Source organism: Candidatus Methylomirabilota bacterium (genome assembly GCA_036002485.1).
Classification (GTDB): Bacteria; Methylomirabilota; Methylomirabilia; order Rokubacteriales; family CSP1-6; genus AR37.
The window spans coordinates 1-55,538 of record DASYTI010000029.1 but is presented as its reverse complement, the minus strand read 5'-3'; the positions used below and the strand labels follow the sequence as shown (position 1 = coordinate 55,538).

54 protein-coding genes and 3 tRNA genes are annotated in these 55,538 nt (G+C 69.2%); all 57 read right to left on the bottom strand.

All coding sequences use genetic code 11. The features are described from left to right. On the bottom strand, nt 1-1,785 hold a 1,785-nt coding region (locus VGT00_03445; protein ID HEV8530452.1), incomplete at its 3' end, for a fused MFS/spermidine synthase. 121 nt (nt 1,786-1,906) lie between these two features. Further along, complete coding sequence (locus VGT00_03440) at nt 1,907-3,472, bottom strand: ABC transporter substrate-binding protein (protein HEV8530451.1); 1,566 nt, start codon at nt 3,470-3,472, stop codon at nt 1,907-1,909. A 2-nt stretch (nt 3,473-3,474) separates the two neighbouring features. Further along, on the bottom strand, nt 3,475-5,514 hold the full coding sequence (locus VGT00_03435; protein HEV8530450.1) for a CocE/NonD family hydrolase: 2,040 nt from the start codon (nt 5,512-5,514) through the stop codon (nt 3,475-3,477). 349 nt (nt 5,515-5,863) lie between these two features. Then, complete coding sequence (locus tag VGT00_03430) at nt 5,864-6,262, bottom strand: hypothetical protein (protein HEV8530449.1); 399 nt, start codon at nt 6,260-6,262, stop codon at nt 5,864-5,866. 293 nt (nt 6,263-6,555) lie between these two features. After that, nucleotides 6,556-6,632, bottom strand: a tRNA-Arg gene (locus VGT00_03425). Between the two features lie 39 nt (nt 6,633-6,671). After that, entirely contained in the window at nt 6,672-7,037 is a 366-nt protein-coding gene (locus VGT00_03420; GenBank protein ID HEV8530448.1) for a hypothetical protein, read from the bottom strand. Between the two features lie 17 nt (nt 7,038-7,054). After that, nucleotides 7,055-8,017: a sigma-70 family RNA polymerase sigma factor gene (locus tag VGT00_03415; GenBank protein HEV8530447.1), complete on the bottom strand. Its 963-nt coding sequence runs from the start codon at nt 8,015-8,017 to the stop codon at nt 7,055-7,057. Next, the gene (locus tag VGT00_03410) at nt 8,010-8,942 is read right to left on the bottom strand and encodes a M23 family metallopeptidase (GenBank protein HEV8530446.1); all 933 of its coding nucleotides are present in this window, start codon (nt 8,940-8,942) and stop codon (nt 8,010-8,012) included. The genes VGT00_03415 and VGT00_03410 overlap by 8 nt, the downstream gene beginning before the upstream one ends. Further along, nucleotides 8,939-9,238: an acylphosphatase gene (locus VGT00_03405; protein ID HEV8530445.1), complete on the bottom strand. Its 300-nt coding sequence runs from the start codon at nt 9,236-9,238 to the stop codon at nt 8,939-8,941. Before VGT00_03405 ends, VGT00_03410 begins: the two co-directional genes overlap by 4 nt. A gap of 28 nt (nt 9,239-9,266) precedes the next feature. Beyond that, nucleotides 9,267-9,343: transfer RNA gene (locus tag VGT00_03400), tRNA-Pro, on the bottom strand. Between the two features lie 15 nt (nt 9,344-9,358). Further along, the gene (locus VGT00_03395; GenBank protein HEV8530444.1) at nt 9,359-10,030 is read right to left on the bottom strand and encodes a protein-L-isoaspartate(D-aspartate) O-methyltransferase; all 672 of its coding nucleotides are present in this window, start codon (nt 10,028-10,030) and stop codon (nt 9,359-9,361) included. After that, nucleotides 10,030-10,800 (bottom strand): 5'/3'-nucleotidase SurE, encoded by a 771-nt coding sequence (gene surE / locus VGT00_03390; GenBank protein HEV8530443.1) that lies wholly within the window; start codon nt 10,798-10,800, stop codon nt 10,030-10,032. The genes VGT00_03395 and surE overlap by 1 nt, the downstream gene beginning before the upstream one ends. 69 nt (nt 10,801-10,869) lie before the next feature. After that, nucleotides 10,870-10,946, bottom strand: a tRNA-Pro gene (locus VGT00_03385). A gap of 210 nt (nt 10,947-11,156) precedes the next feature. Continuing rightward, the gene (locus tag VGT00_03380; GenBank protein ID HEV8530442.1) at nt 11,157-11,558 is read right to left on the bottom strand and encodes a MerR family transcriptional regulator; all 402 of its coding nucleotides are present in this window, start codon (nt 11,556-11,558) and stop codon (nt 11,157-11,159) included. 16 nt (nt 11,559-11,574) lie between these two features. Beyond that, nucleotides 11,575-11,865, bottom strand: coding sequence for an integration host factor subunit alpha (locus VGT00_03375; GenBank protein ID HEV8530441.1), 291 nt, complete (start codon nt 11,863-11,865; stop codon nt 11,575-11,577). 88 nt (nt 11,866-11,953) lie between these two features. After that, nucleotides 11,954-12,970 carry an SPOR domain-containing protein gene (locus VGT00_03370; protein HEV8530440.1) on the bottom strand — a complete coding sequence of 339 codons (1,017 nt, stop codon included), beginning with the start codon at nt 12,968-12,970 and terminating at the stop codon, nt 11,954-11,956. Between the two features lie 236 nt (nt 12,971-13,206). Next, nucleotides 13,207-14,553 carry a ribosome biogenesis GTPase Der gene (gene der, locus VGT00_03365; GenBank protein ID HEV8530439.1) on the bottom strand — a complete coding sequence of 449 codons (1,347 nt, stop codon included), beginning with the start codon at nt 14,551-14,553 and terminating at the stop codon, nt 13,207-13,209. A 12-nt stretch (nt 14,554-14,565) separates the two neighbouring features. After that, nucleotides 14,566-15,891: a DUF512 domain-containing protein gene (locus tag VGT00_03360; GenBank protein HEV8530438.1), complete on the bottom strand. Its 1,326-nt coding sequence runs from the start codon at nt 15,889-15,891 to the stop codon at nt 14,566-14,568. Next, complete coding sequence (pgsA, locus tag VGT00_03355) at nt 15,872-16,453, bottom strand: CDP-diacylglycerol--glycerol-3-phosphate 3-phosphatidyltransferase (GenBank protein ID HEV8530437.1); 582 nt, start codon at nt 16,451-16,453, stop codon at nt 15,872-15,874. Before pgsA ends, VGT00_03360 begins: the two co-directional genes overlap by 20 nt. Before the next feature lie 181 nt (nt 16,454-16,634). Further along, nucleotides 16,635-17,888 (bottom strand): GTPase HflX, encoded by a 1,254-nt coding sequence (gene hflX, locus VGT00_03350; protein ID HEV8530436.1) that lies wholly within the window; start codon nt 17,886-17,888, stop codon nt 16,635-16,637. A 10-nt stretch (nt 17,889-17,898) separates the two neighbouring features. Beyond that, entirely contained in the window at nt 17,899-18,846 is a 948-nt protein-coding gene (gene miaA / locus VGT00_03345) for a tRNA (adenosine(37)-N6)-dimethylallyltransferase MiaA (GenBank protein HEV8530435.1), read from the bottom strand. Continuing rightward, nucleotides 18,840-20,546 carry a DNA mismatch repair endonuclease MutL gene (gene mutL, locus VGT00_03340; protein ID HEV8530434.1) on the bottom strand — a complete coding sequence of 569 codons (1,707 nt, stop codon included), beginning with the start codon at nt 20,544-20,546 and terminating at the stop codon, nt 18,840-18,842. Before mutL ends, miaA begins: the two co-directional genes overlap by 7 nt. Continuing rightward, a complete protein-coding gene (gene mutS / locus VGT00_03335) occupies nt 20,543-23,149 on the bottom strand; it encodes a DNA mismatch repair protein MutS (GenBank protein HEV8530433.1) in 2,607 nt (868 codons plus the stop codon). The genes mutL and mutS overlap by 4 nt, the downstream gene beginning before the upstream one ends. Further along, nucleotides 23,146-23,640, bottom strand: a complete 495-nt coding sequence (locus tag VGT00_03330; protein ID HEV8530432.1) for an HIT domain-containing protein — start codon at nt 23,638-23,640, stop codon at nt 23,146-23,148. Before VGT00_03330 ends, mutS begins: the two co-directional genes overlap by 4 nt. A gap of 21 nt (nt 23,641-23,661) precedes the next feature. Then, a complete protein-coding gene (locus VGT00_03325; GenBank protein HEV8530431.1) occupies nt 23,662-23,937 on the bottom strand; it encodes an integration host factor subunit beta in 276 nt (91 codons plus the stop codon). Between the two features lie 123 nt (nt 23,938-24,060). Further along, nucleotides 24,061-24,957 (bottom strand): signal peptide peptidase SppA, encoded by an 897-nt coding sequence (gene sppA, locus VGT00_03320; GenBank protein ID HEV8530430.1) that lies wholly within the window; start codon nt 24,955-24,957, stop codon nt 24,061-24,063. Nucleotides 24,958-24,978: 21 nt separating this feature from the next. Further along, complete coding sequence (locus tag VGT00_03315; protein HEV8530429.1) at nt 24,979-26,643, bottom strand: 30S ribosomal protein S1; 1,665 nt, start codon at nt 26,641-26,643, stop codon at nt 24,979-24,981. A 94-nt stretch (nt 26,644-26,737) separates the two neighbouring features. Then, entirely contained in the window at nt 26,738-27,403 is a 666-nt protein-coding gene (locus VGT00_03310; GenBank protein HEV8530428.1) for a lysophospholipid acyltransferase family protein, read from the bottom strand. Next, a complete protein-coding gene (gene cmk / locus VGT00_03305) occupies nt 27,385-28,077 on the bottom strand; it encodes a (d)CMP kinase (GenBank protein ID HEV8530427.1) in 693 nt (230 codons plus the stop codon). Before cmk ends, VGT00_03310 begins: the two co-directional genes overlap by 19 nt. After that, on the bottom strand, nt 28,056-29,369 hold the full coding sequence (aroA, locus tag VGT00_03300; protein HEV8530426.1) for a 3-phosphoshikimate 1-carboxyvinyltransferase: 1,314 nt from the start codon (nt 29,367-29,369) through the stop codon (nt 28,056-28,058). The genes cmk and aroA overlap by 22 nt, the downstream gene beginning before the upstream one ends. Then, nucleotides 29,366-30,214, bottom strand: a complete 849-nt coding sequence (locus tag VGT00_03295; GenBank protein ID HEV8530425.1) for a prephenate dehydrogenase/arogenate dehydrogenase family protein — start codon at nt 30,212-30,214, stop codon at nt 29,366-29,368. Before VGT00_03295 ends, aroA begins: the two co-directional genes overlap by 4 nt. Beyond that, entirely contained in the window at nt 30,211-31,326 is a 1,116-nt protein-coding gene (gene hisC, locus VGT00_03290) for a histidinol-phosphate transaminase (protein ID HEV8530424.1), read from the bottom strand. Before hisC ends, VGT00_03295 begins: the two co-directional genes overlap by 4 nt. A gap of 10 nt (nt 31,327-31,336) precedes the next feature. After that, nucleotides 31,337-32,398 (bottom strand): prephenate dehydratase, encoded by a 1,062-nt coding sequence (gene pheA, locus VGT00_03285; GenBank protein ID HEV8530423.1) that lies wholly within the window; start codon nt 32,396-32,398, stop codon nt 31,337-31,339. 22 nt (nt 32,399-32,420) lie between these two features. Beyond that, complete coding sequence (locus VGT00_03280) at nt 32,421-33,200, bottom strand: pseudouridine synthase (protein HEV8530422.1); 780 nt, start codon at nt 33,198-33,200, stop codon at nt 32,421-32,423. After that, nucleotides 33,112-33,771, bottom strand: a complete 660-nt coding sequence (scpB, locus tag VGT00_03275; protein HEV8530421.1) for an SMC-Scp complex subunit ScpB — start codon at nt 33,769-33,771, stop codon at nt 33,112-33,114. Before scpB ends, VGT00_03280 begins: the two co-directional genes overlap by 89 nt. After that, the gene (locus tag VGT00_03270) at nt 33,764-34,579 is read right to left on the bottom strand and encodes a segregation/condensation protein A (GenBank protein ID HEV8530420.1); all 816 of its coding nucleotides are present in this window, start codon (nt 34,577-34,579) and stop codon (nt 33,764-33,766) included. The genes scpB and VGT00_03270 overlap by 8 nt, the downstream gene beginning before the upstream one ends. A gap of 103 nt (nt 34,580-34,682) precedes the next feature. Beyond that, nucleotides 34,683-35,678, bottom strand: a complete 996-nt coding sequence (gene trpS, locus VGT00_03265) for a tryptophan--tRNA ligase (protein HEV8530419.1) — start codon at nt 35,676-35,678, stop codon at nt 34,683-34,685. After that, complete coding sequence (locus VGT00_03260) at nt 35,675-36,445, bottom strand: glycosyltransferase family 2 protein (protein ID HEV8530418.1); 771 nt, start codon at nt 36,443-36,445, stop codon at nt 35,675-35,677. The genes trpS and VGT00_03260 overlap by 4 nt, the downstream gene beginning before the upstream one ends. Continuing rightward, complete coding sequence (waaC, locus tag VGT00_03255) at nt 36,442-37,494, bottom strand: lipopolysaccharide heptosyltransferase I (GenBank protein HEV8530417.1); 1,053 nt, start codon at nt 37,492-37,494, stop codon at nt 36,442-36,444. The genes VGT00_03260 and waaC overlap by 4 nt, the downstream gene beginning before the upstream one ends. After that, nucleotides 37,491-37,979, bottom strand: coding sequence for an adenylyltransferase/cytidyltransferase family protein (locus VGT00_03250; GenBank protein ID HEV8530416.1), 489 nt, complete (start codon nt 37,977-37,979; stop codon nt 37,491-37,493). Before VGT00_03250 ends, waaC begins: the two co-directional genes overlap by 4 nt. Next, nucleotides 37,957-38,973 carry a PfkB family carbohydrate kinase gene (locus tag VGT00_03245; protein HEV8530415.1) on the bottom strand — a complete coding sequence of 339 codons (1,017 nt, stop codon included), beginning with the start codon at nt 38,971-38,973 and terminating at the stop codon, nt 37,957-37,959. The genes VGT00_03250 and VGT00_03245 overlap by 23 nt, the downstream gene beginning before the upstream one ends. After that, nucleotides 38,973-39,557: an HAD family hydrolase gene (locus VGT00_03240; GenBank protein ID HEV8530414.1), complete on the bottom strand. Its 585-nt coding sequence runs from the start codon at nt 39,555-39,557 to the stop codon at nt 38,973-38,975. The genes VGT00_03245 and VGT00_03240 overlap by 1 nt, the downstream gene beginning before the upstream one ends. Before the next feature lie 82 nt (nt 39,558-39,639). Then, complete coding sequence (locus tag VGT00_03235) at nt 39,640-40,743, bottom strand: glycosyltransferase family 4 protein (protein HEV8530413.1); 1,104 nt, start codon at nt 40,741-40,743, stop codon at nt 39,640-39,642. Then, entirely contained in the window at nt 40,740-41,885 is a 1,146-nt protein-coding gene (locus VGT00_03230; GenBank protein HEV8530412.1) for a glycosyltransferase, read from the bottom strand. Before VGT00_03230 ends, VGT00_03235 begins: the two co-directional genes overlap by 4 nt. Then, nucleotides 41,886-42,938: a glycosyltransferase family 4 protein gene (locus VGT00_03225; protein HEV8530411.1), complete on the bottom strand. Its 1,053-nt coding sequence runs from the start codon at nt 42,936-42,938 to the stop codon at nt 41,886-41,888. It lies immediately after the preceding gene. A 63-nt stretch (nt 42,939-43,001) separates the two neighbouring features. Further along, complete coding sequence (locus VGT00_03220) at nt 43,002-44,207, bottom strand: glycosyltransferase (protein ID HEV8530410.1); 1,206 nt, start codon at nt 44,205-44,207, stop codon at nt 43,002-43,004. Nucleotides 44,208-44,211: 4 nt separating this feature from the next. Continuing rightward, nucleotides 44,212-45,231 (bottom strand): lipopolysaccharide heptosyltransferase II, encoded by a 1,020-nt coding sequence (waaF, locus tag VGT00_03215; GenBank protein HEV8530409.1) that lies wholly within the window; start codon nt 45,229-45,231, stop codon nt 44,212-44,214. After that, nucleotides 45,228-46,340 carry a tetraacyldisaccharide 4'-kinase gene (gene lpxK, locus VGT00_03210; protein HEV8530408.1) on the bottom strand — a complete coding sequence of 371 codons (1,113 nt, stop codon included), beginning with the start codon at nt 46,338-46,340 and terminating at the stop codon, nt 45,228-45,230. The genes waaF and lpxK overlap by 4 nt, the downstream gene beginning before the upstream one ends. Continuing rightward, nucleotides 46,333-47,604: a 3-deoxy-D-manno-octulosonic acid transferase gene (locus tag VGT00_03205; GenBank protein HEV8530407.1), complete on the bottom strand. Its 1,272-nt coding sequence runs from the start codon at nt 47,602-47,604 to the stop codon at nt 46,333-46,335. The genes lpxK and VGT00_03205 overlap by 8 nt, the downstream gene beginning before the upstream one ends. A gap of 8 nt (nt 47,605-47,612) precedes the next feature. After that, on the bottom strand, nt 47,613-48,266 hold the full coding sequence (locus VGT00_03200) for a lysophospholipid acyltransferase family protein (GenBank protein ID HEV8530406.1): 654 nt from the start codon (nt 48,264-48,266) through the stop codon (nt 47,613-47,615). After that, the gene (gene lpxB / locus VGT00_03195) at nt 48,263-49,417 is read right to left on the bottom strand and encodes a lipid-A-disaccharide synthase (GenBank protein ID HEV8530405.1); all 1,155 of its coding nucleotides are present in this window, start codon (nt 49,415-49,417) and stop codon (nt 48,263-48,265) included. Before lpxB ends, VGT00_03200 begins: the two co-directional genes overlap by 4 nt. After that, nucleotides 49,410-50,216, bottom strand: coding sequence for a UDP-2,3-diacylglucosamine diphosphatase LpxI (gene lpxI / locus VGT00_03190; GenBank protein ID HEV8530404.1), 807 nt, complete (start codon nt 50,214-50,216; stop codon nt 49,410-49,412). Before lpxI ends, lpxB begins: the two co-directional genes overlap by 8 nt. Continuing rightward, nucleotides 50,195-51,226 carry a Gfo/Idh/MocA family oxidoreductase gene (locus VGT00_03185; protein HEV8530403.1) on the bottom strand — a complete coding sequence of 344 codons (1,032 nt, stop codon included), beginning with the start codon at nt 51,224-51,226 and terminating at the stop codon, nt 50,195-50,197. The genes lpxI and VGT00_03185 overlap by 22 nt, the downstream gene beginning before the upstream one ends. Continuing rightward, the gene (gene lpxA, locus VGT00_03180; GenBank protein HEV8530402.1) at nt 51,223-52,065 is read right to left on the bottom strand and encodes an acyl-ACP--UDP-N-acetylglucosamine O-acyltransferase; all 843 of its coding nucleotides are present in this window, start codon (nt 52,063-52,065) and stop codon (nt 51,223-51,225) included. The genes VGT00_03185 and lpxA overlap by 4 nt, the downstream gene beginning before the upstream one ends. Continuing rightward, a complete protein-coding gene (lpxD, locus tag VGT00_03175; GenBank protein ID HEV8530401.1) occupies nt 52,058-53,092 on the bottom strand; it encodes a UDP-3-O-(3-hydroxymyristoyl)glucosamine N-acyltransferase in 1,035 nt (344 codons plus the stop codon). Before lpxD ends, lpxA begins: the two co-directional genes overlap by 8 nt. Nucleotides 53,093-53,098: 6 nt before the next feature. After that, nucleotides 53,099-53,665, bottom strand: a complete 567-nt coding sequence (locus VGT00_03170; protein HEV8530400.1) for an OmpH family outer membrane protein — start codon at nt 53,663-53,665, stop codon at nt 53,099-53,101. An 18-nt stretch (nt 53,666-53,683) separates the two neighbouring features. Next, nucleotides 53,684-55,538, bottom strand: a 1,855-nt coding sequence (bamA, locus tag VGT00_03165; GenBank protein HEV8530399.1) for an outer membrane protein assembly factor BamA, incomplete at its 5' end; no start/stop codon positions are given.

The following is a 55,538-nucleotide window of genomic DNA, read 5'->3' as shown; positions in this document are numbered from 1 at the left end:
ACCTTCGGTCGCATCGGGCCAGTCGGAGACGTTGACCGCCTCGAAGCCGAACTCGGCGGCGAGCCGCTTCACGACCGGAAGCAGGTCGATGTAGCGATTGGTGGCCTGGAACACGATGACGCCGTCGAGCTTGATGTGCTTCACGTACAGCGCCATCGCCTCGCGCGTCAAGAGATGCATGGGCACCGAGTCGCCGGAGAAGGCGTCGATGCCGAGCACGTCGTAGCCCCGCGGCGGCTCGCGCTCGAGCGAGAGGCGGCCGTCGCCCAGAACGATTTCGATGCGCGCAGGGCTGTCCGCGAGAAAGGTGAACTCGCGCCGCGCGATGTCGACCACGCGCGGGCTGATCTCATAGAACACCAGCCGGTCGCCGGACTTCATCCACGCCCCGATGACGCCGGCGCCCAGGCCGATCACGCCGATCGAGAGCGGCTTGTCCGGCGCCATCTCGCGCAGCGACGTGAACACGCGCCCGTAGCCCGAGGTCGGCCCGAAATAGTCGGCGGGCGTGTTCCGGAACGAGTCGCCGAGCAGCTGCCCGCCGTGCTTGATGCCGCCGTGTTGCATCGAGCGGTAGGGCACCGGCTCGAGATGATCAGCGGTGCGCACCACGCCATAGAAGTCGCGCTCCATCACACGCACGCCCCGCGTATAGTCCTGCGCTCCGCGCACCACGAATACCACGGTGACCGTGGCCACGGCCACACCGGCCCAGCGCGCCATGCCCCGGAGCCGTAGCACCAGGAGGAGAGACAGGAGGACCAGCGTGATGCCGAGCTCGAAATACCCCGACAGCGTAAGTGGCGCAACGATGGCGACCAGCACCGCGCCCAGCGCGCCGCCAAGCGAGATCATGAGGTAAAAGCGCGTGAGATGCGCGGGGTCCGGCTTCACGCGCGCCAGCTCGCCATGGCAGAGCATGCAGGCGGCGAACAGGCCGGCGAGGTACACGGGCACCGCGACGGCCAGCTTGAGCGAAGGCACGTAATACGCCATCGCCGGCAACAGGACAACGAGCGACGCGATGAACAGCGGCCGCACGTACCAGCGCGGATGATCGAAGGCGAAGACGAAGCTCACGAGGTAAAGCCCGAGGGGCAGCACCCAGAGGAAGGGAACGCTCGAGATGTTCTGCGTGATGTGGTTCGTGACCGCGAGCAGCATCGCCGAGCCCATCGCGGCAAGGGCAAGCCAGAGCAGCTGGATGGTGGCCGAGGGCAACGGTGCGCTCGTCGCCTCGGCCTGCCGCGGCGGAGCCGCCTCGCGGGCAGAGCGCAAGCCGAGGGCTGCACAAAGCGCCACGAACCCGGCATAAAGGCACGACCAGCACCACCCGAGCTGCCCGAGGTCGAAAGCCGGCTCGAGGAGCAGCGGAAAGCCGAGCAGCGCGAGGAGCGACGCGAAGTTGGAAAGCGCGAACAGACGGTAGGGCACGGCGCTCTGGAACCGGCGCCAGTACCAGGCCTGGAGCAGCGGCGTCGTGGTCGAGAGCAGGAAATACGGCAGCCCGATCGTCGCCGCGAGCAGAAGCAGGATGCGCGCGATCGGCTGCTCGTCGCCCCGTGGTTTCCAGCCGCTCGAGGCAAGGATCGGCAGGAAGGCGAGCGACAGGGCGAGCAGGGCGACATGGGCGAGCGCCTGGCGTTTCGGCCCGAGGCGGGTGGTCCAGTCCGCGTAGGCATAGCCCGCGAGAAGCACGCTCTGGAAGAACACGAGGCAGGTGGTCCATACGGCCGCCGAGCCGCCGAACCACGGCAGGATCTGCTTCGCGATGATCGGCTGCACCAGGAACAGCAGGAACGACGAAAGGAAGATCGTCGCCGCGTACGGCAGCGTCGCCCTTATGACGGCGCAGGACCTCCGACTCTGATGATGGATAAGGGTTTGAGCGACCTTCCGCCGAGGGCTACTTGTCTAGCCACACGTTGTAGAAGCGCGGGAAGGCCATCTTCTCGTTGTAGCCCTTGACGGAGGCCTGCATCGCGCGGAGGCCGAACAGGTCGCCGTAGCGGATCACGGGGACCCGCTCGTAGAAGACCCGGTGGACCTCCTCCCACAGCGCCATGCGCTTCTTCGGGTCTGGCTCCTTCCGGATCGCGTCCATGCGGCTGGTGATGGCCTCGTCGCAGGTCCAGCCCGGCCAGTCGCAGCGGAGGTAGGGGTGCTGGGTCGGGTCCGGCACCAGCGTCATGCCCGTGGTGAAGATGTCGTACATCTTCTCGTTGTTCCGCCTCTGGACGAGGGTCGCCCAGTCCACCACCTGGAGATCGATGGTCATGCCGACCTCTTCGAGCTGCTGCTTGGTCACGAGAGCGACGTTGTACATCCACTCGTACTCCTTGGTGGTGATGAAGCGGACGGGCTCCCCCTTGTAGCCGGCCTCTTGCAGGAGCTTCTTGGCCTTGTCCTTGTTCCTCTGGTTGTAGGCGTCGCCGCCGGCTTTCGAGTGCCAGGCCTTCTGCTCCGTGAAGGCCAGCCCGGAGTCGAGCCGGTAGAAGAGCGGGTTCCCCACCGCGGCCCGCATGTTCGGCTCGATGTCGACGGCCGCCTGCACTGCCTGGCGGAGCTTCACGTTGGTCATGAGGCCTTCCTTCTTGTTGAAGACCGCCATGGCCCAGGCGTACGGCCGCACGATGAGGGGCCGGAGCTTCGGGTTTTCCTTGATCCGATCGTAGGCGACGGCCTGGAGGTCGTCGGCGAAGTCCACCTCGCCCGACTCGAGGCTGGCCACCCGCGTGGCCACGTCCGGCATCGGGATCCACCGGATCTCGTCGACGTAGGCGACTTTTCGCCCGCCGTAGCCGTTGGCCGCCTCGGCCCGCGGCTTGTAGTCGTCGTAGCGGACCATCCGGATGTGGACGTCCGGCTTCCACTCGACGAACTTGAAGGGGCCGGTGCCGATGTACTCGGTGACCTTGGCCGGCGTCGGATACTTCTCGGCGATCTCCTTCGGGTAGACGGCGGAGAAGTTGTTCGCGTTGGCCAGGGAGATCAGGACGATGCCCGACTTCTCCTTGAGCTTGATCTCCACCGTGGACCTGTCGACGGCCCGCACGCCGTCCACCGAGGCCCACATGGCCTTGGCCTGCGCGGCGTACCCGCCCCAGCGCCTCAGCGAGGCGACCACGTCCTCACTGGTCATCTCCTTCCCGTTGTGGAACCGGATGCCCTGGCGCAGCTTGATCGTGTAGGTGAGCCCGTCCGCGCTCACCGCGGGGAGCGCCTCGGCCAGGACGGGGATCGGCTGGTAGTTCTGGTCCAGCGTGTAGAGGCTCTCGTAGATGTGCTGGGTGATGACCTCGACGAAGTTCGCCGTGGTCCAGTGGGAGTCGAGCGTGGGCGGGTCCCCGAGGACGGCGACCTTGAGCACCCCCCCCTTCTTGGGAGTCTGCGCCCGGGCCTCGAGCCCGGCCACGATCACCAACCCGGCGACCAGCAGCAATGACAAACCAGATCGCAATCCGCGGCTCATGGCTAACCTCCCTCGGGGTCAGGCTTTGCAGGGTGCGGTTCCGGCGACGAGGACGGGGGCGACGTCAGGGAGGGCCTCGACGACAAATTGCAAAGCCGGACCCCATTCCACTTCCAGAAGGGGCTGCCGTCGACGGTGATGGTGGCGGTCACCGAGACCTGGTAGGTGGTGGTGACTGTCGTCACGGTGAGCTCGGTGGCGGTGACCGGGCGCTCGATTCGGACCTCGGTCGTCGAGGACATGCGGGCGGCGTCGGGGCGGCGCGCGGCGACGTTCGCCAGGTAGTGGTGGCGGGTGTGGAGACGGGTCAGCGGGTCGAGCTGCTGGTGCTCTTCCTTGGTTCCATCCAGCGTCACCACGTCGGCGCCCAGGTCGTGGCGCGTCTCCCAGCGCTGCCCCCCGCCCAGGTCCGCCGGCCCGTGCAGGTGCTCGGGCTGGAGCGGCCCCCACGCCGGCGGGGCAAGGGCAGGCGCCTGGTTCGGCGCCACGGGCACGACGACGTGCGAGGCGCCGTGGAAGAGCGTGAGCGTCGCCGGTCGTGGCGTGGGCCAGATCCGCGGGAAGTCGGCGCACGCGACGGAGAGCCGCAACCGGTGGCCCGCCGGCACCCGGTACGCTGTCGCCCGGAGCGGGACGGTGACCCGGTAGCGCGCGCCGGGCTCCACGGCGACACGGCGGGTCGGCGACTCCCGGAGCTCGAGGTCGAGCCACCCCGTGGCCACCAGCGTCGACCGTCCGCCCGGGGCCACGGCGGCCAGCTTTGCCGTGACGCAGAGCGGGCCTGCAGAGGCGGCCACCTCCAGCACGGCGGCCGGGCTGCCGAGGATCTCGAGCGGCGCGTCGAGCGGCGCGGACGTGAAGGCCAGCGAGCGGGCGTCGTCGCCGCTCTGGTCGCAGGGGAACGTTGGATCCAGCGCCGTCGTCCACGGGTCCCATCCCAGCGAGTCGAGCCCCACGGTCGGATCGTAGGCGTAGGCGCTTGGCGCCGAGCCGGCGCCCGGCGCTTCCGGGCGGAGCCCGCCGTCCGCGTGGAGGTACCAGGGAGTCGGCCGGACTCGCGCGGGAGGCCAGCCCGCCTCGTGTCGCCACCCGGCACCGTCGCCCTGGACGTAGAGCCGGACCGGCGGCTCGTCCATGATGCCGTCGTCCTTCCCCCGGAGCCAGCGCTCCCACCACCGCTCGATCTCGTGGAGCCCCGCTGCCGGCGCCTCGAGCGCCACGTCGGGGAAGGCGTGCTTCCAGGGGCCCATGAGGAGCCGCTTCGGGGCGAGGATGCGACCGAAGTCCCGGACGGTCGCCTCGCAGTAGAGGTCACGCCAGCCGCCGATGGCAAACGTCGGGCACGCGATGCGGTTGACGCGTGTCACCCGGGACTGCCAGAACGTGTCGAAGTCCGGATGGTCCCACCAGGCGAAGAGCCACGGCCCGGTGGCCTCGAGGCGCTCGGCCCAGACCCGCGCCCAGCGACCCTCCGGGTCCTGGAAGAGCGGCGGCATCAGGTTGTAGGCCACCATCCGCGGGCCCCAGTCGGCGCCCAGCCAGAAGCCGCCCCGGCACCCGTCTGGCGCGACCACGTCGTGGTAGAGGTCGGCCGAGGCGTGGATTGGCACGATGGCTTTGAGGTGGGGCGGCTGGGTCGCGGCGACGCTGAGCGCCGTGATCCCGCCATAGGAGACACCCCACATCCCGACGTTCCCGTCGCACCAGGGCTGGCGCGCGATCCACTCGACCACCTCGTGGCCGTCGCGCGCCTCCTGCGGGTCGAAGGGGAAGCGGTTCACCCCGCCGGAGCTCCCGAGGCCCCGGAGGTCCACGGTCAAGGCCGCGTACCCGCGCCCGGCGAAGTACCGGTTCACCGCCTCCACGTCGAGCCGCCCGCCCCGCCCGTCCTTGTGGTACGGGATGAGCGTCAGGATCGCCGGCCAGCGCCCGGGCTCGGCCGGCCGATAGCAGTCCCCCGCCAGCTCCACGCCGTCCGGCATGGGAATCAGGTGATTCCTGTCGACGACGACGGGCACGGGGTGAGGATCGACCGCAGGCATCGGCACTCCTTGTCGCGAAGATCCGCCGGGCGCGAGCCCGCGCGAGGGGCTCCCCGCCGGCGAGTCCCATCATCCTATCATCGGAGGGCCACTCGGCAGGATCGCCGCGCTTGAACGCCTTGCAAAGGCTTCTCGACGTGCCGGTGACGGAGCTGCTGCGATGATGGGGGCGGCTAGACGTACAACACCCCCGGCGTGCGTGAGCACGCCGAGGGCTGGCTCATTCCCCTAACCGACCAAGGTAGAGACAAATGGCCAAGACCAGCGTACCACCGAAGCCCTCGCGGACGAAAACGCCTCCGTCGCCCCGCGTTAGTGGGTCACGACCGCGCCGGGCTGCCCGGGCGCGTTAGGGAGCCTGAAACTCGATCCGCGCCGACTGCACGAAGTCGAAGGCGAACACGCTCACGCGATAGCGCGACCCCGGCTGGCGAATGGGGACTTCGAAGTAGGTGGTTGAGAATCCCGGCAGGTTGCTGCCGACCAACCACTCCACTCGCTGGGCGACGATCTGCCCCGATGAGTCGAGGCTGTCCACGAGGAGCTGGACGCGGGTTGCCGTGACGCCGTAACTGCTCACAATGTAGCCGCTGAGGTACGGTTGGCCTCGCCGGTCGAGCGGCTCCCAGCTCACCGCGAAGTAACGCTCCCACCCGGGGAAGTGTGGGGTGAGAGATTGAGCGGCCACGCCGGTCGAGGCCGCGAGCATGCCCACCAGAGCCGCGATCACGAGCACTCGTAGCCGCATCGCCATCTCCTCTCAAGGATGAACTTTAGCGGCGGGAGCGCGCTCTCGCTGTCCGCCCGCTGACCTGCACCACCCTTTGGACGTCTGGCCGTTCTCGGGGGGTTCGTCCCGGGAGGAGGGCCCCTTAGAGGGGTCGCTCAGGGACCCACGCTCGGCAACTTCTTCAAGGGCTGGCTTGGTGTCCGAGTCTCGGATACCGAGAGAGACGATATGAACGAAATGGCGGATATACCGAAGCGAAAGCCGTTCAAGCTGCTGAATTCTCAGCCGCTTCGACTGAGTGCAATGACATGTGGTGCCCCCGGGGTGACTCGAACACCCGGCCCGCAGTTTAGGAAACTGCTGCTCTATCCACCTGAGCTACGGGGGCCCGGAAGAATCGCGTGCGACGAGTCGATTCTACCATCCGCTACAGGTTCTTGAATTTCTCGTTGACCTGCTTGAGCAGGGTCTCCCGCTGGCCGCGGGCCTGGGCCTCGGCCTTGCGCTTGTCCTCCGCGGCCTCGTCGGCGGCCACCTGGGCATTGGCGGCGAGGATCCAGAGATCGATGTGCTGGATCCAGTCGCGCACTAGGCGCTCTTCGCTGGCGAAGAGGAGGCCGCGCTCCGGGTCGAAGACCACGCGCTCGGGATCGACGTCCCCGGACGCCTTGGCCAGCTTGAAGGCGTAGATCCAGTGGCCCGCGGGCGGCTCGTTCAGCTTCACAACGAAGGAGTAGAGCCCGTCGGTGACGCTCAGCGCTTCCGGCGGGCCCATCCGGCTGATCTTGTCCATCGGCCTCGCTCACCTGCTCACAGGAGATCGCCCGCGTCGACGCCGCGGGCGGCCAGGAGGCGGCGCAGGCGCTGAAGCGCGGCGTCTTCGACCTGGCGCACGCGCTCGCGGGTGACGCCCAGGCGCTTGCCGATGGCCTCGAGCGTCAGGGGCCCATCGCCGGAGAGCCCGAAGCGCAGGCTCACGACGGTGCGCTCCTGGTCGGGCAGATCCGCGAGCAGCCCCACCAGATCGTCACGGGCCCGGAGTGCGGCGGCCAGGCCGCCGGGCAGCGGGTCGGCGTCTTTCACGATGTCCTGCAGCGTGCTGGAGCCATCCGCGTCGACCGGGGAGTCGAGGGAAACCGGCCGCTGGCTCACCCGCTCGAGGTGCTCGATCTCGTCCAGCGGCTGCCCCATCGCCTTGGCGATCTCTTCCGTGGTGGGGGCGCGCCCCAGCTCCTGGGTGAGCGCGGTCTTCTTCTTCGCGTACTGACCCAGGAGCTGCTCGACGTGCACGGGCAGGCGAATGATTCGCGCCTGGTTGGCCAGCGCGCGGGTGACGGCCTGGCGTATCCACCAGACCGCGTAAGTCGAGAAGCGCGTGCCCCGCCCCGGCTGGAACTTCCGCACAGCCTGCAGCAGTCCAAGGTTGCCCTCTTCGATGAGATCGAGGAGGGACAGGCCGCGGTGAAGGTAGCGTCGGGCCACGCGCACGACCAGACGGAGATTGGCCTCGGTCAGTCGGCGCTCCGCGGCCGCATCGCCCGCCTGGACGCGACGGGCGAGCTCCTGCTCTTCCTCGGGCGTCAGCAGAGGGACCTTGGCGATGTCGCGCAGGTAGAGGGAGAGCAGCTCACGGCCGCGCGCGGCGACCTCGGGCCTTTCCTTGTGCCCGGCCAGCTCGGCCGGGTCACGGGTCAGCAGCGTCTCGAGGGGCTCGCCCGCGTCGTCGAGGTCTACGAGTTCGGCGCGAGAGGCGTCACCGCCTGGCTCATTCATTATCTTTGTCGCCCACCCCACGCGCCCGCGCCGACTCGGCGGGCTGGTCGGGCGCGTCGTCGGGCCGCAGCTCGATGACCTCCCGGGGCGGCAAGAACTGCAGCGGGTTGTAGGCCAGGCCCTCGTGGCGAACCTCGAAGTGCAGATGGGGCGCGCTCGCGCTACCACTGCGTCCGACCGTGCCGATGATCATGCCGGCGGTGACCCATTCGCCCACCCCGACGAAGTTTTCCAGGTTGTGCGCGTACACGGTCACGATCGCACCCTGATGCTGGATGCGGATGATGCGCCCGTAGCCGCCCTCCTGCCCGCTGGCGATTACCAGCCCGTCGCCCGCGGCCAGGATGGGCGTGCCGAGCTCGGCCTGGATATCAGTCCCCGCGTGCCAGCCTCTCAGCCGCCGGCCGAAGGGCGAGACGACGTTGCCCTCGATGGGCCAGATCAGTCCCGCGGCTTGCAGCTCGAGCTCCGGCGCCACCATGGACAGCCGGGTGGCGACGCGACGCTTGCCCGTCCTCACCAGCAGCACGTCGCCTCCGCTTTCCACACCCTCGATCCGGAACGCTGTGCGCTCCCCGGTCAGGGCGCGCCCGCTCGGAATGCTCAGGCGCTGTCCGAGGCGGAGCTGCTCGGGCCGGTTCAGATGATTGGCCTCGATGATGGCCTGACGCCTGACGCCGTAGTGCACGGCGAGGCGACTGACGGTGTCGCCGCGGCGGACCACGTGGACCACCGTCTTGTGAGGCGCTTGCGCCTTGGGTTGGGGCCGCGCCTTGCGATCGCCTTGCGACGACGTGGGGGCGATCTTGTGCGTAGGTGGCTTCGATGAGCGGCTCTCGGCGTGGCCGAAGCACGGCTGGGCCAGGAGCAGCCCGGGAAGCAAGAGACCGATGCCGATGGCCCGCCGGCGGTGCGGATGCTTCACGCGTCGAACTCCGCGTAGCGCACCTGGAAGGACGTGAAGCGTCCCGTGGGCGGCCGCCAGCTGATCGACACCGAGGCGACGCCGGCCAGGGGCGGGCCCTTCTCGAGCTCGCGGGCCAGCTCCTCGATCAGCTGCCGGCTGCCTTCCACTCGCACGCGCACTCTCCCGTCCTTGAGGTTCATGACATAGCCATGGAGCCCGAGCTGCGCGGCCTTGCGATGGGCGAAGTAACGGTAGCCCACGCCCTGCACGCGTCCCTCGACGACGATCTCCGCGGCGCTCCGAATGAAGGTCATGCTCACGAGCGATGGCGCGAAAGGAAAATGGTCGGGGCGACTGGATTTGAACCAGCGACCTCCTGCTCCCGAAGCAGGCGCGCTACCAAGCTGCGCTACGCCCCGCCCGACCTGGCTATTTTACGCTTCCCACGCGAACTTGCCGATCAACTTCACGAAGACGCACTCGGAGTCCTCGGTGACACGCGCCTGGCCTCCGATCTTGTCGATGACCTGCAGCCTTTGGTAGTCCGCCTGGCCCACGGGCATCACCATCCGGCCTCCCTCGGCCAGTTGCTCGAGAAGGGGGGGCGGAACGGACGGTCCGGCCGCAGCCACCAGGATGCGATCGAAGGGCGCCTCGTCCGGCCAGCCGAAGGTGCCGTTGGCCGTGCGCACCCAGACATTGGTGATGCCGAGGCGCTCGAGCGTCTCGCGGGCGCGCGTGGCCAGCTTGGCCAGCCGCTCGATGGCGCAGACGCGCGCGGCCAGCTGGGCCAGCACCGCGGCCTGGTACCCGCTGCCCGTCCCGACTTCGAGCACTTTTTCCGTCCCCGTGAGCCGCAGGAGCTCGGTCATCCGCCCGACCATGAAGGGCTGGGAGATCGTCTGGCCCTCGCCGATGGGGAGCGGGTGATCGCCATAGGCCTTGTCCCGCAGGGCCTCGTCCACGAAGAGATGCCGCGGAACTTTTCCCATGGCCTCCAGGACTCGCGGGTCCTTGATCCCCCGCGGGACCAGCTGCTCGGCGACCATCCGCTCGCGCTCCCGCGCGAGACGCTGCGTCCCCGCCTGACCGTTGCCGGAGTGCATCATCGCGGCCGCTTCTTGAGCAGCGCGGTGAGCGCGCCATCCCACTCGGCCATGCGCTGGAGGGCGCCGTGATGCGTCAGATCCATGTGCAAGGGCGTGACGCTGGCCAGCCCGCGATGCACCGCCGCGATGTCGGAGGCCTCGTCCTCGCTCCACACGGGTGGCCCCGCCCCGATCCAGTAGTACGGGAGCCCGCGCGGGTCCGTCTCCCTCACCACCTTTTCCTGGTAGACGCGATGGCCCAGGCGCGTCATGCGGATGCCCGCGAGCGGCCCCGCGGGCACGTTGATGTTGAGGAGCGTCTTGCTCGGCAGCCCCTCGACGAGCACGCGGCTCGCCACGAGCTTGGCCACCGCTTGCGCGCCCTCGAGCCCGGCCGTCTCGGGATCCACCTGGGACACGGCCATCGACGGCACCCCCAGCAGCGTGCCTTCCATGGCGGCGGAGACGGTGCCCGAGTAGGTGACATCGTCTCCCAGATTCGAGCCGTGGTTGATGCCCGCCGCGACGAGGACGGGCCGCTCCGGCAGGAGGCCCAGGACGGCGAGATTGACACAGTCAGTCGGCGTCCCGTTGACCGAGAAGCGCCGCTCGCCGAGAGTGGTGACGCGGAGCGGCCGGTGCAGCGTCAGCGCGTGGCCGACCGCGCTCTGCTCGCGGTCCGGCGCGACTACGTACACATCGCCCAGCTCCTCGAGAGCCGAGGCCAGCGCGGCCAGGCCCGGGGCATGGACGCCATCGTCATTGGTGACCAGAATCACCGCCGCCATGGCCGCTCGTCGATCCGCGAGCAAAAAAATGGCAGATCCGAGGATCCGCCATTGTCGCTCACATGAAATTGGTCGGGGCGACTGGATTTGAACCAGCGACCCCTTGACCCCCAGTCAAGTGCGCTACCGGGCTGCGCCACGCCCCGACCCAAGCGCATTGTACGGGGGCCCACCGGGAAAGACAAGACGACGCCGTTCGAGCTGAGACGGGGCCCGCTCTTCGAGGTGAGCGGCGGCGCCTCGCCGACGCGAGCCGAGGGCTGAGTTGATCCCGCAGGCGTGGCAGTTCGAGCTGAAGGGCGAAGCCCTGAGGCGAGGGCTGAGTAGATCAGCGGCGAGGCGAGGGCTGAGATGGTTCAGCTCTTGGGAGGTACGAGTCGATCGCGCAGCGCGCGCAACTGGTCTCGGGTGCGTCGGAGGGCCGCTTCGAGTGCCTGACCGCGCACGCCCAGGTCGAGCTGCCCGGCCCCGCGGCTCTCGGCGTAGAGCCGCTTCTTGGCGCCCTCGAGGGTGAGCCGCTCGTCGTACAGCAGGCTCTTGATGCGCAAGACCAGGTCGAGATCGCGCTTGCGATAGAGACGCTGCCCGGCGGGATTCTTCTTGGGGCGCAGGAGCTTGAACTCCGACTCCCAGTAGCGGAGGACATACGCCGGAATGGCCGTGAGGCCCTCGACCTCGCCGATCCGATAGTAGAGCTTGTCCGGGATCGCGGGCCGTTCCTGCGCCTCGATGTCCCGCCCCGGCTCTTCGGCGCTCACGGCCGCCGCGCTCCCGTCACTGCGCGTGGTGGTTGATGCGGATCTTCAGCCCTTTGCTCGGCTTGAAGGTCAGCACCTTCCGGGCGGTGATCTCGATGCTGTCGCCGGTCTGCGGGTTGCGGCCGCGCCGCGAGGCCTTGCGCCGGATGCGGAAGTGCCCGAACCCGACGATCTTCACGTCTTCGCCCTTCTCGAAGCAGCGGAAGATGATGTCGAACAGCGACTCCACCACCGACGCGGACTGCCGCTTGGACAGTCCATGGGCCGCCACCGCGTTGATGAGATCATTCTTCGTCAGTACCGTCACCTCCCCTCGATCGGGATCGACTCGCGCCGCGCGTCTGCCCTGGCCCCGGCCCTGCTGACCCTCTCAGAATCCGAATGCAGGATCGCCATCAGCGGGGCGCGCCCCGGGTGACAAAGCCGGCATGGCCCTTGGCCTCCAGATCGGCGCGCGCCTGCTGGGCTTTGGCCGGGTCGGCAAAGCCACCGACCCGCACGACGTGATACGTGATGCCGCCTCCCGTGGCGGGGGCCGGCGTGGTCGCGCCGCTCTTGGCGCGGCGGATGACGACCTTGAAGCCCTCTTTCTTGAGCTGCGAGGAGAGTGACATGGCCGTTTCGAGGTCATAGGCGGGATTGACGACGATGCCGCCCTTGACGACCTGCGCGGTACCTTTGCCCTTGAGCGCGGCATTGACGGCATCCGGAGTCGTGCCCGTGATGACGAGCTGGTTCTGCCCCGCCGATTCGACGGCCTTGGCGGGGGCGCTCGCCCCGCCGCCGCCCCGGCTCAGGCGCGCGATCTCGACGGGGAATTGCTCGGCGCGCAGCGTCTTGGCCAGGGCCTCGGCATTCTTTTCCTGGACGAAGGCTCCGACCTGTATCCAGTAGCTTCCGCTGGCCGCGGGAGCGGGCGTCGGCGCGCGCTTGGGCACCGCAGCCACCGCGGGAGGCTTGACCGCCTCCGGCTTGGCGGGCGCGGCCTTGGCGGTCGAGGCTGATGGCGCCTGAGCGGGAGCAGCGGGGAGCGGCGCCGTGCCCAGCGGGCGATCGGCGGGAGTCGGGGCGGCCGGCGCGGGCTTGGGCGCCTCCGTCTGCGCCGTCGCGGGTGGAGCCGTCGCCTCAGGCTTGGCGGGCTGCGCGGTGCCCGCCGTCGGGGCGGGCGTCGTCGGCGCAGGAGCAGCCGGAGCGGGAGCGGGCTCGGACGCCTTGGTCTGCGGTTTGGGCGGCGCCGCCGGCGTGGGCTCGAGCCAGTTCAGGAGATACGGCAGCGATACGACCACCACGATGGCCAGGACGGTCAACACGAGCAGGGCACGGAACCACCCGGCAGAGAAAATGCTGCGTTGGGCGATGTCGTCCCGCTCGTCCTCGTCCAGGTACTCGTCCTGCTCGGGATTGGCTGCCATGATTCCTCGTTGGGTCCTGGTCTGAGCCGCCGATGGGATGTTAGCACAGTCCCCTAGTGGGCCTAACGATTTTTGCTAGGGGTTCTGCCTACTTAGGGTGTATCTCAGCCCTCGCCTCGCCGCTCTCCTCGCCTGCGGCTCGTCGGCAGCGTCTCAGCTCGAACTATCTCAGCCCTCGCCTCGCCGCTCTCCTCGCCTCCGGCTCGTCGGCAGCGTCTCAGCTCGAACTTCAGATGCTACCGCCGCGGCCGGCGCCCACCCCCCGTTGCCTTCTTGCGAGGCGCGTGACGCAGGAGCAAGCGAATGGGCGAGCCGGTGAAGCTGGCGGCGTGGCGCAGCGTATTGATGAGATAGCGCTCGTAGGAGAAGTGGAGCTTGCCCGCCCAGTTCACTTTCACCGCGAAGGTGGGCGGCGAGACCGCGACCTGCTGCACGCTGTGAATGCGCAGCGGCGCGCCGTGAGAGGAGATCGGTCGGCGCTCGACGGCCTGACGAATGATCGAGATCAGCTCGCCCGGCTGCAGTCGCTTGCGCGTCTCGGCCGCCACGGTGTCGACGGTGTCGAAGAGATCGCGAAGACCCCAGCTCTTGAGCGCCGAGATGAAGCAGATCGGCGCATAGTCGAGGAAGGGCAGCCGCTCGTGGATCTGCGCGGTGACATCGGCCTTGCCCACGAGGTCCGGGGGCACGAGGTCCCACTTGTTGACGGCCAGGACGATGCCGCGCCCCGCCTCGTGCGCGTAGCCCGCGATGTGAGCGTCCTGCGCGGTGACGCCGTCGGCGGCATCCATCACGAGCACGGCCACGTCAGCACGCTCCAGGCTCTTGAGCGCCATGACCACGGAGAGCTTCTCGAGCGTCTCCGTGACACGCCCCTTGCGACGGATGCCCGCCGTGTCGACGAGCAGGTAGGGGCGGTCGCGGAAGGAGACCGGCGTGTCCACGCTATCGCGAGTGGTGCCGGGCAGCTCGTGGACGAGGACGCGCGGCTCGCCGAGGACGGCGTTGACGAGCGAGGACTTGCCGACATTGGGCCGGCCGATGATGGCCACGCGGACGCCCTCGACGTGGGTCTCGACGACGGGCGGGGGCGCCTGATCGCGCGCGGTCTCCAGGAGCTCGGCCACCCCGCGGCCGTGCTCGCCCGAGATGGTCTGCAGCGTCGGGAAGCCGAGGCGGTAGAAATCGGCGAGCGCGCCCTCCTGCCCTGCCCCGTCGATCTTGTTCACGGCCAGCACGACGGGGCGCCGGCTCTTTCGCAAGATAATCGCGATCTCCTCGTCGAGGCCGGTCAGCCCGTCGCGCCCGTCCACGACGAAGATCACCAGATCGGCCTCCTCGATGGCGAGCATGACCTGGCTGCGGACGGCGGCCACGAGATCGGACTCCGTGCTCGGGTCGAAGCCGCCGGTGTCCACCACCGTCGCCTGCCAGCGCTCGTGAGTGACGGTGCCGTAGAGGCGGTCCCTGGTCACCCCGGGCACATCGTGCACGATGGAGCGGCGGCGCCCCACCAGCCGGTTGAAGAGGGTGGACTTGCCGACATTGGGGCGGCCCACGATCGCGAGGATGGGGCGGATCACGGAAGGACCGGGTCAGCGGGCGGCGAGCGCCGCGATGAGAGCGGAGCCGGTCGCCTCCACGACATGCGTGGAGACGCCGAGGGCCGTCGAGAGCTCTGGGGGCGTGACGTCGTCGAGGAAGACCCCGTCGCCATCCCTGACGGCGACGGCGGGGACGAGGACTCGCTCACCCAGGTCCCGGCCGGCGAGCTGCTCGCGGATATCGCGGCCCGTGAGGAGGCCCGCCACGCCGATGCCGCGACCGAACCACTCGTTCGCGATGGGGGCGACTGTCACCTCGAGCCCCCGGATGGAGAGCTCGGCAAGCAAACGGCGAAGGAGAGGCGCGAACATTTCGCCGGTGACGATCGTCACGCGACGCGGGACATCCAGGCGGGAGGGCAGGCGTCGAGCGGCCTGGGCGAAGGTGTCGGTGAAGCGCCGGACGAGTCCGACGCCGTCCTCCAGGATGGGGAAGCCCTCATAGGCGGCCGTGCGCGGCAGCCCTCGCCCGGCCTGGAGATAGACCTCGTCCGAGGCCCAGACGAAGCGGCTGCCCAGGGAGCGGAGAAACTCCTCCTGCCAGGATTCGACGATCTCGGCGAGCCGGCGCGCTTCCTCGTCCGTCAGGGTGCGCAGCTGCGGGAGACGCTCGCGGTGGCGGGTGAGCCCGACGGGCACCACCGCCGTGGTCGCCACCTGCGGATGCAGGCGCGCCAGGTCGCGGATCGAGCGCTCCAGGTGCCCACCGTCGTTCCAGTCGGGCACGAGCACGATCTGCGCGTGCATGACGATGCCGGCCTTGGCCAGACGCTCCATGCGCGGCATGAGCTCCCCGCGGAGAGCGGGCTGGCCGAGGAGCCGATGGCGCAGGTCGGGATCCGTGGCGTGGACGGAGACGTAGAGGGGCGAGAGCCGCTGCTCCTCGATGCGGCGGAGCTCGGCCTCCTCGAGGTCCGTGAGGGTGATGTAGTTGCCGTGCAGGAAGGAGAGACGGAAATCGTCGTCCTTGACGTAGAGGCTCTTACGCATGCCCTTGGGCAGCTGATGGATGAAGCAGAAGACGCACTTGTTCGCGCAGGTCGCGATCTCGCCCGGGCGCGGCGCCTCGAGCTCGAGCCCCACCTGGCCGCGGCCCCGCTCGATCCCGTGATATCGCGTGCGGCCCTCGCGTTCGATCTGGAGACGCAGCCGGGCCTCACCGGCGTGAAAGTGGAAGTCGATGGCGTCGCGCAGCGGGGCGCCATTGATGGCGACGATGCGATCGCCGGGGCGGAGACCCGCGCGCGCGGCCGCGCTCCGGGGCCGCACGGAGGCGACGAAGACGCCCTCGGCCTGGCTAGGAGCGCAGCTGGTCATGCTCGGCGTGCACCTGATCCTGGAGCGGATCCGCGGGGGGGTTGAGCTGCTTGAGGCCCTGGACGAGATACTGCAACCCCGAGCCGATGGTGAAGAAGGCCATGACCCACGCGGCGGCCCGTGGCGCGCCGGGCAGGATCTTGAAGTAATAGGCCGCCATGGCCGAGACCACGGTGGCGACCTGACAGAGGGTCGAGGCCTTGCCGAGCCAGCTCGGCGAGGGGTGCACCGTACCACCGGCCACATGAATGACGAGAACGCCCACGCTCAGGATCAGGTCGCGGCTCACCACCACGGCGGCGATCCAGAAGGGTATGACCTTGAGATACGTCAGCGTCACGAAGGCCGAGGTCATGAGGAGCTTGTCCGCCACGGGGTCGAGGAAGGCCCCCAGCCGCGTCTGCGTGCCCCGTTTCCTGGCGATGTAGCCGTCCAGCATGTCGGTCAGGCTCGCTGCGCAGAAGACCAGGAAGGCCCATCCCGGCCGCCGGTACACGAGCAGCGTCACGAACACGGGGATGAGCAGGATGCGAAGAGTCGTCAGCCAGTTGGCAAGTCCCATACGATCATCCGCTGCGGACGAGGCTCGATTCTACCACTTCGGCCGTCAGTTCCGTGAAACGGTACTGGGTCAAGTTGCGAGCCAGACGAGGCCCGACCGAGAACGTGGCCGTTCGAGTTGAGGGGCACAGCCCCGAGACGAGAGCTGAGTTGATCTGGCGAAGCAAATTGGCCCAGTACCCTCAGGCCGGTTGGCGGTAGGCTTCCACGGGACCCAGGAGGCGCGGGGCCAGCTCGACCTCGAGACGAATGCCATCGGCGTCGTCGCTGCGCGCCACGACCCGGCCGCGTGCATAGCAGTGGGCGAGGGCGGGCCCGTCCCGATACGGAATGCGGAGGGTCACGCGCTGGACCCGCGGCCCCAGGGCCTGCCCGACGCGGTCCAGGAGCCGGTCGACGCCCTGCCCGGTACGCGCGGAGATCGCCACCCCGTCGAAGCGGTTCACGAGCGCCTCGATCGCCACGTCGGCATCCAGCCGGTCGACCTTGTTGAGCGCCACGATGCTGGGTCGGCCGCTGAGCTCGAGCTCGGTCAGGAGCCGGTCGACGGCCGTCATCTGCTCCTCCAGCCCCGGGTGGCTCGCGTCCACCACGTGCACCAAGATATCGGCTTCTTCGAGCTCCTCGAGGGTGGCCTTGAAGGCGGCCACCAGCTGATGCGGAAGCTTGCGGATGAAGCCGACGGTGTCCGTCAGGATGAACGGCGCATGCCCCGCCCGCGAGACGAGCCGGGCGGTGGGGTCGAGGGTCACGAAGAGCTGATCGGCGGCCATGTGCCCGGCGCCCGTGAGCTGGTTGAGGAGCGTCGTCTTGCCCGCATTGGTGTAGCCGACGAGCGCGGCCACGGGCAACCCCGAGGCCTTGCGTCGGTCGCGCAAGAGCCGCCGATGGGTGCGCACCCGGTTGAGATCGCCGCGAATCTTCTGGATCCGGTGCCGGATCATGCGGCGATCGGATTCGAGCTGCGTCTCGCCGGGACCCCGGGTGCCGATGCCGCCCCCCAGGCGCTCCAGGTGCTTCCACTGGCCGACGAGGCGCGGGAGCAGATACGAGAGCTGGGCCAGCTCGACCTGGAGCTTGCCCTCCATGGTGCGCGCCCGCTGGGCGAAGATGTCCAGGATGAGCGCGGTGCGGTCGATGACCTTGAGACCGAGGGAGCCGCCGAGGTTCCGCTCCTGCATGGGCGAGAGCGGATCGTCGGAGATCATCAGGTTGGCCGCCTGGCGCTGGGAGGAGGCCTTGAGCTCGTCGACCTTGCCCTTCCCGAAATAGAGCTTGGGCGTGGGAGCGGAGCGCTCCTGAGTGATGCGACCCACCACCTCCGCCCCCGCCGACTCGGCCAGGCGGCCGAGCTCATCGAGGGACTCCTCGACTTCGAATCGCCGCTGCTTGGGCAGCCTCAGCGCCGCGAGCAGCGCCCTTTCCCTTGGCCTCACTCCCATACGCTCACTCGATCCATCCCTCCCGTGTGAAGAGCTTGCCAATGGCCTCGGCCGTACCCTCGATGCCGCCTGCCCGGTCCACGTCCAGCCAGTGGGTCTCGGCGTCTCGCCGGAACCATGTCATCTGGCGCTTGGCATAACGCTGGGTGTCCCGCACCATCAGCCTCACCGCCTCGGCCTCGTCCAGCTGCTCTCTCAACACCGCGACGAACTGCCGGTAGCCGATGCCGTTCATGCCCGGTGACCCCGCATCATAACCCGCGGCCAGGAGCCGGCGCACCTCATCCATCATCCCATCGGCCACCATCCCTTCAACCCGAACCTTGAGACTTTGGTTGAGGGTGTGGCGCTCCCGCGTGAGACCAATCTCCAGGATCCGCCAGGGTGACGTGCGGCGCCCCCAGCTTTCTCCCCGGCTCACCTTGCTCCCGCCCCCGCTCGCATGCTTCTCGAGGGCACGGATGAGACGGACCCGGTCATTGGGATGGAGGCGCGCGGCCGCGGGCGGATCGAGAGAGGCCAGCCTGGCGTGAAGCGCGCCACTCCCCTGTTTTCCGGCCAGGGACTCGAGCGAGCTTCTGAGGGCAGGATCGGCGGGAGGCGCCGCGTCGAGGCCTTTGAGGAGAGCGCGGACATACAGGCCGGTGCCGCCCACGACCACGGCAAGCTTCCCGCGCGACTCGATGCTCGTGATGGCCTCGAGGGCATCGCGTCGGAAGCGCGCGGCATGGTAGCGCTCGTCGGGGCGGATCAGATCGAGAAGATGATGGCTCACCGCCGCCCGCTGGGCGGGCGTGGGCTTGCCCGTGCCGATGTCCATGCCCCGGTAAACCTGACGGGAATCCGCGCTCACGATCTCCATGGGCAGGCGCTGGCCAAGGCGCACCGCCACCGCCGTCTTGCCGACGCCCGTCGGCCCCACGATCACGAGGAGCGGCGGGGTCTTCACCATGTGCGGCGGAGCTCCCGCTTGATCTCCTTGAGGGAGAGCCGGGAGACGATGGGCCGCCCGTGCGGGCAGAAATACGGGGTATCGGTTCCCGACAGGTCGGCGATGAGACGGGTCATCTCCTCGCGCTGGAGCGGAGCGTGGGCCTTGATCGCCGCGTGGCAGGCCACGAAGCTGAGCGCGCGATCGATGAGCGGCGCGCCCTCGGCGGGCGAGGCTCCGCCCACCTCGCCCAGGAGCTCTTCGATGAGCCGTCGTGGCTCCTCGCCCTTGAGGAGCGAGGGCACGGCCCGGAGCAGCACGCTCCGACCGCCGAAGTCCTCGAGGGCGAAGCCCAGGCGCCCGAGGTCGGCCGCCCATTGCTGCAGCAGAGCTCCCTGGCCTGGCCCGAGATCCAGCGATTGCGGGAAGAGCAGCGCCTGCGAGGGCAGCGGGCCCGCGAGGAGATCGCGACGCAGCTGCTCGAAGAGCACGCGCTCATGCGCCACGTGCTGATCGATGAAGAAGACTTCCTCTTCGCTGGCCGAGACGATGAAGGTGTCCTGGAGCTGGCCGACGACCAGGCCGAATCGCCCCGGACCAACCGACTCGTAGGCCGCCGGGGTCTCCTGGAAGAGCCCGCCCTGGGGAAAGGTCGCGGACTCGGAGGAGGACGCGAGGGCTTGATCGAGATCCATCGCGGGTGTCGCGAGCCCTTGCTGAGGCTGGACGACCCGTCGGGAGCGCAGAGCGTCCTGCGTCGCGAGGAAGACCGCCTCCTGGACCAGCCGAGGAGAGCGGAAGCGAACCCAAGCCTTGGTCGGATGGACATTGACGTCCAGCTCCTGGGGCGGCAGAGAGATGAGGAGCACGGCCGAAGGGAATTCGTGGCGCGCGAGCATGGGCCGGTAGGCCTCGATCAAGGTCTGCAGGAGCGCCGTGTCCCGGACCGAGCGGCCATTGACGATCAGGGTCATCTCGTCACGGTTCCCGCGCGCGAGCTGGGGCGGCACCGCGAGCCCCTCGACCCTGATGCTGCCCTGCGTCCGGTCCACCTCGAGCATGGCCTGGGCCAGCTCGAAGCCTCTGAGCGCCCCTACGCGGTCTCGCAGCGAGCTCACCGCCGGCGCCATGAGGGTGACACGGCCATTGTGGATGACACGCAGGCGAAGGTCCGGCCTTGCCAGGGCCAGGCCTTCCAGCAGCCGCAGCGCGGCCGCCAGCTCGGCGGGGGCGCTCCGGAGGAACTTGAGCCGGGCCGGCGTATTGAAGAAGAGGTCCTGGGTCTCGACGGTGGTACCCGGCGGCGCCTCGATGGCGAGACGGTCGGCGATGTCCCCGCCCGCTCCGCGCACGCGCGTTCCCGTAGTCACGCCGCGAAGGCAGGAGGTGATCTGGAATCGGCTCACCGCGCAGATGGCGGGCAGGGCCTCGCCGCGGAAGCCGAGGGAGGCGATGGCCCCCAGGTCCGCTTCGTCGGCGATCTTGGAGGTGGCGTGACGCTGCAAGGCCAGCTCGATGTCGCCCGCGTCCATGCCCATGCCGTCGTCGGTGACGCGGATGAGCTGGCGCCCGGCGTCCTTGAGCTCGACGGTGATCGCGGTGCTGCCGGCGTCGATGGCGTTCTCCACCAGCTCCTTGACCACGGAGGCGGGACGCTCCACCACCTCGCCCGCGGCGATCTTGTTCACCAGGTGATCGGGCAAGAGTCGGATGCGGCTCATGGCTGGGAGCGCAGCCGCTGCTGCCACTCGTGCAGGAGATTGAGGGCCTGCAGGGGCGTGAGCGTCGAGACCTCGAGGGCCAGCAGCTCCTTCAGCACGGGATCGGGCGCGGGCGGGAAGAGCCCGAGCTGGGAGCGCTCGGCCTGACCCGTGGACTCGCCGGAGACGGGCGCGCGGCTCTGCTCGCTGAGCTCGGCGAGGATCTCCCGCGCGCGGGCGATGACGCCCGCGGGCAGACCGGCGAGCCGCGCGACCTGGATGCCGTAGGAGCGGTCGGTGCCGCCGGGGCAGACCTTGTGGAGGAAGATGATCTCGTCATTCCATTCCTTGACGGCCACGTGGAAATTCCGCACGCGGGGAAGCCGTTCGGCCAGGGCCGTCAGCTCGTGGTAGTGGGTGGCAAAGAGAACCTTGGCCCCGCGGCCCCGCTCGTGGAGCTCCTCCGTCACCGCCCACGCGATGGCCAGCCCGTCGAAGGTCGAGGTGCCGCGTCCCACCTCGTCCAGCAATATCAGGCTTCGCTCCGTGGCGTTGTGAAGAATGCTCGCCGTCTCGACCATCTCCACGAGAAACGTGCTCTGGCCCCGGGCGACATTGTCCTGCGCGCCCACGCGCGTGAGGACGCGATCCACCACGCCGATCCGCGCCGCACGCGCGGGGAGGAAGCTGCCCACCTGGGCCAGGATCACCAGGAGGGCGGCCTGGCGCATGAAGACGCTCTTGCCGCTCATGTTCGGGCCGGTGAGGATGAGCACCTGCTCCTGGGCGGGGTCGAGAAGGAGGTCGTTCGGAGTGAAGGGACGCTCGGCCGCCGCATCAAGGACAGGATGGCGCCCGTCGCGGATGTCGAGGACGAGACCGTCGTCGACCTGAGGCCGGGTATACCCGCGCTCGTGGGCGACCTCGGCGAGCGAGGCGAGCGCGTCGAGAGCAGCCACGGCCTGCGCGGTGCGCAGGAGGGTTTCCGCTTCGGCGGCCACGGCGGCGCGCACCTCCTGGAAGAGCTCGAGCTCGAGGCGCGCCATGCGCTCTTCCGCACCGAGCACCCGGCCCTCGTGCTCCTTGAGCTCGGCCGTGATGTAGCGCTCCGCCCCCACCAGGGTCTGCCGCCGAACATACTCCTCCGGCACCTTGGCCGCGTGCGTATTCGAGATCTCGATGCCGTAGCCGAACACCCGATTGAAGCGGACGCGCAGCGTGGGGATCTGGGTGCGCTGGCGCTCGCGCGTCTCCAGCGAGGCTATCCACTGCCGCGCCTCCTGCGCCCCGCTCTTGATCTCCCGGAGCTCCTCCGACCACGTTTCCCGGATGATCCCACCTTCCTTGAGTCCGAGCGGCGGCTCGTCTTCGAGCGCCTCGGCGAGCAGCTTGGCGAGGGCGGGCAGCGCGGAGATCTCCTCGCCGAGCGAGGCGACAACGGAGGCCGGAAGCTGCGCGAGCTCCTCGCGGAGCCGCGGCAATGCCGTCAGGCAAGCGCGAAGGCCGACAAGGTCGCGGGCATGCGCGTGCCCCAGGGCAGCCCGACTCGCCAGGCGCTCGAGGTCGCCGATGCCGCGCAGTCGCGCGCGAAGGGCGGCCCGCCGCGCCGGCTCCTCGACGAGCGCGGCCACCGTCTCCTGGCGTCGCGCGATGGCGCCCGCGTCGACGAGCGGCCGGAGGAGCCACTGCCGGAGCAGGCGGGCGCCCATCGGCGTCTCCGTCCTGTCCATGGTCGCGAGGAGCGAGCCCCGGACGCCACCGTCCTGGGCGGTCTCGAAGAGCTCGAGCGTGGCGACCGCCGTCGGGTCCAGGACCATGCTATCCCCCGGAACCAGCCGCTGCAGCCGCGTCAGATGCCCGAGGGCATGGCCCTGGGTTTCGCGGAGATAGGCGAGCGCGCCGCCCGCGGCCTGAAGTCCCGAGGTCATGTCCCCCACGCCGTAGCTTTCGAGGGTGGTCACCTTGAGCTGGGCGGCCAGCGCCTCCCGTGCCGGCTTCAGAGAGAACCAGGAGGGCTCTCCGTGGGTCACAGGGAGGCCGAGGCTACCCAGGTGTGCCGCGAGACTCCCGTCGCCATCCCGGGCGAGGAGGACCTCGGCGGGGCGCCTCAGCAGAGCCGCCTCCAGGAGGGCGCCGCCCTCGTCCGAGGCCTCGCCGGCCCAGAAATCGCCGGTGGAGACGTCCACGAGGGCCAGGCCCAGAGGCGCGCGCGGGCCCGCCCGGTGGACGGTCAGGAGATAGTTGTTGGCCGCGCCATCGAGGTGCTGGAGATCGGTGATGGTGCCCGGGGTGACGATGCGCACGACTTCGCGGCGGACCAGCTTCTTGCCCTTGGCCGCCGCCTCCATCTGCTCGCACACCGCCACCTTGCGGCCGGCCCGGATCAAGCGCGCGATGTACGTCTCGGCGGCGTGATGCGGAATGCCCGCCATGGGGATGGCGCCCTCCCCCTTCTGGCGCGAGGTCAGGGTGAGCTGGAGCAGGCGGGCGCCCAGCTGGGCGTCCTCGAAGAACATCTCGTAGAAATCGCCGAGCCGGAACAACAGGAGGTAGTCCGGGTAGCGCTGCTTGAGCTCCCGGTACTGCCGCATCATGGGAGACAGCTCGGCCGCGAGGTCCCTCACGCTCCGAGTGCCGCGTGCAGCCGGTCGTAGGTGGTGTCGAGGGTTTCTGGTAGGACCCGCGTGTCGCCGATCACGGGCATGAAGTTCGTGTCCCCGTTCCAGCGCGGGACGATGTGCAGATGCAGATGGCCAATGATGCCGGCTCCGGCCACCCGCCCCTGGTTGGCGCCCACGTTGAATCCGTCCGGCTTGTACGCCGCGCGAATGCCCCTCACCGCGACCTGCACCATGTCCATGGCTTGCCCCAGCTCTTCCAAGGTCGCGTCCTCGAGATTGCCGACATGGCGCGTGACCACCACCATGACGTGCCCCGAGGCGTACGGAAACTTGTTCAGGATGAGAAAGGCGTGAGGAGAACGACGAAGGATGAGGGCGCGCCGGTCATCGCCGCCGGCCAGCGCGTCACAGAAGATGCAGCCCGCGGAAGCGGAGGGCGGGGCCCCGGCGGACTCGACGTAGGTCATCCGCCACGGCGCCCAGAGTCGGTCCACGCTGGTCGGGCAGGCGGGCTCTTAGGTGTTGACCAGCTCGCGAAGCCTCTTGCCGACCTTGAAGAAGGGCACCCGCTTCTCGGGAACGCTGACGCTGTCTCCGGTCTTCGGGTTGCGGCCCTTGCGGGAGTTGCGATGACGGATGCGGAAGCTGCCGAAGCCGCGCAACTCCACCTTGTCTCCCTTGGCGAGGGCGTCGGTGATGTTGTCGAAGACGGTGTTGACGATCAGCTCCGTCTCCTTCTTGGTCAGGCTTGACAGCTTGGAGACTTCCTCGATGAGATCCGCTTTGGTCATGAGCCCGCTCCCTCCACGGGAACCCTGCCTTGGTCATCCAGCCATTTCGGTCAGGGTCCATACCCGACTTCGTGACCGTAGCATGCCCGGCGAAAGATTGTCAAGTAGAGCAGGGGTTTACGGCTACTGCATGAGGTAGAGGGGGGTGCGGATGCCCGACAGAACGGGCAGGAGCTGGCCGGCGGCGCCGCCAAGGCCCAGGCGGTTCTCCATCAGATCGCGGAAAGAGAACTTGCGGCGCGGATAGACGATCTTGGGCCGGCCGGGGATGTTGGCGAGCTTGGCCGCCGCCTCGATGGCGTCCTCGTAGCCACCGAGCTCGTCCACCATCTTGAGCGCCTGCGCCTGCTGTCCGGAGTAGATACGGCCGTCGGCGAAAGCAAGGACGTCCTTTCGCTCGAGCCCGCGGCCTTCGGCCACCGCGTCCACGAATTGCCCGTAGACATCGTCGAGAAGCGCCTGGAGGATCTGTCGCTCCTCAGGAGTCATCTGGCGCGAGAAGTTGCCCACATCCTTGAAGGCGCCCGATTTGATGACGACGTATTCCACGCCGACCTTCTTGAAGAGCCCCTGGAGGTTGGCCATCTGCATGACCACCCCGATCGAGCCCGTCAACGTGCCGGGATTGGCGTAGACCCGGTCACAGGCCGTGGCCACGTAATAGCCGCCGGAGGCCGCCACCGCCCCCAGCGAGGCGACCACGGGCTTGCCGGCCTTCCGGAGCCGCTGGATGGCCGAGAAGATCTCCTGGGTGGGCGCCACCACGCCACCCGGGCTATTGATGCGCACCACGACCGCCTTGACGGAGGGATTGTCACTGTGCTCGCGCAGATCGCGCACGGCTTGGCCGCCGTCGAGGATGATGCCCTCGATCTCGACGACGGCGACCTTGGCGCCGCCCGTGGGCAGCCCGTCCTCACTCACCGTGGCCATGAGGAGCCAGACCGTGCCCACGAAGAGCACGAGGATTCCCACGGTCAGCCCGATCGCGGTCAGGGCGATGCGGGCACGTGAGGTCATGGCTGCTCCTCCATGGCGCCCCTATTCCTCCTCATCCTCGAAATCGTCTCCGCCGCGACGCTTCCGGCCCTTGCCCCGCCCGCGGCCCTCGGCCTGTGACGGTTCCTCCATGATGGCGGCGGCCACGTCCTTGAGGCTCAGCCCGATGCGCCGCTCATTGGGGTCGACCCGGATGACCATGAGGGTGAGCTCGTCGCCGACATTGACGAGGTCCGACGGTGCAGCGATGGGGCGGTTCGACATCTGCGAGACGTGGAGCAGGCCATCGACACCTGGCTCCAGCTCGACGAAGGCGCCGAAGTCCGTCAGCCGCACGATCTTGCCGGTCACCCGCGAGCCCATGGGATAGCGCTGGGCCACGGACTCCCAGGGATCGGGCTGGATCTGCTTGATCCCCAGGGAGATCCGCTTGTTGTCCCTGTCCACGTTCAGGATCTGCGTCTCGATGGGCTGGCCCTTCTTGAGAATCTCGGACGGATGCCCGATGTTGCGGGTCCACGACATGTCCGAGATGTGCAGGAGGCCGTCCACCCCCGGCTCCAGCTCGACGAAGGCGCCGAAATCGGTGAGGTTGCGCACCTTGCCCTGCACGCGCTCGCCCGGCTTGTAGCGCTCGTCGATGGTCGCCCACGGATCGGCCTCCACCTGCTTCATGCCGAGGGAGATCCGCTTGGTGGCCTTGTTCACGTCCAGCACCAGGACATCGACCATGTCGCCGACATTGACGATCTTCGACGGATGGCGGACCCGCCGCGTCCACGACATCTCGGAGACGTGGACGAGCCCTTCTACCCCAGGCTCGAGCTCGATGAAGGCGCCGTAGTTGGTCAGGCTGACCACGCGCCCCTGCACCTTGGCTCCCACGGGGAAGCGCGCGTCGACGATGGCCCACGGGTCGGAGGACTTCTGCTTGTACCCGAGGGAGACGCGTCCGGTCTCGCGGTCGAAGTGCAGGACCACGACCTCGACCTGGTCGCCGATCTGGAAGATCTCCGAGGGGTGACCCACCCGCCCCCAGGACATGTCCGTCACGTGGAGCAGACCGTCGATGCCGCCCAGATCGATGAAGGCGCCGTAGTCGGTGATGTTCTTGACGGCGCCCGTGAGCACCATGCCCTCCGAGAGGACGGAGAGCGTGTGCTTCCGCTTCTCCTCCCGCTCCTCCTCGAGGACGGCGCGGCGCGAGAGCACGACATTGCCGCGGCGACGGTTGAGCTTGATGACCTTGGCGCGGATGATCTGGCCGAGCATGGAGCCCAGATTCTTGACGGGCCGGAGGTCGACCTGCGATCCGGGCAGGAAGGCGCGCACTCCCACGTCGACGGAGAGACCGCCCTTGACGACCTCCACCACCTTCCCCTCTACCGGCGTGCCGCTGTCATGGGACTTGGAGATGGCGTCCCACACCTTGATCTTGTCGGCCTTGTCCTTGGAGAGGACGATCAGCCCTTCGCTGTCCTCCTTGGACTCGAGGTAGACCTCGATCTCCTCGCCCACCTTGGGAAGGGTGCCCGCGTGGCGGAACTCCTCGATGGCGATGGTCCCCTCGCTCTTGTAGCCGATGTCCACGAGGACCTCGCTATCGCGTACCTCGACCACCCGGCCGCGGACGACCTCGCCTTCCTCGATGTCGCCCACTCCCCGCTTGAACCAGTCCTCCATGCTCTCCTCGGGGCCGTTGTCCACCTCCCTCTGCCCCCCTGCGAGGCCCCGCGACTCCCGGTTCTCCGTCTCCATAATCCGGTGCTTCCTCCCTTGATGGATATCGCCGGAGCGGCGGCTACCGGCCGCCCCTGACGTCGTGCTGCGACTGCCCGCTGCTCGCTGCCTGCGACTTGATGTCTTGCTCCTGCAACTGCGCGATGGCGCGCATCATCTCCTGCGCCGCCTCCCGATACCGCTCCTTCCGGGCCGGTCCAGGGTCGGGCTTGAAGTGTAGCGCGGGTCCGAAGCTCACGCGCGCCTTAGACCGGCGCGGCCACCAGCTCCCCCTGGGCAGCGCGTGCAGCGTTCCCGTCACATAGGTCGGCACCACCGGCGCCTCGGTCAGGACGGCCAGCATCCCGATGCCGGGCTTGCCCTCGCCCAACGAGCCGTCACGGCTGCGCGTGCCCTCCGGAAAAGCGAGAAGCGCCTCGCCCTCCTCGAGCAGCCGGGCGGCCGTCCTGAGCGCCTTCGGGTCCGATCCCTCGCGTCTCACCGGATGCGCGTTGAGATTCCGGATCAGCCAGCCGAAGCCGGGAATCCGGAACAGCTCCACCTTGGCCATGAAATGCAGGGTCCGCGACGTCGATGCCCCGATGAGGGGCGGGTCGAGCACGCTCTGATGGTTCGAGACCACCAGCACCGGCCCCGCGGCCGGCACATGCTCGGCCCCGCGAACCTGGAGGCCCAGCCACCAGCGCATCAGCACGACGGCGATCGGCTTCAGGATCGTGTACAGCATCGCGCCTGTTCCACCGCGTCGAGCATCCGCTCGACGACGGCCTCTGGAGAGAGCGCGGTCGAATCGAGCACCAGGGCGCCCTCGGGTCTGACGAGCGGCGCCAGCTCGCGCTCCATGTCCTGCCGATCCCGCTGCCTCACTTCGGCCCTGACCGTCTCGAAGGGGGCGGGAAGGCCGCTGGCCGCGAGCTCGTCGCGCCGGCGCCTCGCGCGCTCGTCGAGATCGGCGTCGAGGTAGAACTTCACCTCCGCCTCGGGACACACCACGCTGCCCGTGTCCCGACCCTCGAGCACCACCCCGCCCGCGCTGGCCAGCTGACGCTGGAGCGGGGTCAGCTTGTCACGGACCATCTGGAGCCGAGTCAAGCGGGAGGTCAGCATGCCCAGCTCGGGCGCCCGGAGCTCGCCGCTGACGTCCCGGCCATTGACGAGCACGCGGCCGCCGTCGAGGTCGACGGTGGTCTTCTCGAGCACGGACCGAATGGCGGATGGGTCATCCGCGGACACGCCCGCCTCTCTGACGGCCCAGGCCAGGGCGCGATAGAGAGCCCCCGTGTCGAGCAGCTTGAAGCCGAGCCGACGGGCGAGCTCGCGCGCGGCCGTGGATTTGCCGGCCGCGGCTGGTCCGTCAATGGTGACGACGGGCTGTCGCTTCAGGGCATCTCCTCGGCACACACCCGTCCCGCCAGGGCATTGATGGCCGCCACGAAGCCGGGATAGGACGTGTTGATGCACGCCGTGTCCTCGACCACGGTCTCCCCCTCGGCCATGAGACCCGCCACCACGAGCGCCATAGCCATCCGGTGGTCGCCGCCGCTTCCCACCGCGGCCCCCTGAAGCCGGATCCCTCCCTCGATGTCGAGGCCATCAGGCCTCTCGGCGATGCGGGCGCCCATGCGCCCGAGCTCGACGGCAATGGCGCCGATCCGGTCCGACTCCTTCACGCGGAGCTCCGCGGCATCGGTGATGCGGGTACGGCCGGCCGCGGCGCAGGCCGCCACGGCCAGGATGGGCACCTCGTCGATCAGGCGCGGAATGAGCTCGCCGCCGATCTGCGTGCCGTGGAGCGCGGTGCTGGACGTGGTCAGGTCGGCCACGGGCTCGCCGGCCGCGGCCGACGCGCCATGTCGCTCCACGCGCGCGCCCATCGATTCGAGCACCTCGAGGAGACCCGCCCGCGTCGGATTCGCGCCCACTCTGGCCACGGTCACTCGACTGTCCGCCACGAGGGCGCCCGCGACGAGAAGGAAGGCGGCCGACGAGATATCGCCGGGAACGGCCACGGCCTGGCCGCGAAGCTCGCCGCCCGGCGTGATCGTCACCGTGCGCCACTCCACGGACAGCCGAGCGCCAAAGCCGGCCAGCATCCGCTCCGTGTGATCACGGGACTGGGCCGGCTCGGTCACGCTGACGGGTCCATCGGCCCAGAGCCCGGCCAGGAGCAGAGCGGTTTTGATCTGGGCGGAGGCGACCGGCGAGGCATAGGCGCAGGCTCGCAGAGGCCGCGCCCCCCGCACGCCGAGGGGAAGCCGTCCCGCCTCCTGGCGTCCCACGAAGGTCGCACCCATGGCGGCGAGCGGCTCGGCCACGCGCTTCATGGGCCGCCGCCTCAGGGAGGCGTCTCCCGTGAGGAAGGTCCAGAAGGGCTGGCCCGCGAGGAGACCCAAGAGGAGGCGGGCGCTTGTTCCCGAATTGCCGCAGTCGAGGACGTCCTCGGGCTCGCGCAGGCCTAGGAGCCCCACGCCGTCCACGAGGTAGTGTCCGGGGCCCTTGCGCGTGACGAGCACGCCCAGCTTCTCGACGGCCCGGAGCGTGTTGAGGCAATCTTCGCCATCCAGATAGCCGGTGATCTCCGTGCGCCCGTTCGCGATGGCGCCGAGGAGGGCGGCCCGGTGGGAGATCGACTTGTCGCCGGGCACTTCGAGGGTGCCGGAGAGCCTCGTCACCGGCTGGACCCGTATCCTCATCCGAGCCGCTCCCGCATGGCCCGGATGCGCTCGAGCTCGGCATCGATGCGCGCGCGGTCGCCCGAGCGGACGAGCTCTTCCAGCTCCGTGAGGACTCCGCGAAAGACGGCCAGCGCCTCGGCCAAGGCCTCGCGATTCTGCTCGAAGATATCGCGCCACATCACGGGGTCGGAGGCGGCGATCCGCGTGGTGTCCTTGAAGCCGCGCGCGGCCACGTCGAAGAACTGTGGATCCATGCGGTCGACGGCGGCCACGAGAGCGTCGGCCACGAGATGCGGGAGATGGCTCACCGCGGCCACCGCGCGGTCATGGGTGGCGGGGTCGAGGCTCATGACGCGGCCGCCCACCGCCTCCCAGAACTCACTCGCGCGCTTGAGAGCATCGACGCCCGTGCGCTCGGTCGGGGTGAGGATGACGAGGGCCCCGCGGAACAGATCCGCCCGCGCCACGCCATAGCCCGCGAGATTGGAGCCGGCCATGGGATGGCCACCAATGAAGGCGAGCGGGCGCTCGGCGGCCAGGGCCTCGGCCGTACGGACGATGCGGGTCTTGACGCTGCCGACATCCGTGATGAGGGCGCCCTCGGCGGCGGCGCCCCAGACGGCGGGAAGCTGGGCGGCCAAGGTGGCCACCGGGGTGGCGAGGACGACGAGATCCGCCTCGGCCACGCCCTCGGCGATATCGGTGGTGATCCGGTCCACGGTTCCGTCGGCGAGGGCGGGCTCGAGGCTCGCCACGCGACGGCCCACCGCGACGATCTCCCGCGCGAGCGATTCCGCCCGCGCCGCCTTCGCGACCGAGCCCCCGAGAAGCCCGAGTCCGACGATGGTGAGCCGGCGGATCACCCGGCCTTACCCTCCGCGAGCACCTTCTTGAGCGCCTTGACGAGCCGGCGGTTCTCCTCCGGCGTCCCGATGGTGATGCGCAGCGCCGTCTCCATCCCGAAGCTCGACATGGGCCGGACGATGACACCCTCCTTGAGGAGCCGCTGGAAGATGTCGCTGCCCGACCGTGCCACGTCGACGAGGATGAAGTTCGCGCGCGAGGGGACGTACTTCACGCCCATCGAGGTGAACTCGTCGCAGAGGAAGTGCCGGCCCGCCTCGTTCATGCGGAGACACTCGAGGATGTGCGAGTCGTCCTCGAGGGCGGCGAGGGCGGCCACCTGGGCCAGGGAGTTGATGTTGAAGGGCTGCCGGATCCGATTGAGCAGGGCCACGCAGTCGGGGTCGGCCATGGCGTAGCCCACGCGCAGCCCGGCCAGGCTCGCCGCCTTGGAGAAGGTCCGCAACACCACCACCTTGCGCCCGTGCTTCATGAAGCTCAGGGAGTCCGGGAAGTCCGGGCCCTGCGCGAACTCGAAATAGGCCTCGTCGAAGATGACGATGACCTTGTCCGGCACCCGCGCCATGAAGGTCGTCACCTCTTCGGCGGTGACCACCGTGGCCGTCGGGTTGTTCGGGTTGGCCACGAACACGAGCTTGGTCATGGGGGTGATGGCGCGGGCCATGGCTTCCAGGTCCAGCCGGTGGTCCTTCAGCGTCACCACCACGCGAATGCCCCCCGCGGCCTGGACGATCATGGGATAGACGACGAAGGACGGGTGCGGGATCACCGCCTCCTCCCCCGGGCGCAGGAAGGCGCGGACGACGAGCTCGATGAGCTCGTTCGAGCCGTTGCCCATGATGATCTGGTCGGCCGCGAGCCCGTGGCGGCGGGCCAGGGCGATCCGAAGGTAGTGGGCGCTGCCGTCCGGATAGCGATTGAGATGGGTGAGGGCGTCGGAGATGGCCTTGAGGACACGCTCCGAAGGCGGCAGAGGATTCTCGTTCGAGGCGAGCTTGATTACATCCGTGAGGCCGAACTCGCGCTCGAGTTCCTCGATCGGCTTGCCCGGCTCGTAGGGGGCGATGCCGAGGATGTGGTCGTTGGCGATGGATTCCCAGGACACGGGCATGAGCGGCTCCTTAGGCGGCCGGGTAGGACCCGAGGATCTTGAGGAACTGACAGCGCGCCTTCACCTCATCGAGGACGGCCCTGACATCATCGGTGTCGCGGTGTCCTTCGAAGTCGACGAAGTTCACGTATTCCCACGGGCGCCGCTTGGTCGGTCGCGATTCGATCTTGGTCAGGTTGAGTCGCCGGGCCGCGAATGGCTGGAGAATGCTGTAGAGCACGCCCGGCTCGTTCTTCATGGAAAAGAGGATGGACGTCTTGTCACGTCCCGTTGGTCCCACCGCTCTCCGGCCTATGACCAGGAAGCGCGTGCTGTTGGAAGGGTTGTCCTCGATCCGCCGCCTGAGCACGGGCACGTCATAGGTGCGGGCGGCCAGCTCCGAGGCCACCGCGGCCACCGTGGGATCGTCCTTGGCGCGCTCGGCGGCGGCGGTGGTGGAGGACATCTCTTCAAGGCGCGCCTCGGGCAGGTGGGCGAGCAGCCACTGGCGGGTCTGGGCGAGCCCTTGGGGGTGGGAGCACACGATCTTGATCTCCGCGAGCTCCGTGGCCCGGGAGAGGAGATGCTGGCTGATGTCGAGCGTGAGCTCCCCCGTGATCACCGCCTCGGACTCGATGAGCCGGTCCAGGGTGATGTTGACGGGACCCTCGGTCGAGTTCTCGACGGGCACCACGCCGCACTCCGCGCGCCCGCGCTCGACCTCCTCGAAGACATCCGCGATGCTCCGCAGCGGAATCAGCTGGGCCGACGTGCCGAAGCGGCGCATGGCCGCCACGTGGGTGAAGGTTCCCGCGGGACCAAGGTAGCCGACGGGAAGCGGGTTCTCGAGCGCCAGCGAGGCGGAGAGGATCTCGCGCCAGACGGCGCGGAGGGCATCCGCGGTGAGCGGGCCGGTATTCAGGGCGAGCAGTCGCTCGATGAGCTGGGCCTCGCGCTCCGGGACAAAGTACGGCCTGTCCTGTTGCCTCTTGAGCTCGCCGATCTGGAGGGCGGCCTGCCCGCGCTGATTGAGGAGGTGGAGGATTTGTTCGTCGAGGTCGTTGATCCTGGATCGCCAGTCGTCCAGGTCCATAGAAGCTCCTGATGCGGATCTATCAGCGAATCCTGGCCAGTATAGGCGAAGCGACTCCCCCGCGCAAGTTCTCGAGGATCTCTCGCTCGGCGGCCGTGAGGGGGCGCGCCTTGCCCGCGGGCAGCGTGCCCAGCCGCAGCGGCCCGAACTGCACCCTGCGCAGGCGCACCACGGGGTGCCCCAGCGCCTTGCAGTAGCGCTTCACCTCCCGGTAGCGCCCCTCGGCGAACGTCACCCTGATCCACGTCGTGCGCGGCCCGCGCCGCAGGATGCGGACGTCCGCGGGCACGGCGGGGCCGTCCGGCAAGACCACGCCGCGTCGCCAGCGGCCGAGCTCAGCGGGGGACACGTGCCGCTCGACCTCCACCTCGTAGACGCGCGGGATCTCGTAGCGGGGATGGAGCAGTCGGTTGGCGAGCTCTCCGTCATTGGTGAGGAGGAGCAGCCCCTCGGCATCGTAGTCGAGCCGCCCCACGGGGAAGACGCGCGGCCCTCCCGAAGGCAGCAGATCGATCACGACGGGGCGGCCCTGCGGATCGGCCCGGCTCGTGACATAGCCGCGGGGCTTGTGGAGAAGGAAATACGCGTGCGCCTCGGCGCCCCCGAGGAGCCGACCGTCGAGCGTGATGTGATCAACTGCGGGATCGGCCTGGGCGCCGGGCTCGCGGCGCACTTCGCCATTGACGGCGATGCGGCCGGCGGCCAGGATCGCTTCAGCGGCCCGGCGTGAAGCCAGTCCCGCTTGAGCCAGTATCTTGCTGAGACGCGTCGGTGCCAGCGTTGCCCTCCCCGGCCGCGGCAAGCGGCGCCTCCGCTTCCTCGTGTTCGCTCTCGCCGCCCTCGGCGAGCGGCTCGGGCACGACGAGCTCCCCCTCGACCCTGGGCAGATCGCTCACGTCGCGAAGCCCGAAGGCCACCAGGAAGTCCCGCGTGGTTTCGTAGAGGTAGGGCCGACCCGGCGCCTCCTTGCGGCCGGCGATCCTGACCATGCGCCGGTCGAGGAGATTTTCGAGGACGGCTTCCGAGTTGACGCCACGGATGGCATCGATGTCGGGACGCGAGGCGGGCTGCCGGTAGGCGATGATGGCGAGCGTTTCCAGGGCCGAGCGTGACAAGCGGGAGCGCGTCCGGCTTCGGGCCAATCGGACGAGCCAGGGCGCCACCTCCGCGCGCGTCACCAGCCGATATCCCCCGCCCACCTCGATGATCATGAGGGCTCTCTCCTCGGCGTCGAGCCGGGCCTTGACGCGGGTCACGAGCGCGCGGGCCTCCTCGGCTGACCCGAGCTCCAGCACCTCGCGTATGCGGTCGAGTTCGACCGGTGTCTCCGAGGCGAACAGCAGGGCTTCGACGATGTCGATGGGCTCAGTCATTCGCGATGTCTCCAGGGGCCGGCTCCGCGCCCTCAGGGGCGTGGCGAGCGGCCGCGTCGGTGGTTGGGCCCTCGATGACGATCTCGCCGAAGAGCTCGGCCTGGTGCGCGCGCGCCTGCCCCAGGCGTACCAGCTCGAGGAGGGCGAGGAGCGTCACCACCCACTCCGCGCGCACGCGCTCTTGCCCGGCCACCGACGAGAAGAGGATGGACCAGGTATTGCGCAGGAGCTCCAGGATCTCTCCCATGCGCTCGAGGATGGACAGCGGGTTCGGCTCGATCTCGCGGGGCGTCCGTCTCTTCTGCTCCTGGATGAGCCGCGTGATGGCCCGCTCGAGGAGATGGACGGAGAGATCTTCAAGAGGGACGTCTTCCGGGGGCGGAAGCTCGGCCACCGTGCGGCCGTAGAGGAGGGCCTGCTCCGCCTCGCGCTCGCCGAGCCAGGCTCCGAGGGCCTTGACCCGCGCGTACTCGCGCAGCCGCGCGGCCAGCTCCTGGCGCAGGAGCTCGCCTTCTTCATCGAGCTCGTCCGGCGGCGCGTCGGGGTCGGGGGGCAGGAGCAGCTTCGACTTGAGGTAGATCAGGGTCGCGGCCATGACCATGAAGGCCCCGGCCGTCTCCAGATCCTGGAACTGCACGGACTCGAGGTGCGCCAGGTACTGCTCGGTGATGGCGCGGATGGGCAGGTTGGCGAGGTCGACCTCATTGGTCCGGCACAGGTGAAGCAGGAGGTCGAGGGGGCCGACGAAGGACTCGACCCTGACGGTCAGTCCTTGCGACTCTTCCGCGGTGTCGATGTCTGTTGTCATTTGGTAACGGGGGCCCAGAAATGGCCCCCGTACTCCCCCAGCCACGAGTTCATCGGTCGGCGGGGGGCCCAGAAATGGCCCCCGTACTCCCCCACCCGTGTGTTCATCGCGGCTCCAGGTTGATCACTGATCTGACCTCCTCCATGGTCCTCTGGGCAAAGGCGCGGGCGCGGCGAGAGCCCTCGTAGAGAATCTCGACGATCTCGCGCGGCTTGGCCGCGAAGCGCTCGCGGGCCTCCCGGATCTTGGCGAGCGGCGGGATCATGTGCTCGAGCAGCACCGCCTTGCAGTCGAGACAGCCTATGCCGGCGGTCCGACAGCCGGTCGCGCAGGCCTCGCGCTCGGGCTCCGGGGTGAAGATCTTGTGCAGGTCGAAGACGGGGCAGATGTCGGGGTTGCCGGGATCGCTCCGACGCTTGCGCGCGGGATCGGTGACCATGGGCTTGACCTTGGCCCTGATCTCCTCCTCCGTGTCCGACAGGAAGATGGCATTGCCGAGAGACTTCGACATCTTCCGGCCGTCCGTGCCCGGCACTTTGGGGATCTGGGTTAGCTTCGCCCCCGGCTCCGGAAAGATGGCCCGCTTCCAGGTGTGGTTGAAGCGCCGGGCGACCTCGCGCGTCAGCTCGATGTGCGGGACCTGATCGACGCCCACGGGCACCCAGTGCGCCTTGTACATCAGGATGTCGGCGGCCTGCAGGAGCGGGTATCCCAGGAGGCCGTAGGAGGGGGATTCCAGCCCGAGCTGCTCGACCATCTCCTTGAAGGTGGGCACCCGCTCGAGCCAGCCCAGCGGCGTCACCATGGAGAAGAGAAGGTGCAGCTCGGCGTGCTCGGGCACGAGCGATTGGATGAACAGCGTGCTGCGCTCGGGATCGAGCCCCGCCCCGAGCCAGTCGGCGGCCATCTCGATGGTGCTCTCCGGCGCCTGTCCGCTGTTCTCCGGATCCGTGGTCAGGGCATGCCAGCTCGCCACGAAGAAGAAGCACTCGTAGGAATCCTGGAGACGCACCCAGTTGTCGAGGGCGCCCAGATAGTTGCCGAGATGGAGATTGCCCGTCGGGCGCATGCCGGAGAGCACCCGCTGCTTCGCCGTCATGGCGTTCCCGGCTCGCCGCGGCCGGCCCGGCGCGCTTCCCAGGCCTTGGCCATGCGCAGGAAGACGTAGTTGGCGTAGAGGACGGCGAGCACGAAGCCCCGCCAGCCGTCGAGGAATCCCATCTTCACCACGTACATGGAAAAGAACCGCCCGAAGGGACGCAGGGTCAGGTCCGCCCAGCGCGGACGGCGTCCCCGTCTCATCAGCTCGACGGCGGCCAGGGTGGAATAGCGGTTGGAGCGGGCCACGAAGTCCTCGAGCCCGCGATACGAGTGATGCAGAAGGGGCTCGGCAAGCGCCTCCACGTGGCCGTCCACCGTCACCGACTCGTGGACCGCGCTCTCCACGAAGCGTCCTCCGCCCCGGCGGAAGAGGCGCAGCTGATAGTCTGGATAGAGCCCGCCGTGACGCACCCACGCCCCCCAGAAGAGATTCTTTCGCGGGATGGAGTAGCCGTCGGCGGGGCCGTCCGTCATGAGAATGCGGCGAATGCGCTCTCGCAGCTCGGGAGAGATTCGCTCGTCGGCGTCGAGGGAGAGTACCCACTCCCCCGTGGCCTGCTCGAGGGCGAAGTTCTTCTGGGCCGAGAAGCCGGGCCACGGCCGCACCCAGACCTTGTCCGTGAACTCGCGGGCCAGCTGGGCCGTCTTGTCCGTGGACTCGGCGTCGACCACCACGATCTCGTCGGCCCCGCTCACGCTCTCCAGACACTCGCGGAGTCGGGCCTCCTCATTCCATGCAATGACGGTAACGCTCAGCCGCTTCACGCCGGAGCCTCGAGCATCTCGCGGGCCGCCTCGAAGACCCGGGCCGGCGACAGTCCGGCCATGCTGCGATCGGGACTCTCGAGTCCGCGGCAGCGCGGGCCGAAGGGGCCATTGCGGTCGGCGCGCGTGGGACCGAAGAGCCCGAGGGCGGGCGTGCCGAGGGCTGCGGCCAGGTGAAGCGGGCCGGTGTCATTGGCGATCATGAGCCGAGAGCGGGCGAGCAGGGCCGTCAGCTCACCGAGGTCGGTGGGGGGTGCCATCAGGGCTGAGCCTCCCGGCAGCTCCAGCCCGATCTGTCGCGCCATGTGCGCCTCGTCCGGTCCCCAGACGAGGAGCACGCGGGCGCCCGCTTCGGTCACCAGGCGCTCGGCGAGGGTCCGGAAATGAGCGACGGGCCATTGCTTCTCCAGGCGACCCGCGCCCGGGTTGATGGCGACCAGACGATCGGCGGGCTTGACGCCCTCCTTGCCCAGAAAGTCGTCCATACGTCGCTGGGCCTGGGCGGGCACGGGCACGTGGAACTCGGGCGTCGCGGTCGCGATGCCGAGCGGCTCCAGCAGAGCCAGGTACTGCTCGACGATATGCGTCGCGGAGTCGGGCGGCCTTACGCGGCGATTGGTGAAGAGCGCGTTCCACCGCTCCCGGCAGTGTGACGCGCTGAAGCCGATGCGCACCGGCGCGCCCGTATACGCGGTGAGGAGGCCGGACTTGAGCAGGCCCTGGAGATCGATGGCCACGTCGAAGCGCGCGCCCCGGATGCGCGTGCGCAGACGGCCCACCTTGTCCCAGACCTGTCGCATACCGGCCGGACGCCTGATCAACCGTCTCCAGAGGCGCGTGTCCACGGGCAATACGGCATCGAGGTCCGGGTGATCGCGCAGGATGGCGTACTCGCGCGCCTCCACGATCCACGTCAGCTCGGCCTCCGGCAAAGCCCGGCGCAGCGCGCGCGCCACCGGGAGGGCATGGATCACGTCGCCGAGGGAAGACAGCTTGACGATGGCGATGCGTCCGTGGGAGGCCCGCGCACCCGATGAAGGCGGGCTCATCGACCGGACCGTCCGAATCGCTCGACGATGGTGCGGATGAGATCCCGGGTGGCGTGGCTCTTCGGATCGCCGGCGATGGCCACCCGCCCGCCCGCGGCGAGCACGGCGGCCCGCTCGGGCACCGTCTCCATCGTGTAGTCCGTGCCCTTGGCGTGGATGTCGGGCCTGAGGGTGGCGACCAGCCGGTCGGCCGTGTCGTCGTCGAAGATGACGACCGCGTCGACCGACTCGAGGGCCGCCACGATCTCCGCGCGCTCGGCCGCGCTCATGATCGGGCGGCCCGCGCCCTTGAGACGAGCCACCGAGGCGTCCGAGTTGACGCCCACGAGGAGCGCATCGCCCAGGGCGCGCGCCTCTCGGAGATAGCGGACGTGCCCGACGTGGAGGAGATCGAAGCAGCCATTGGCCAGAACGAGACGCTTACCCTCTCCGCGCCAGCGCGAGGCCAGCCCCTTGGCCTCCTCAAGGGCGAGAAGCCGTGTCATCGCCCGCCAGTGATTCGAGCAGCTCGCGTGGGGTCACCGCCGCCGTGCCCCGCTTCATGACCACGACGCCCCCTGCCACATTGGCCAGCCATGCCGCCTCCGCGGGGGCGGCTCCCGCGGCCAGGGCCGTGGTGAAGGCGCTGATGACCGTATCGCCCGCGCCGGTCACGTCGGCGATCTGGTCGCTGCCGTGTATGGGGATCCACGTCACCGGACCTTCCCGTTCGAGGAGGGCCATCCCGCGGCTGCCCCGAGTGATGAGAAGATAGCGCGCCTCGAGCCGCTCGAGCACGACCCGTCCGGCTTTCTCGAGAGACGGCTCGTCGCCCAGCTCCGCGCTCGCCAGCGTCTCGACCTCCGGCTCGTTCGGAGTGGCGGCGGTGACGCCTCGGAAGCGGGGCAGGTCATAGCGGCTGTCTACCGTGACGAGCAGGCCGCGACGACGCGCGATCTCGCTCACGGCCTCGAAGACCCTGGGCGTCACCGTCCCATACCCGTAGTCAGAGAGGAGAAAGGCATCCGCCCGCGCGCCCGCGGCGCGGACACGCTCGACGATCTCTCCCTCCACGTCCCCGGGCAGCGTCGACTCGGGCTCGCGGTCGAGCCGGACGACTTGTTGCCGGGTGGACTCGTAGCCTCCCGCCATGATCCGCGTCTTCACCGGCGTCTCCCGCCGGTCGGTCAGAACGACGCCGTCGGTCGGTATCCCCGCTCCGGCGAAGAGGCGCGTCAGCTCCTTGCCCGCTTCGTCACGACCGAGGACACCCACGGGCGTGGCCACCGCGCCCAGCGCACGGACATTGTCGGTGGCATTGGCGGCTCCGCCCATGCGCACCTCGCGATCCGTGAAGCGCAGGATGAGGACGGGGGCCTCGCGCGAGATGCGCGCGGGCTTCCCGTAGAGGTATTCGTCGGCGATGATGTCGCCCACCACGACCACGCGCTTGCCGGCCAGGGCGGGAATCAACTCGCGCAGCCGTCTGAGGGGAAGCATCAGCGGGCGAGCGCCCACTCCACGGCGTCCAGGAGATCTTCCGCGACGTGGTCCGGTTTCACGCCCCACGCCTCCCGCCGGTGCTCGAATTCGCCGCGGCCATAGCCGGTGAGCACCAGCACACCGGCCGCCCCCGCGGCCTGTCCCGCCGCGACGTCCGAGGGCTTGTCGCCGATCATCACCGAGCGTCCGAGGTCGAGATCGAGGTCGGCGGCGGCGCGCAGGAGCATGCCGGGCCGCGGCTTGCGGCAGTCGCAATCGCGCCGGTAGGGTGGCGCGCCCGCGCTCGGGTGATGCGTGCACACGTAGAGCGCGTCGAGACGTGCGCCGTGCGTGGCGAGCTGGCGCACGAGCTCGTCGTGTACCGCGCGGAGCACTTCTTCGGAAAAATAGCCGCGTGCGATGCCGGCCTGATTGGTGGCCACGACGGCGGGGATCCCCGCTTTGTTGAGCGCGCGAATGGCCTCGGGCGTTCTCGGTAGAACCCGCACACGGCTGGCGTGATTGATATACCCCATCTCTTCGATGAGGCACCCGTCCCTGTCCATGAACACCGCCGGGTGCCCGGAGGTGAGGGCAGGCATGTGAGGCAGTGTAATCCTCGGAGCCGGAATCTTCAATGTAAATCGCTGGTTAGTCACTCGAGGGGGGCGCGTCGGTACATCGTCAGCGCCTGAGGCTGAGCCAGAGTCCAGCCAATCGCTCGACCTGAGCGTCGAAGGTGAACGGGAGGGCCGCGGCGCGGGCCGCGGCGGCCAGCTTTGTTGGATCAGCCTCGCGGAGAGAGCCCAGGGCAGTGGCAATCGCCGCGGCTTCCGCCTTGTCGACGACGGCCCCGCTTTCCCCGGGGACTACTGCTTCGGCGCCCCCCGCCGCGCGGCTCGTGAGGACCGGTACCCCCGAGGCCAGGGCCTCGAGATGAACATTGCCGAAGGGCTCGTACAGGGCGGGAAGAGCCAGGACGTCGGAGGCGGCATAGAGCCGCTCGACGTCGCGCGTCGGAGCGCTCCAGCTGATCGCCTCGCTCATCCCCAGGCGCTCGGCCAGAAGTCGATACGGTTCCGTCCGCCCCCTGCCCGCCACCAGCAGTCGCGCGCGCCCATCACGAAGGGTGGCCAGCCCTTCGATGAGGGGACCAAGGCCCTTGCGCTCGAAGCCGGAGCCGATGAAGGCGATGAGCCACGTCTCCTCGCTGATGCCGAGGGCCCGGCGCGTCGCGGCCCGCCAGCGCGCCCGATTGTCGGGATGGAAGCGGTCGAGGTCGACGCCGTTGTAGACGGTGGTGACCGCCTGGGCGGGAGTCTGGTAGAGCCGTTGAATCTCCTCTTTCCCCCGGCCCGAGATGGCGACCACGTGCCTGGCGCTTTGTAGCCTGAAGATCCGCCGTTCCAGCCATAAGAGGAGCCGATGATGAGGACTTACTTGAGGGCCGGTTCGCCCCATGGCATCGAGGTATGCCCGGTGGCTCCCTTCACCGGCGCGGTACACGTCCTGGACAAGGCACCGCTCGTGGCTCTGGACGAGATCGTATCCTCCCGAGCGCGCCGCGCTTCGTGCCTGAAGGGCGAAGGAGAGCTGTCGCAACACGGAGGGCTGACCGAGGATGGAAAGCGGCCGGACGGTGATCCCGCGCACGGGCGGCTGGGCGCGCGTGGAGATGAGATCGATGTCGTGCTCGCCGCGCCGGACGAGAGCCGACAGCAGCCCGGCCGTGGCCGTCTCCACCCCGCCATGGAACGAGAAGGGCCGGCAGATCAGGGCGATCTTCACCGGTGGCCTCTGGCCCGCTCCATCACCTGCGCGATGAGAGGAAAGAGATCGCGCCGAGCCGAGAGGAAGCTGTACCGCTCGACGCAGCGCTCCCGAGCGCGCCGCGCCAGGGCGGCCGCCTCTCCAGGGTCGTCGAGGAGGCGGGCGATGGCCCCGCCGAGGGCCGCCACGTCTCCGGCCTTGACGAGGAGCCCGCAGCCTTCGAGGATCTCGGGGATCATGGACACGCGCGTGGACACGATGGGCCGGCCGAGCGCCATGGCGTCGAAGAGCTTGGCCGGCACCTGGCCCCGTGTGTCCGGCGTGTCGCGCTGGGGCACGGCGACCACGTCGGCGGCCGAGAGAAAGCTCGGGATCTCCTCGAAGGCAATGGGCGGAGCGAGACAGATCCCCGGGAATCGCCGAACGAGATCCCGACCGAGGACGCTCTCGGGAAGCGTGCCGACCACGGCGAGCCGGACGTCCTTTCGTCCGAGGCCGGCCACGGCCGCGCCGAGATCATCCAGGCCCTTGTACCCTCGCGGGGTGCCGAGGAACATCACCACGCGCTCGTCACCGATGCCGAGCCGGCGGCGAGCCTCGACGGGCGAGCCCGCGCCCGGCTTCCACTCATCGGTGTCCCGGACATGCGGCAGGAGGGTGCCGCCGAACCGCTGCTGGAGAAACCTCGAAGCCACGGTGATGCCGTCGGCGAGCCCGGTCAGACGCTCCGTGAGCCAGGTCCACGGCAGCCCCTTGGGGTTTCCAAAGTTGAGCGCTCTGCCCAGAGTCCCGAGGGGTCCGGAGCGAAGATAGAACCCGACTTCCCAGTCGTCGATATCCAGGAAAAGCGGCCCCCGTCTTCCCAGGACCCGCTTGAGATAGCCGATGCCGGCGCTGCCCAGCCGCGTCTTGGACGCGTAGAGGAGATCGCCATCGGCCCGCCGGGCGAGCTCGGCCATGGTCATGAAGAAGCCGGGCAGGCGGCGCTCGGGCACACCCGAGTAGCACACCGATCCTCCGGCCACGGGCGCCCACGGGGCGGCGCCTGAGCGGGGGCCGATGACCTCGACCTCTCCGAGCGGAGCGAGCAGACGGGCGAGGAGATCGGCTCGTCCTGCCGCGTTGTCGGAAAGGTCGAAGCAGAGGACGGAGATCTTCATTCAGCCGGCGAGCAAGTCGCGGTAGCGATCGACGAGCCGTTCCGCGACGCGGGCGCTGGTGAGCCGGGCATGAGCGAGCTGACCGGCCGCCTGGCCCAGCTCTGCGCGAAGCGCTGGGTGCTCCAGCAGCCTCCCCATGGCGGAGGCAAGCTCGGGAGCGTCGCCGCCCGGCACGAGTAGCGCGTCGCGGCCATCCGTGAGGACCTCGGCGGCCACCCCCACCCGGCTCGCCACCACCGCGCGCCCGGCCGCCAGATACTCGAAGAGAGCGCGCGACATTCCGTCCGACTCCAGCGGCGGGTAGAGGGCGACGTCGAGCGCGGCCAGGACCCCGGCCGTATCTTCGACGAATCCCAGGAAGGAGGCGCGGTCGGAGAGTCCTGCCGCATCCACGGCCTGGCGGATGGCGGCTTGGAAAGGCCCTTGCCCCGCGAAGACAAGATGGAATCGGCGCCGATCCGAGGCGAGCCGTCTGGCTGCCTCGACCACGAGGCCATGCCCCTTCATGATCCTGAATCCGGACACCATCCCGATCACCACCGCTCTTTCGTCGATGCCGAGCTGTCGCCGGAGCGCCGTCGAATCGGAAACCGGCCGGAAGCGGTCGCCATCCGCTCCCCCGGGCATGGACACGACGCGGTGAACCGGAGTCAGGCCACCGGCTCTGCACTGCCGCGCGATGGCTTCGCTGACCGTGATCAAGAGATCGGTCGCGTGTCCGTAGAGCCAGCGATTCAGGGCATGGGGCCGGAGCGGCTGGACGATGTGGCGCGTTCTCACGAGCGGGATTGATTTCGCGCGGAGCCGATTGGCGAGCGCGGCGAGCCAGTGCTCCTTGCCACGATGAACATGGACGAGATCCGCCCGTTCGAGCCGAGCGCGGAGACGCCGGATATCGCTCGGATCCCCTAACGGGCGCAAGCCCGAGCCCAGGGAGAGGGTCTCTATCCTCGTCACTCCCTCCCCTCGGGCTCTCGAGATCACGCGCTCTTCGCTGCCGCGGCGACAGATGAGGGTGGCCTCATGGCCGGCTCGGTCCAGCTCGTGACACATGCGGGCCGCCCAATACGCATCGGAAGACCACCCCCGGCAGGACACGACTTGTAAAATTTTCATTTAAGTTCCGGGGGGGAGCGACCGCCGCTCCTCCCCCGGACCCCCCCACCGGTTCGAGCTTGCGCGGTTGCGCTGGCCGATTTGCCGGGAGCTCGCGAGGGCCGCCATGTAGATTTCTTCGAAGCGGCGGGCGTGGCTATCGGGGCTGAACCGGCCGAGCGCGCGGCGGTGCCCCGCCTCGCCCATGGCTCGGGCTTCGTGCGGGTGCTCGATCAGCCGGCGCAATGCCGCCGCGACATGCTCGGACGACACCTGCTCGAGCAGAATTCCGGTCTCGCCGTGAACCACGGCCTCGGACAGCGCCCCCACGCGGGCCGCCACCACGGGTCGGCCGGCCGCCATGGCCTCGAGGGCTGCCCGACAGGACTCATCCGAGCCCGCTCCGAGCAGGACGAAGATGTCGAGGGCGTGGAGCACGGCCGGCAAATCGGTATCGCGATAGCCCGCGAGGAGGGCGCTCGCCTCGAGCCCGAGACTCTTGATGGCCGCTTCCAAGGCCGGGCGCCGCTCCCCCTTGCCGATGAGGAGAAGGCGGGCATCGGGGCGCTCTCGACGCAGCAGCCGGAAGCCTTCGAGGAGCACCTCGTGACCGCGACCGGCGGCAAGACGGGCCACGCAGCCAATGAGGGGAGCCGAGGCGACCTGGAACTCCTCGCGGATCTTGGCGGCTCCCCGCGAATCGGGCGCGAAGCGAGCCGTGTCCACCACGCCCGGGACGCGGTGCACGGACCGGGCGGGAGCGCCCGCGGCGATGAGCTTTTCCTCGACGCCGCGGCTGACCGCGACGAGGGCCTGGGAGACCCGGTAGAGGCGGGAGGTGGGCCAGCCGCGGCGTACCGAGCGCTCATTGTGATACGAGCGCACGAGGGCGCTCCGGCCACGGCTCCACCAGCCGAGCCAGTGGTCGTGGCTGTGGTGGACGTGAATCACGTCCAGTCCTTCATCACGGACCAGACGGCGGAGCCTTCGGAGATCAGAGAGGACGGCCGCCGGACCCGATCGGGCGTCGAGATGGAGCCCCTCGACAGGCTCCACACCAGCCTCGCGCGCCATGGCCTCGAACTTGTCTCCGGGGGCCAGACCCAGCAGCGCGTGGTGGCCACGAGCGCGCAGAGCCAGGGTGAGTCGAAGAGCCGGATCAGCGCTCCCCGTCCACCACCGGTTGGCCACGAGATTCAGGACGCGCAGCCGGCGCTCTACGGTCATGCCTTCATGCCGCATGCCCGTCGCGCACGGCGGTGAGCACGGCGCCCGCCACCGCCGCCGGCTCTATCGAGCGCATGCACGGATGATCGATGGGGCAGCGCTCGAGAAAGCAGGGCGCGCAAGGGGCGCATCCCTCGAGCGTGCGCGTGGCGCGACCACGCGGGCTCGTGAGGCGCGGGTCCGTGGGACCGAAGAGCGTCACCGTGGGCGTGCCCACCGCGGCGGCCAGGTGGGCCACGCCGGTATCGGCGCTGACGAGGCAGGTCAGCCGGGCGAGGAGGCGCGGCAGGAGATCGAGCCGGTCCCGCCCGACCAGAGAGGCGATGACCTCCCCGGCCGAGGCGACGACGGAGGCGGCCGTGTGTTCCTCGCCTCCGGCCCCGAGCAAGACCGGGAGCAAGCCGGCTCGACTGAGCTGGCAGGAGAGCTCGCCATAGGCGGCCGGCGGCCAGAGCTTCGAGGAGCCGAAGGAAGCGCCCAGATGGAGCCCGACCACCCCGCCCTCGGGAGCGAGACCGATGCCCTTGAAGAGGACATCGACCTCTTCCTCGGCTTGGCGATTGTCCGGCAGCGCGAACGCGGGAGCGCCCGATCCCGAGACGACGCCTCCCGCCTCGAGGAGCTGTCGGTACTCGTCGATCTGATGCCGGCGCGGAGAACACTGCTCCAGGGGATGAGTCAAGAGCCAGCCGCGAAGGTCGGCATCATAGCCCAGCCGCACGCGGGCGCCCCAGCGTCGAGCGGCCAGGGCGGACTCGAACGAGTTGGGCAGGACGATGGCCGTGTCCGGCCGCCCATCTCTCAAGACGGCGCCGAGGCGCGAGCGCGCCCCCTCGCCGTGCGGATAGGAGAGGACGGCGTCCGCCACGGCCTGGCCCTGGAGCACTGGAGCAAAGCGCCCGACCAGTGCGATTCGCGCCTCGGGCAGCGAGGCGCGCAGCCCCGCCAGCGCCGGCAGGGCCATGACGGTGTCGCCGAGCCAGTTCGGCAGGCGCACGAGGATGACGGGACCCTCGATGATCACGCCAATGGCTTCCGCGCTCCGCTCGTCTGGAGGACGCGCGCCAGAGTCTCCACGAGCAGGTCACGCCGGTCCGCGGACAGACGTATCGAGAGAACCCAGAGCGGCACGCCAGGCATGCCCGTCTCGCGGATGCGCACCCAATCCTTCTCCGTGGTGACAAGTCCCTCCGCGCCCACGCTCTCGGCGCGACGGGTGAGGGCCTCGATATCCCCTCGGGTGAACGCATGGTGATCGGGGAACTCCACGAATCCCGCCACGCGGGCCCCCACCGCGCTCAAGGTCGCGGCAAAACCTTCGGGGGCGGCAAGCCCTGCGAAGGCGAGAAGGCGCCGCCCGCGGAGCGCGGCGGGAGGCTCGATCCGCCCTCGCGGCATCTCACGCGCGCTTTCGGGCTCCGTTGCGGCTGTCAAGACGGGCGGCTTCGCGCCGAGCCGGCCGAGAGTCGCCGCGACTTCGTTCATGGCCGGTCCCGAAGGATTGGTGACCACGATGAGACCTGCGCGGCCCAACGCTTCGACGGGCTCGCGAAGCATGCCGCGCGGGAAAAGCCGGCCATTGCCCCACGGGTTGCGACCCGCCACGGCCACGATCTCCAGATCCTTGGCGAGCGTGCGGTGCTGGAAGCCATCGTCGAGGATGAGGGCCCCGGCTCCACAGCGCTCCAGCGCCGCCCGTCCCGCTTCGTAGCGGCTCTCCCCTACCACGACGGGCACACCGGGCAGTCGCTCAGCCAGGAGCACCGGCTCGTCGCCGCCTTGCCTCGCCCCGAGCCTGACCCCGGTTGCCTCGGCCACGATCTGCACACCACGTGTCTGCCGTCCATAACCGCGGCTCAGCAGCGCGGGCTTCCAGCCCAGCTCGCCGACGATCCTGGTCACGACCTCGGCCAGCGGCGTCTTGCCGCTGCCCCCCAACGTGAGATTGCCGACCGAGATGACCGGGCACGGCAGCCGCCGCGTCCGGAAGATGCCCGCCGCATACAGACCGGAGCGTATGGCCAGGCCGCCGCCATAGATCTGGGCGAGGGCTTGGAGGCTGGCCGCCCCCGTCCACCCGATGTCCCCGCGCCAGGCGCGGCGGAGCCAGGGCTCGCGCACGCTATCAGCCACGATGGGCGTCCATCAGATACCGCTCGATGAGCTCGACCGTCTGCTTGATGGCGCCGCGGCGGCCCGCCACGGCCTTGAAGGCCGCCTCGCCCATGAGCCGGCGACGGTCCGCGTCTTGGAGGAGGGCGGCGACTTGGGCGTCGAGTTCGGCGCCGTTCTGGACGACGAGGGCGCCCCCGGCCTGGAGGAGAAGCTCGGCGCTCTCCCGGAAATTCGTGGCGTGCGGGCCGAAGAGGACGGGCTTCCGCAGCAGCGCGGGCTCCAGCATATTGTGGCCACCCGTGGGCACCAGGCTCCCCCCCACGAAGACCACGCTGGCCACGCGGTAGATCTGCGCGAGCTCGCCGATGGTATCCAGGATGATCACGGCGCCGGGAGCCTGGGATTTCGGCAGCTCGCTGCGACGCACGGGCTGAAGGCGGCGCTCCCGGACGAGACGCTCGACCTCGTCCACGCGCTCCGGGTGCCGCGGAGCGAGCACGAGGGCGAGGGCGGGGACGCGGCTCCGGAGGCGGAGGTAGACGTCCAGCACGGTCGCCTCCTCGCCCCGATGCGTGCTGCCCGCCACCCAGATCGGCTCGCCATGGTCGAGCCCGAGGAGCCGCTGCCAGAGCGCGTCACCGTCGCCCTCGGGCGGGATGAGGTCGCTCTTGATATTGCCGGTCACGACCACGCGCTCTGGCAGGGCACCCAGGGCGATGATCCGGCGCGCGTCCTCCTCGGACTGCATGGCGAGCACGCGCACGTGGGCGAGCATGCGCGCGGTGAAGAAGCGGACGAGGCGATACCGCCGGAAGGACCGGTCCGAGATGCGCCCGTTGGCGATCATCGACGGCACCCCGCGCCGGGCGAGGGCCCGGAGGAGGTTGGGCCAGAGCTCCGTCTCCATGGCGATGAAGAATCTCGGATGGACGGCGTCGAGCGCGCGGCGTACCGGACCCGGCACGTCGATGGGAAAGTATCGATGCACCACGCGGCCGGCCAGGCGGTCGGCCACGATGCGCGCTCCCGTCGGGGTGACCGTGGTCATCACGATGCCGAGCTGGGGCCAGCGCCGGGCTATGGCCTCGACGAGCGGCACGGCCGTGGCTGCTTCCCCGACCGACACCGCGTGGATCCAGCAGCGAGGCTCGCGCGGAAGGCCCTCGCCGAAACGGCCGAGGCGCTGGCCCAGGCTCGGCCCATACCCAGCCGGTCGAAGGCGTTTCAGGGCAAAGATCGGAAGGTAGCCGAGCAGCAGCAGGTAGAGCAGCGCAGAGTACACCGCGTAGCTCAGCGCGCGGCCTCCTCATCCACCTGCCACGTGACGGATCTAAGCGCCGACTCGATGTCCTTGCGCGCGGCATCCTGCTGGGCGCGGTCGGCGCTGCAGGCGATCTGGATGGGCTCCCCGAAGCGGACCACGCAGCGGGCGAACGGCTTGGGTATCCTGAACTCGTCCCATGACCGAAGCCGCCACTCCGAGGAGGCGCCCAGCGCGACGGGCACCACGGCGGCCCCGCTCAGACGCGCCAGCCCCACGATGCCCGGCTTGACCACCTCGCGCGGCCCTCGGGGGCCGTCGGGTACGATCACCACGCTCTCTCCCGCGGCGAGGGCCCGGATCAGCTCGCGAAATCCCTGGGCGCCGCCCCGGCTGGACGAGCCACGCACCGGCACGAAGCCGAAGCGCCGGATGAGGGCGGCCACGATTTCTCCATCGCGCGAGCGGCTGATCAGCACATGCAGGTCACGCCGGCCATAGAGCCACGGCATCAGCGCGAGCCGCCCGTGCCAGATCGCATAGATCGTCGGGAGACCCGCGTGCCAGCGCGATTCCACCGCCCCCTCCTCCCGGCGGATCTCGAGGGTCCGGGCAAGCAGCGAGAGGCTCAGGGCGCCCGCCCACGGCCCCACCATCGTCAAGACCCGCTGGCGGCCCCTCATCGGCCCCGGGCAACCTCGAGGACGGCCTTGGCGGCCCGACGGCCCACGCCGGGTTCGCCCAGGCGGCCACGGATGTCCTTGAAGGCGGCCCGCTGGGCGGTGATGGTGGCCGAGTCCTCGAGAAGCCGCAATGTCTCATACGCCAGCCTCTCGCTCACCTGGCCTTGCAGGAGCTCCGGCACGGCGAATCGCCGCACGATGATATTCGGAAGGCTGATCCACGGCAGGAGCGCGAGCCGTCGGCCTATCCATTCCGTGGTGCGCGACACGCGGTAACAGACCACCATGGGCGTATTGAGCAGCGCGGCTTCGAGGGTCGCGGTACCCGAGGCGATCATGAGCACGTCGGCGGCGGCCATGAGCTCGTGGGTCAGTCCCTCGACGATCTCGACCCGCGGCCCCCCCGCCTCGCCGGCCGCTCTCAGGAGCATGCCCACTTGCACCGTGTCGACCGTCGGGGCCGCGCCGAGCAGGAAGCGGCGCCGGGGGTCAAGGGCGGCCAGCTTGCCCGCGGCCTCGAGCATGGCTGGCAGCAGCCGGTCCACTTCCTTTCGCCGACTGCCGGGCAAGAGCCCGATCAGCGACACGGCGGGATCGAGGCCGAGGCGCTCGCGCGCGGCGTCGCGTGTCAAGTCCAGAGGTAAGACGTCGAGCAGGGGGTGCCCCGTGTACTCGACCGGCGCATGGACCGCCTCGTAGATCTCACGCTCGAAGGGGAGGACGGTCAGGACGCGGGTCACGAAGCGGGCGATGCGACGCGCGCGTCCCGGCCGCCATGCCCAGAGCTGCGGCGGGACGAAATAGACCACGCGCACACCGGCGCGGCTGGCCGCGCGCCCGAGGCGCATGTTGAACTCGGGAAAATCGATGAGCACGAGGGCGTCGGGGCGCTGGGCCCGGATGCGCCGGAGCAGAGCGCGGTAGGCGCCGTAGAGGGCGGGCACCCGGCCCACGGCCTCCGTCATGCCGACGACGGCGTGGCCCGTGGGGTCCGCCACCACCTCCATGCCGGCCGCCGCCATTCGAGGCCCGCCCATGCCGACTAGGCTCACGTCGGGATCGAGCGCGCGGAGAGCGCGGCACAAGGTCTCGCCGTGAAGGTCGCCCGAGGCTTCCCCGGCCGACAGCATGATGGTGCGGCGATCAGGCATGGCCATCTGCGCTCACGATCGTGATGTCGGCCCGCGTCGCGATGTGCACGGTCGCCTCGCGGTCGACGATGAGGACCTTGCCTTGCTCCACCGCCAGGGCCGTGGCGCCCCCGGCCGCCATCGCCTCGAGCGTGGCCGGGCCTATGGTCGGAATGTCGAAGCGAAAGTCATGGTTGGCCGCCACGGCCTTCACCACGACGGCGCCGGGACCGCCGAGGCTCGTTCCCCGCCGAATCGTCTCGTCGGTGCCCTCCGCCGCCTCCACCGCCAGCGTCACCCCGCGAGATCGGACGACCGTCTGGCCTATCCCGTGGCTGGCCAGATGCCGGGCCAGCGCGAAGCCGCCGTGGATCTCGCTCCACTCGGCCGGGGAGGGCGCGCGCGTCGTGATGGTGCCCGCGCCAACCAGCCACGGGTCGAGAAAGGCGCGCTGATCGAGCACCTCGATGCCGATTCCGTCGAGCGTAGCCAGGACCATGCCGGCCAGCGCCTCGTCGGAGAGACCGGCGCGCGCAAGCTCGCGTCCCGCGTCGTCCGCCGCGCCGGCGCCGCTGAACACGTCCCGCTTCCAGAGCTTCCCCACGAACACGGCGGCGCTGACCCGGGACTGGCCGAGCTCGCGCAGGACGCTCTGGATATCGGTGATGGAGGAAGGGACCACGCGCTCCGCGTGCGCGGACAGGCCGGTCGCCTCGTCGAAGGCGAAGGCGACCACACGCCAGCCCTGGCGCGCGGCTTCCGAGGCGGCCCGGCCGGGGAGGACCCCGGCCCCCGCCATCACCGCGAGGCGACGCTCCACGGAAGATCCTTCGGCCAGGCGATTTCCCCCCGACCCTCTCGGATCATCCTCTCGATCTCCAGCGCCACCGCCAGGGACCGCAGGTCTTCGGTCTCCGGCAGCTCCACCTGGCCGGTGGCCCGGGCCGCGCGGGCGGCCCCGATCAGGTGGCGGATCTCCAGCTTGAGGGGGTTGTCCTTGTGGACGAACAGCCGCTCGACGAAAGAGGCCTGGCGATAGCGGATGGACTCGCGGTTGAGCGTGTACTCCTGGGCGGCCCGGCGGTGGATCTGGATGTCCTGGTCCGCGTAGTCGAGCAGGATGTACGCCTCGGGCTGGGTGATGGCGAGGGTCCGGATCTTCTCTTCGGTGGCGCGGCTGGCCGTGATGGTGGCCATGGTGCCGGAGTCGAACACGATCTGGACGTTCGCGACGTCGGCCACGTCGGAATGGATGGACCGTCCCACCGCGGTCATGCGCCGCGGCTCGCTGTCCACGAGGCCGAGCACGATGTCGATGTCGTGGATCATCAGGTCCATCACCACGGAGTCGTTCTGGACGCGCGGAACGAAGGGGCCCAGGCGGCGCGACTCCACGAGCACGGGCCGCTCCACGATCTTGCGCAGCTCCTGGACGGCGCCGTTGAACCGCTCCACGTGGCCCACGTGGAGGACTCGTCCCAGCTGTCGCGCGATCCGGAAAAGCTCCTTGGCTTCCTCCAGCGTCGTGGTCATCGGCTTCTCGACGAGCACGTCGACGCCGGCCTCCAGCAGATCTCGCGCCACGTCGAAGTGCCGATCAGTGGGGACGGCCACGGTGGCGATGTCCACCAGACCCGCGAGCTCGTGGTGCGTGGGGACCGCCCGGAGGGAATACTGGGCCGCCACGCTGCTCGCCCGCTCGGCATCCGTGTCGCAGATGGCCACCAGGTCCACGTCCCAGAGCTCGGCCAGGGCCAGGATATGATACTGGCCCATATGGCCGGCCCCGACCACCCCGGCCCGCGTTCTGCCCTGTCCGTCCCCGATCACCACACGCGCTCCTCTGGCCAGGCGCCGCCCTCGGTGGCCTCGGCGACCCAGCCGGCCGGGACGATGCCCCGGCGTGAGCCTTCGATGAACTCGACGAGACGCCCGACGAGCGGGTGCTCTCCGAGTTCCGCCTTGATGCGTGCCGTGGCCGCCCCGGGGCCCAACCCTGAGCGATAGAGTAGCCGAAAAGCCGCCCGCACCTGGCCACGGGCATCACCGTCGATACCGCCGCGTCGCATCCCGACCACGTTCACCCCTCGGGCGGTGGCGGGGTTGCCGTCTACCATGGTAAACGGTGGCACGTCCTGGTTCACCTTGGAGCAACCTCCGATATACGCGTAGGTGCCGACCCGCGCGAAGGGATGAACGCCCGAGAAGCCGCCGATGGTGGCGCGGTCTTCCACGGTGACATGACCCGTGAGGCCCACGTTGTTGATGATGACGACGTGATCGCCCACCAGGCAATCGTGGGCGATGTGGGTCCCCACCATGATGAGGCAGTGCTGACCGACGCGCGTGGCGTGCCCCTCGTGCGTGGCTCGGTGGATGGTGACGTACTCCCGGATGGTGGTATCGTCGCCGATCTCCACTCCCACGGGAAGGCCGTCGCGGTACTTCAAGTCCTGAGGGCGGCCGCCGATGAGGGCACCGTGACCGATCCGGCAGCGCGCGCCGATGGTCACCCGCCCCTCCAGGACCACATGGGCGCCGATCTCGGCGCCCGGCCCGACGCGGACCTCGGGACCTATCACGCTATAGGGCCCCACGGTCGTTCCCGCGCCGATGTCCGCGGCGCGCTCCACAATAGCCGTGGGATGGATCGTGGTCGCCTCAGCCATCCGCACTGCCCCCGAGCTCTCGCACTTGCTTCTCCAGAGATCGGACTCGCTTCAGCAGCTCCGGCAGCATGGCCTCGGCGGCCCAGATCCGACGGAACTCGGTGGACGGCCGCGCCGGGTAGCCTGACCAAACCTCGCCTGCCGGAACCTCGCCCTTCACTCCGGACTGCGCGGTCACCATGGCTCCCGCGCCCACGGTGACGTGGTCGGACACGCCGACCTGGCCGGCCAGCACCGCTCGATTGCCGATCTTGCACGAGCCGGATACGCCCACCTGGGCGACCAGGATCACGTGTTCCCCGATATCGCAGTTGTGGCCGATCTGCACCAGGTTGTCGATCTTCGTGCCGCGGCGGACGATCGTCGCGCCCATGGTGGCGCGGTCGATGGCGGAATTGGCGCCGATCTCGACGTCGTCCTCGATGATGAGTCCCCCGACCTGGGGGATTTTCTGGTGCGCGGATCCATCGAAGGTATAGCCGAAGCCGTCGGCGCCAAGGACGGCCCCGGGATGGACGATGACGCGATCGCCGATGCGGACCCCGTCGCGTATCACGACCCGCGGATACAAGACCACGTCGGCTCCGAGCACGGTTCCGCGGCCGACATAGGTGAGCGCTCCCACGAGCGTGCGCGGCCCGATCACCGCGTCACCCTCGATCACCGCGCCGGGGCCGATGGCCGCCGTCGGATGCACCCGCGCCTCCGGGGCCACCCAAGCCGCCTGATGCACTCCCGGTTCGACGGGAGGCGCTGGGTGGAAGAGTCGGAGGAGGGTGATCAGGGCCGCCGGGGGCGAGGCCACCCGCAAGAGCGTCCGGTCGAGATCCTGCACCTCCGGCCCGACCACGAGGGCGCCCGCCGCGCTCGCGGCGGCCAGGCGCTGATACTTGGGGCTGGTGACGAAGGAAATCTCCTCGGGCCCGGCGCTCTCGAGCGGGGCCACGCCGCGCACAAGCTGTCCAGCATCCCCGTGGAGGGTGGCGCCGAGCGCCTCGGCGAGCCGGCCGAGCGTGAAGGCGCTCACGGGAGCCTACTTCTTGGCCTTCCGGGTCTCGTCGTCGAAGGCCTTGATGATTTCCTCGGTGACGTCCGCCTCCGCGGCGCCGTAGATGAGGCCGCCCTGGCGGCGCTCCACGATCATGAGATAGCCTCGCTCCTTGCCGATCTTGGCCACCACACCCTCGACGTCGCGCAGCACCTTGGCGAGCAGCCCCTGCTCCTTCTTCTGCAGCTCCTTCTCGAGGTCGTCGACCAGCCGCCTGGCGTCGCGGACTTTGCGCTCGAGCTGCTCCTGCTTGTCACGCCGCGCGTCGGCCGAGAGGAGCTGCCCCTTCTTCTCGAGCTCGTCGCGGAGCTTCTCGAGGTCAGCCTTCTGATTGTCCACCTGCTTCTGCATGCCCGCTTTGTCCTTCTCGAGCTGCTCGCGGGCCTGCACCCCGGCCTGGGACTTGGCGAGGATGCGCTGGAGGTCCACGAAGCCCACGCGTCCGGGCGCGGGGGCCTGGGCCTCCACGCGAGGCGACATCCACCACAGCCCGGAAAGGATGGCCATCAAGACCGCCGCCGTGGCCACCACGACCCTGACACGCCCAATCATGCTCCTGTCCTCCCTGAGCTAGAACGCCGTGCCCACGGCAAAGTGGAACTCGCCGAACTTGTCCCCCGGCTTCGGGTCTGGATTGACGCCGTAGTCGATGCGGATGGGACCGAAGGGCGAGTTCCAGCGCAGGCCCATGCCCACCGCGTACTTGAGGTTCGTGAGGTCGATCTTCTGCCCCAGGTGATTGTCCGGGCCATACACGTTACCCGCGTCAAAGAAGAGAGCCAGTCTGACGCCATAGTAAGTCGGGATGGTGTACTCCACGTTGCCGAGGACCTGGAAATTGCCGCCGATCCGCGTGCCCGAATCGTCGCGCGGCGAGATCTGACGGAGCTTGAAGCTCCGGACCGAGTTCGGGCCGCCGAGGTAGAAACGCTCGAAGATGGGCACCGGCTTGTTGCTCCAGCCGACCTCGTAGCCGACGCCCACGCGCCCACTCAACACATGGCTGAACCACAACGACTGGTGTTGGACGGTCGAGGCGGAGAGTCTGACGTAGCGGTTGTCCTCCGTGAGGATGCCCGCGAAGTCGGCCCCGATGGTCGAGAGGTTTCCCTTGGTCGGCTCGATGAGATTGTCGCGCGTGTCCCGCCCGATGTTGCCGCCGAGGACCGAGGTGATGGTGGTGCCTTTGGCGTCCCGCAGCTCCGGGCTCGCGTTGGGGTTGACCCCGGTGAGGTCGTCTTGCTCCAGCTTGTAGATCAAGTTCCACCGCGCATAGTCGCCGAGCGGATGACCCACTCGGACATCGCCGCCCAGGGAATTGATGGTGTAGTCGTTGTAGATGCGCCGATTGTTGAACAGATCGAAGCCCGCGGCCAGCGGCCGGTCGAAGAGCCAGGGCTCGGTGAAGCCGATGGTGCCCTGCTGAGTGGAGGCGCCCCCGCGCACGCGAAGGAAGACCTGCCACCCTCGGCCGAGGAAGTTGTTCTGGGAAAGGTCGAGAGTGCCGAGGGCGCCGTCCTGGGAGCTGTAGCCGCCGCCGATCGAGAAGAGGCCGGTGGGCTTCTCGGTGACGTCGATGTTGACGATGATCCTGTCCTTGGCGGACCCGGGGGCGGTCTTGGCCTCGACCTTGTCGAAGTAGTTGAGGTTGGTCAGCTTCTGCTTGGCGCGGGCGAGCTTCTGGCTCGTGAAGAGATCGCCCTCCGCCATCGGGATCTCCCGCCGGAGGATCTTCTCCTCGCTGCGGGTGTTGCCCGAGATGTTGATCCGCTCGACGTAGGTCTCGGGGCCCTCGTTGATCTCGAAGACGATGTTGACCAGCCGCCCCGGGATGTCCTGGAGGGTGTTGGGCGTGACGTCGGCGGACGCGCGGCCGACCGCGCTGTAGAGATCGGTGATTCCCTTGACGGTGTCGCGGAGCATGGCGCGCGAGAACACGTCCCCCGTCTTCAGCTCGATCCGCTTCCGGATCTCCTCGATCGGCAGCACCGCGTTGCCGGTCACGTCCACTCCGCCCACCTTGAACTGCGGCCCCTCCACCACCACGATCCGGATCGTGGCGCGGGCCTTCTCCCGGTCGACCTGGATCTCGGACGACTCCACGCGGGCCTGCACGTAGCCGGAGTCGTTGTAGAGCTGGATGATCCGGTCCACGTCCTCGTCGAGCTTCTGGCGCTGGACGGTGCCCCGCAGGATGATGTACTCGCGCTCCTGGGTGTCCATCGCCCCCTTGACCTGCTTGGGGGTGAGCCCCTGGGCGCCCTCGATCACGATCTGGTCGATCGTGATCCGTCGCCCCTCCGCGATGCGGTAGGTCACGGTCACGTCCCCGTCGGGGAGCTTCTCGACCTCGGGGGTGACGCCGACCTCGAAGTAGCCCTCGGTCTCGTAGAACTCCTTGAGCTTGTCGGCGCCCCGGTTCACC

Bases quoted from the DNA above. Each gene is read 5' to 3' on its own strand.
- VGT00_03440 (HEV8530451.1), bottom strand. From the start codon at position 3,472: ATGAGCCGCGGATTGCGATCTGGTTTGTCATTGCTGCTGGTCGCCGGG.
- VGT00_03435 (HEV8530450.1), bottom strand. From the start codon at position 5,514: ATGCCTGCGGTCGATCCTCACCCCGTGCCCGTCGTCGTCGACAGGAAT.
- VGT00_03430 (HEV8530449.1), bottom strand. From the start codon at position 6,262: ATGCGGCTACGAGTGCTCGTGATCGCGGCTCTGGTGGGCATGCTCGCG.
- VGT00_03420 (HEV8530448.1), bottom strand. From the start codon at position 7,037: ATGGACAAGATCAGCCGGATGGGCCCGCCGGAAGCGCTGAGCGTCACC.
- VGT00_03415 (HEV8530447.1), bottom strand. From the start codon at position 8,017: ATGAATGAGCCAGGCGGTGACGCCTCTCGCGCCGAACTCGTAGACCTC.
- VGT00_03405 (HEV8530445.1), bottom strand. From the start codon at position 9,238: ATGACCTTCATTCGGAGCGCCGCGGAGATCGTCGTCGAGGGACGCGTG.
- VGT00_03395 (HEV8530444.1), bottom strand. From the start codon at position 10,030: ATGCACTCCGGCAACGGTCAGGCGGGGACGCAGCGTCTCGCGCGGGAG.
- surE (HEV8530443.1), bottom strand. From the start codon at position 10,800: ATGGCGGCGGTGATTCTGGTCACCAATGACGATGGCGTCCATGCCCCG.
- VGT00_03370 (HEV8530440.1), bottom strand. From the start codon at position 12,970: ATGGCAGCCAATCCCGAGCAGGACGAGTACCTGGACGAGGACGAGCGG.
- VGT00_03360 (HEV8530438.1), bottom strand. From the start codon at position 15,891: ATGACCAGCTGCGCTCCTAGCCAGGCCGAGGGCGTCTTCGTCGCCTCC.
- pgsA (HEV8530437.1), bottom strand. From the start codon at position 16,453: ATGGGACTTGCCAACTGGCTGACGACTCTTCGCATCCTGCTCATCCCC.
- miaA (HEV8530435.1), bottom strand. From the start codon at position 18,846: ATGGTGAAGACCCCGCCGCTCCTCGTGATCGTGGGGCCGACGGGCGTC.
- mutL (HEV8530434.1), bottom strand. From the start codon at position 20,546: ATGAGCCGCATCCGACTCTTGCCCGATCACCTGGTGAACAAGATCGCC.
- VGT00_03325 (HEV8530431.1), bottom strand. From the start codon at position 23,937: ATGACCAAAGCGGATCTCATCGAGGAAGTCTCCAAGCTGTCAAGCCTG.
- sppA (HEV8530430.1), bottom strand. From the start codon at position 24,957: ATGACCTCACGTGCCCGCATCGCCCTGACCGCGATCGGGCTGACCGTG.
- VGT00_03310 (HEV8530428.1), bottom strand. From the start codon at position 27,403: ATGCTGTACACGATCCTGAAGCCGATCGCCGTCGTGCTGATGCGCTGG.
- aroA (HEV8530426.1), bottom strand. From the start codon at position 29,369: ATGAGGATACGGGTCCAGCCGGTGACGAGGCTCTCCGGCACCCTCGAA.
- hisC (HEV8530424.1), bottom strand. From the start codon at position 31,326: ATGCCCGTGTCCTGGGAATCCATCGCCAACGACCACATCCTCGGCATC.
- pheA (HEV8530423.1), bottom strand. From the start codon at position 32,398: ATGGACCTGGACGACTGGCGATCCAGGATCAACGACCTCGACGAACAA.
- scpB (HEV8530421.1), bottom strand. From the start codon at position 33,771: ATGACTGAGCCCATCGACATCGTCGAAGCCCTGCTGTTCGCCTCGGAG.
- VGT00_03270 (HEV8530420.1), bottom strand. From the start codon at position 34,579: ATGACAACAGACATCGACACCGCGGAAGAGTCGCAAGGACTGACCGTC.
- trpS (HEV8530419.1), bottom strand. From the start codon at position 35,678: ATGACGGCGAAGCAGCGGGTGCTCTCCGGCATGCGCCCGACGGGCAAT.
- waaC (HEV8530417.1), bottom strand. From the start codon at position 37,494: ATGAGCCCGCCTTCATCGGGTGCGCGGGCCTCCCACGGACGCATCGCC.
- VGT00_03250 (HEV8530416.1), bottom strand. From the start codon at position 37,979: ATGACACGGCTTCTCGCCCTTGAGGAGGCCAAGGGGCTGGCCTCGCGC.
- VGT00_03245 (HEV8530415.1), bottom strand. From the start codon at position 38,973: ATGCTTCCCCTCAGACGGCTGCGCGAGTTGATTCCCGCCCTGGCCGGC.
- VGT00_03240 (HEV8530414.1), bottom strand. From the start codon at position 39,557: ATGCCTGCCCTCACCTCCGGGCACCCGGCGGTGTTCATGGACAGGGAC.
- VGT00_03230 (HEV8530412.1), bottom strand. From the start codon at position 41,885: ATGAAGATCTCCGTCCTCTGCTTCGACCTTTCCGACAACGCGGCAGGA.
- VGT00_03225 (HEV8530411.1), bottom strand. From the start codon at position 42,938: ATGTGTCACGAGCTGGACCGAGCCGGCCATGAGGCCACCCTCATCTGT.
- VGT00_03220 (HEV8530410.1), bottom strand. From the start codon at position 44,207: ATGACCGTAGAGCGCCGGCTGCGCGTCCTGAATCTCGTGGCCAACCGG.
- VGT00_03200 (HEV8530406.1), bottom strand. From the start codon at position 48,266: ATGAGGGGCCGCCAGCGGGTCTTGACGATGGTGGGGCCGTGGGCGGGC.
- lpxB (HEV8530405.1), bottom strand. From the start codon at position 49,417: ATGCCTGATCGCCGCACCATCATGCTGTCGGCCGGGGAAGCCTCGGGC.
- lpxA (HEV8530402.1), bottom strand. From the start codon at position 52,065: ATGGCTGAGGCGACCACGATCCATCCCACGGCTATTGTGGAGCGCGCC.
- VGT00_03170 (HEV8530400.1), bottom strand. From the start codon at position 53,665: ATGATTGGGCGTGTCAGGGTCGTGGTGGCCACGGCGGCGGTCTTGATG.